Below are 55,322 nucleotides of genomic sequence, written 5' to 3' on the forward strand. Positions count from 1 at the left end.
CACCGCGATGGTGTTGCCGACCACGAAGGGGCGGCTGAGGATGATGGCAAGGCCGGCACCGTAATTCGACAGCGGCCCCTGGATCGCCAGGGTGGCGCCAAAGGCGCTGGCGCCGGCCAGCGCGATCAGTGGCGCGATTGAGATGCCGAAATTGCCCAGCGTGATCAGCACCACCGCCGCCAGCACGCCGATCTTAACCACATTGCCGAATAGCCGGGCGAGGGTGATATCGATGCTCTTGCGCTCGGCGAGTGCGGTGGTGCGAGAGCCGAGCCATATGGCCAGCTTGAGGCCGATGAAAAAGACGACCAGCGCACCAAGGATCTGCAAGCCGTAGCGGACCAGGAAGTCCATCGCCACTTCGGCCATGCGGGTCAGTGCGGTGATTTCCTTGTCCATGGCGGTCTCCTCGGGTTCAGGCTTGGGTGCAGGCCGGCGAATCAAGGGCTGCCGGCCAATCGTAGCCAAAGACCAATCCTAGCCAAAGATATGGCGGTTGCCGCTAGTGCTCAGCCTGGTTTTGTCTGGTTATTGGCGGTTTGGCGGGGCAGGCCAGCCATATTACGCAACAGTCACTTGCTTCCGGCCGGCGGCTCCAGGAGACTATACGGCATGGCCGACCCGGTAACAGGGCCGGCAGACACAGTCGTAACAGCGAGGTCAAGGAGGCCGGCGATGGCGAAATTTTACGTCGAAGGCGGCATTTTCAAGGATTTAGCCGATCCGAAGCCGATGCCCGGTACGGAGGAGAGCTATGGCCCGTTCGAGAGCGAACGGGAGGCGGACAAGGTCTGGCGCGCTCGCATGGCGGAGAAGATCGACATCTGCAACCACCGCCTGCGGGTCTTCGAGCGCGACTGATCCGGCTGCGCCAGCGGCCCGAAGGGCGTCCCGGAGGGATTCGCGGCTGCGTTAAATACTTGATAACGGCTTCTGTCGTCACAATACACTATTGTGCGGGGGCGAATCGGTGCCCCCGTCGGACGGAAGCTGCGCTATGCTAAATGCCCAGTCATCAGGGAAGATCATCGCCAATCGAGGCGACCTGAAGCGGCGCGCTGTCAATTTCCGCCGCGGCCAGGAACTCCGACTGACGCCGGAAATGCGCGACAAGATCGAGAAGGTGATCGTGGAAACCCAGAGCGATTTCGAGATGGCGGCGGACGACGCGCTCCGCAACATGCGTGACGCCTATTCCTCGGCGGCCTTCAACCAGGTAGGCCGTGCCAGCTATTACGAGTGGATTCACGATCTGGCGGTGGAGATGAAGGGGCAGGGCGGATTGTTCAACTATCCGCTGCTCACCACCTATGCCGATATTCTGCGCCAGCTCACCGCCAATCTGAACGAGAATAACCCGCGCCTGCACAAGATCATCGGCCTCAATATCGATGCCATTAATGTGGTGGTGCGGCGTAAGCTGACCGGCCTTGGTGGCGCCACCGAGCACAAGGTGGCGGATGCGCTGAAGGAAGCTTACCAGCATTTCCGCTTGGGCGGCGGCAAGGCGCCGGCTGGCATGGAGCGCAAACTTGCCACCGCCGTGCGCAAGCTGGATGGCAAGCCGGATCCGAAGGCGGGCGAAATCCTGCCGCCGCTCACCGATACGGCACGCACCTGGCCGGCTGGCCGCCGCGTACCGGCCAATTGATCGAGTAGGGCAGGTTGGCCAATGGCGGCGAATACCGATGACGATGATGGCGAAGCCCAGTTTGACTGGAAGCCGCAGAATATCCGGCCCATCGCCGCGCAGCAGGTGATCGCGGAGGCGATCAAGGCTGCCGATACCAGTTATTTCTTTGAGAACTACACCAAGCAGTCGAATGCCGTGATCAAGGCTCTGCGCCAGAGTGGCTATGTCATTGTGCCGTATTATCCGACGGTGGATATGGTGCGGGCGGCGATGGAAGAACTGCAATACGGTTCGAACAAATTCACCAATGTGGTGATGCCAATGTATCTGGCGATGATGAAGGCGGCGCCGAAGTCGCGCTGATCATTCCTGCCAGGACAGATGCAAGAAGAGGGATGTTCCGGCCATGAGCCGCGACAAGCTGGTCGCTTTCCTGCGTGCTGCGGGACCCGAGCGCGCTAACGTGATCCTGAACCGCCTGCCGCCGCAGGAGGCGCAGGCGATCCGTCAGGCCATGGATCAAAGTCCGGCCGTGCCAGCAGCCGTGGTGGAGCAGGCAGCGGATGCGGCCGCCACTTTCGTTGCCGCGATAACCCACAACAAGCGCTGATGCACTGCCGCGTCGCGATACTGTTCAGTCTGCTGCTGGCAGTGGCCGGCGATGCCCAGGCGCAGCAGGACCCGGCCTTCGGCCTTGGCCCCGGCAGTCGACCAAAGCGCGTGTTGCCATGCATGGACGATCGCGAGCAGAAGGCGGAGGCGCTGATCCGAACCGGCATCATCCTGCGCGAGATCGGCCGCGAATGTCAGCGCCGCCGCGTCGACATCACTCTGCTGCCGGCCTGGCAGGCGTTCGACCAGGCCAATGCCGAGCAGATCCAGGCGGCGGCGCGGCTGCGTGGCGAGGCGCTGGAACGCAATTATCCGGATATTCCCGATATCGCGCTGCGGCTCGATTCCCGGCTGATTGCCTCAACCGGCCTGCAGCGCATGGCGAATGAGGAATGTCACGTCGCCAACAGGCTGGTCAGTGGCTTCGCCGAATACAATGATTTCGTGCTGCATGCCCAGCGCACTGAGCTTGGCCGCGTGAAGAATACCTATCCGCGCTGCCGCACGCGCAACGACCGTGGTGACCGTTAATTTGGGGTGACCGCTAGTTCGTCGGCACGACAATGACGCGGCCATTGTCCAGCACGATGGAACCGGCGCGGAATACCGAGGCACCGTAAGGATCGAGCTGGCCGACGACGCGGATACGGTCGCCGGCCTTGAGCCGGGTCAGTTCCTGCCAGCTTGGCCCCAGATTGACCACGATGGATGCATTGCCGTCGTTGAGCACGAAGGTGCGCGGCTGTGGTGCGGAGAGCACACCGGCCAGCAGCACGGTCTGGCCGCGCGGAATTTCGGCAATCGGCGTCGGGTTCGGCAGGCCGATGGTGTTGGCGGGCGCGCCGGTGGCAGGGCGGCGTTGCTGCTGGGCCGGCTGTTGTGCTGCCGGCGGCTGCTGGCCCTGCGCGGGGGCTTGCTGCGCCGGGGCCTGCTGTGCCGGTGTCTGCTGTGTTTGGGCCAACGCTGCGCCGGCCCCCAGCAGCATCAGAAGTGTCGCGCTTATACTGGTCAGATGCATCGGCCGCCATCAACCTCCATGCAGACGCCGGTGATGAAATCGGCCTCGTCAGAAGCCAGGTAAAGCGCGGCATTGGCAATGTCGCGCGGCGTGCTGAAGCGGCCGATGGGAATCGTCGAAACGAATTTCGCCTTCATCTCCTCGGTCTCCTCGCCGCCCATGAATTCCTTCAGCATCGGCGTCAGGCCAGCCACCGGGTTCAGCGCATTGACGCGGATCTGCTCCGGCGCCAATTCCACCGCCATGGCGCGGGTGATGGTGATAACCGCGCCCTTCGAGCCGTTATACCACACCAGGCCGGGGCGCGGGCGCACGCCGGCGGTGGAGGCAATATTGATGAAGGCACCACGGCCACGCTTGCGCATTTCCGGCACGGCATGCATCGCCGAGAGATAGATGCTCTTGACGTTGACGGCGAAGATCTTGTCGAAGGTGGCTTCGTCGGTATTCAGCAACGGCGCGTTTCGTTGCGGCATGCCGGCATTGTTGACCACAATGTCCAGGCCGCCGAATGCCTGCACCGTGGCGGCCACCATGGCCTGCATCGGGCCGGACTGGCTGACATCCACCTGTACCGCGATGGCCTTGCCGCCAGCAGCCTTGATTTCGCCGGCGACACGCTCGGCGCTGGCGGGATTGAGATCGGCCACAGCGACGGCCGCACCCTCGGCAGCGAAACGCTTGGCAATGCCTTCGCCGAAGCCCGAACCACCGCCGGTAACGATCGCCACCTTATTCGCCAGACGCATGCTGATTCCTCCGGGTCCCGTTTTCTAGATATGCGCCAGCATGTCGATAACGCGGGCTGGCGGAAAAGTCATGGTGGCCACTGTACCCTGGCCCGGCCTGCTTGCAAGCGTGAGGCTGCCGCCATGGGCTTCCATCAGGCGGCGCGACAATGGCAGCCCGAGGCCGGTGCCTTCAAAGCGCCGGTTATGCGAGCCATCGGCCTGCACGAAGGGCTCGAACATGCGTCCGAGGTCTGCCGTTTCGATGCCGATGCCGGTATCGCGCACCACAAGCGAGAGACCGCCATCTTCGCTGCGGCTGATCGCCATGGTCACTTCGCCGCCCGGCGGCGTGAACTTAGTGGCATTGGACAGGAGGTTGAGAATCACCTGCCGGCTCATGCGCGCATCGGCGAGCAGCAGCGGCGGTTCCGGGCCGATATCGAGCTGGTCCACCAGCTTGAGCGAACGGCTCTCGGCAATCTCCTGCATCGAACGCAGGCAGACGCGGCCCAGCGCCAGAAGATCAATTTCCTCTTCGTTCAACACCAGCTTGCCGGCCTCGACGCGGCTCCAGTCCAGCACCGCGTTGATCAGCGACAACAGGTGCCGGCCGCTATCCAGGATGTCGCGGACATATTCCTGATACTTCGGCGCGCCGAGCGGTCCGAGATGCTGGCGGTCGAGCAGTTCCGCGAAGCCGATGATGGAATTCAGCGGCGTGCGCAACTCATGGCTCATATGCGCCAGGAATTCGCTCTTGGACTTGCTCGCCATCACGGCGGCAACGCGGGCATTCTCCAGTTCGCTTTCGATGCGGTCTTGTTCGGTGATGTCGTAGAACACGCTCAGCACCACCTGACGGTCGTCGAACAGGATCGGTCGGCCTTGCACGCGCACAGTCATCGGTTCGCCATTCAGGCGATGGGCCTGCATCCGCATCATCTCCGGCACCACGCCTTCCTGCTGGATGCGCCGTGTCCGTTCGCGGGCGATGGGGCGGGCTTCCGGTCCGACGATTGTGAACAGGTCCCAGCCAATCAACTGCGCCAGGCTTTCGGCCCGGAGCATATGCACGGCACCCGGATTGGCGAACAGCACGCGGCCAAGGTCATGTACGATGAAGGCATCGGGCACCAGGTCGAACACGGCGCGGATCTGGTGTTCACGCGCCACCAGATCAGATTGCATCCGGCGATGCTCGCGCAAGATGCGCACCAGTCGCGCCGCCATCAGGCCGGCAGCACCGAAGCAGGCGATCACCACTACCGCCAGCAGCAAAAACCGCTGCCCATTCAGCCGCCACCAAAGCATCACGGGGCTTTCCGTCGGGCAGGCGACATCAAGTTCCAGGTCATAGTCGTCGAGTTGTGGCGGCCGCAGACTGAACCAGAGGGCATCGCCGGAAAGCGGCAGCCCGAGCCAGGTGGTGCCGCTGGGCAGCCGCCAATGCAGGTTCAGGCCGGTATTGGCCAGCCAGGTTGTCGCCTCCGGCAACCGGAACCCGACCACCACCCAGTCGCTTGTGGTGTCGTCGCCCCTGTAGGTGATGGCATGGATGAAGGTGGCGCAAAGCTGTGTGCCACAGGCATAAGGGGCACCGAGGCGGTCGCTGCCGGTATGCCCAACCGACCTGCTTTGGCGCAGAATTTCGGGAATATCTGGTGGTGGCGGGAGGTCGCCGATGCTGCCGATGCTGCGTCCTGAGGGATCCACCAGGTGTACCGACTGGCCCTCCAGCAGCACATCGGCCAGGGTCGGCCCCCCCACCAGCAGCAGCCCTTCGGCGGCTGTTGTAAGATTGGCCAGGCCATCCACCACCTGGGCGATGTGGCGGGCTTCGCGGATCGCGGCGGCCATCGCCTCGGCTTTTACCGCCGCTTCGGTTTCACCCAGGCGGCGCGTGGCCTCCCGTTCCCGCGCGATATCGGCCGCAGCCCAGAGGGCCAGGGCGGCGATAGCGAGCAGGGGGAGCAGCAGGACGGTCCTAAGGTTGGTGCCTTGGGTTATTTTCATTACCGCCAGCGTAACAGGCGGGGTTTGCTGCGACAATCCGCCATAGTTGCTAAGCCTCGGAAATTCCTTGTCTCAAATGCCTGGGCAGACTATAGAAAGCGCGTTTTCCGGCTCTCTCTCGCGGATTCGCTCTCCAACTCCGATGCAGCCCTCTGAAACCCCGCCGGGACAGCCCGCGGCGGTCGCATCCGGCCCGGATTTGTCTGTGGTCATTCCCGTGCACAACGAGGCCGCCAATATCGGTTCGTTGCTCGAGGAGGTGTGCGCCGCGTTGCGTGGCCGCATCGCCTTCGAGATCGTGGCGGTTGATGACTGCTCGAGCGATGGCTCCACCGAGATGCTGAAGCAGCTTGCCGCTGCCATGCCGGAGTTGCGGCCGATCCGGCATCGCCGCAATGCCGGCCAGTCAATGGCGGTGTTGAGTGGCGTGCGTGCCGCCCGCGCGCTTTTCATCGCGACACTGGATGGTGATGGTCAGAACGATCCTGCCGATCTGCCGGCTTTGTGGGCGATGCTGCGTGCCGAGGGCGATGGCGGCATGCGCCTGCTGGTGGCCGGCCACCGCACCAAGCGCCGCGATACCTGGGTGAAGCGTTATTCCTCGCGCATCGCCAATGGCGTGCGCGCCCGGCTGCTTGGCGATGCCACGCCGGATACCGGCTGCGGCCTGAAAATGCTGTCGCGGTCGCTGTTCCTGGAATTGCCGGCCTTTGATCACATGCACCGCTTCCTGCCGGCCCTGGTGCTGCGCCATGGCGGGCGGGTACGCTCGGTGCCGGTGAATCACCGCCCGCGCGGTGGTGGCGCCTCGCATTACGGCACCTGGGGCCGCCTCAAGGCGGGTCTGGTGGATATGGTTGGGGTCATCTGGCTGCAGCGCCGCTGGCGCGATAGTGGCGGCAGCGACCCCCTGGCGTGATGCCGGGATAATTTTTTGGGAGTAGGCGCCATGCTGGCGGAATTTTGGGACCGTGTAATTGATAACCTGAGCTTCTGGGCCATTGTCGGCTTTGGCGGCCAAGCGATCTTTGCCTCGCGCTTCATCGTGCAGTGGATTCATGCCGAACGCGTCCGCCGCAGCGAAATCCCGCTGGCCTTCTGGTACATCAGCCTGTTCGGCGGCGTCACGCTGCTGGTCTATGCCATCCATCGCGCCGACTTGGTGTTCATCCTCGGCCAGATCAGTGGCCTGGTGGTGTATGCCCGTAACCTGCATCTGATCTACCGCGAGCGCCGCAAGCTCGCCGCCGAGATCACCTGATGCAGCCGTCGCTCGGCTCCCGTCCGCTGCTGCCCGCCACTTTCGCTTTGTGGCTGCTGGTGGTTGTGGCGGCGCTGGTGGCGCGGCCGATCATGCCGATTGACGAGACCCGCTACATCACCGTGGCGTGGGAGATGCACCTGGCCGATCATTGGCTGGTGCCGCTGCTGAATGGCGAAGCCTATCACCACAAGCCGCCGCTGCTGTTCTGGCTGATCCGTCTCGGCTGGATGATCTTCGGTGTGTCGGAGACCTGGGCGCGCCTGGTGGCACCGCTTTTCGGCCTCGGAGCCCTGGGTTTGAGCGTAGTGCTGGCGCGGCTGCTCTGGCCGGGGCAACTGGGCCGCGATGTGAGTGCGCTGGCGCCGCTGCTGCTGCTCACCGGTGCATGGTGGATGCTGTTCGCCACGCTCACCATGTTCGACCTGATGATGGCCTTCTTTGCGCTGGCCGGCTGGATCGGGCTGACGCTGGCTTTGCGCCACGGCCAGATGAAGCGCGGCCTGCTGCTCACCGGCCTTGCCATCGGCATCGGCATTCTGGCCAAGGGGCCGGTGATCCTGGTCTATGTGCTGCCGCCCGCCCTGCTGGCGCCGCTCTGGGCCGATGCTGCCAACCGGCCCGGCTGGCTTTCCTGGTATCTCGGCCTGCTCGGCAGCATCGTGTTTGGCGCATTGATCGGCCTTGCCTGGGCCCTGCCGGCGGCGGAAGCCGGTGGACCGGAATTCAAGCAGGCGCTGCTGTGGGGCCAGACCGCCGGCCGCATGAAGGACAGCTTCGCGCATAAGCGCGGCTTCTTCTGGTATTTCCCGATGCTGCCGCTGCTGTTGCTGCCGTGGCTGTTCTGGCGCCCAAGCTGGCGCGCGCTGTGGTTGAATGATGGTGCCTGGCGCGACAGCGGCCTGCGCTTCTGCCTCATCGTCGGCGGCAGCGGCCTGCTGATCTTCTCGGCGATCAGTGGCAAGCAGCCGCATTACCTGCTGCCGCTGGCGCCGGCCTTCGCGCTGATCGTGGCGCATGGGCTGTTGGTTGGCCGCACGGAGGCGCGCCGCTGGGATGCCTGGCCGTCGATTGCTGTGCTGCTCGTCCTCACCATTGCACTGGCCGCCTTGCCCTGGCTGTTGCACAAGCAGCCGCAACTCGGCGACAAGCTCGATCTGCCGGACTGGGCGCTGGAGCAGCATTTCGAAGTGGTGTCGGCGCTGGTTGTGGTCGCGGTCATCGCCATCTGGCTGTCGCTGAAGCCGACGCTGCTGCGCCAGATCGCGGCCGTTGTCACCGTAGGCGTTGGCCTGTTTCTCACCGTGCATCTCGGCGTCTTTCCGCCGGCCCGGCTGAGCTACGATGGCACACCGGCGGCACTGGAAATCAAGCGCGCCCAGGATGCCGGCCGGCCTGTGGCCTTTGCCGGCGATTATCACGGCGAATACCAGTTCCTTGGCCGCCTGACCAAGCCGTTGCCGGAAGTCGCCTATCGCGACATCCCAGCCTGGTTCATCGCCAATCCCGCCGGCCTGATGGTGGCGCGCTACACCGAAGAGCGTCTCGCCACCGGTCCGAAGCCGGTCTACACCCAGCCCAAGCGTGGCCGCGTCATGGTCATCTGGGATGCAAAAGCCGTAGCTGAACAGCCGGAATTCTTCCGGCACTGACATAAAAACAGGAGGCGAGGGCGATGCTGTTTGAGGGCTTCGAAACCAGACGGATCGCCGGCGCCGGGGCTGAGATTTTCTGCCGCATCGGCGGCTCAGGCCCGCCCTTGCTGCTGCTGCACGGCTATCCGCAGACCCATGCCATGTGGCACAAGGTGGCGCCGCGCCTGGCCGAGAAATTCACCGTCATCTGCGCCGACCTGCGCGGTTACGGCGATTCATCGAAGCCAGACTCCGATGCCGCGCATCGTGTCTATTCCAAGCGCGCCACTGCTGCCGACATGGTGACGGTGATGCAGGCGCTGGGCTATCCGCGCTTCCGCCTGGCCGGCCATGACCGTGGTGGCCGCGTGTCGCATCGCCTGGCGCTGGATTTTCCGGCTGCCATCGAGCGTGTCGCTGTCCTCGACATCATCCCGACGCTGACGCTGTTCAATACCGTCAATCAGGCGGTGGCGACGTCCTATTACCACTGGTTCTTCCTGGCGCAGCCGAACCCGCATCCGGAGCGCATGATCGGTGCAGACCCGGACTATTATCTCGAGAGCAAGCTGCGCGCCTGGTCGGCGGCGGCTGCCGACATCTACGCCCCGCAAGCCATGGCGGAATACAAGCGCTGCTTCCGCGATCCGCGCTGCATTCATGCCACCTGCGAGGATTACCGCGCCGGTGCCAGCATCGACCTTGACGATGACCGTGCCGATTCCCATATGCGCGTGGATGCGCCGCTTCTGGTGCTATGGGGGGCTAACGGCGCTATGCAGAAGAATTACGACGTGCTGGCCACCTGGCGCGAGAAAGCCCGCGATGTGCACGGCGAAGCCTTGCCCTGCGGCCATTTTCTGCCCGAGGAAGCGCCGCAAGAAACCTTCCACGCGCTCAACGCCTTTTTCGCCTGATAGGACAGCCCAGCAAGATGCCAGACCAGCCCCAGTTCGACCCGGACAAGCCGGCGATCATCCTGCCGCCGCCGCGCCCGAGCCTGTGGACCAGGCTGCGCAACTGGTTCCTGGCCGGCATCATCATCACCGCGCCGATCGGCCTTACCATCTATCTGGTGGTGATCATCATTGAGGCGATTGACCGCAACGTCAAAAGCCTGATCCCGCATGGCTACGAGCCGGAGCGCCTGCTGCCACCCAACCTGCCGTTCAGCGTTCCGGGCCTGGGCGTCATCGGTGCCGTGGTGCTGTTGACCCTGATCGGCTTCCTGTTCACCAATTTCCTTGGTCGCAGCCTGCTCGGTTTCGGCGAGGGGCTGGTGGCGCGGATGCCGATCATCCGTGGCCTCTATAGCGGCCTGAAGCAGATTTTCGAAACCGTGTTCAGCCAGTCTGGCCAGTCCTTCCGCCAGGTCGCCCTGGTGCCCTGGCCGGCCAAGGGCTCCTGGACTCTCGCCTTCGTCACCAGCGAGTTGACTGGCGAGGTGGGTGGCCGTCTGGGCCGCGATATCGTCGCCTGCTATGTGCCGACGACGCCGAACCCGACCGGCGGCTACATGGTCTATTTCCCCCGCGAGGATATCCAGATCCTCTCCATGAGCGTCGACCAGGCGATGAAACTGATCATCTCCTGTGGCGTCATCGTGCCGCCGGAACGTCTCGAACCCCCGAAGTAATGCCTTGAATTCATTGGTTGGCGGGCCGGGCACAGGCTCTTGCCAATTCCTGACTTGTTGATTGAATTGAATTCAATTAAAATCCAGGCATGGGACGCCCGAAAGCACAGAAAACCGTGCCGGCCAACGATGCCGGCCCGATCGAGCGCAGCGGTCTCGAACGAGGCCGCGCCGATACGCGCCGCCGGCTGCTGGAGGCAGCCGCCGCCGAACTGGTGGCGGGCGATGGCGCGCTCGAGATCGGCGATGTGGCCCGCCGTGCCGGTGTCTCGGTCGGCCTCAGCTATCACTATTTCGGCTCCAAGGCCGGTTTGATCGCAGCGGTGGTGCAGGATTTCTACGACCGCTTCGATGCCCGCGTGATGGCGGTGAACCCGCAGCCCGGTGTCGACTGGGGCCGTCGCGAACAGCGCCGCCTGGAGGCCATGGTGGCTTTCCATTATGCCGAACCGCTTTCGCCGGTTGTGCTGGCGCGCCTGAGCCGCGAGCCGGAAGTGGCGGCGGAAGAAGCGCGCCGGCTGCAGGCGCATATCGAACTGGCGGCACAGAATATCGCGCTGGCGCAGAGGCGCGGCGAAATCCCGGACAGCCTCGATCCGCACTTGCTCGGCGCCATGATCCTCGGCGGTTTGCGTCAGGGTATCGGTCAGGCGCTGGCACAGAAGGAACGTCCGGATCAGGCGGCAATCGCGGCACGGCTTTGGGATTTCGTCGCTGCCATGGCACGGTTCAAGACAATAAAAAGCGGGTAGGGAGAGGGGCGGATGGATCAGGCAACACAGACGGCTTGGCTTTCGCGCACGCTGAAGCATATCGAGGGCGGCACCACCGATCAGGGCGAGGCGGTGACGCGCATTGCCGTGCAACGGTATATCGATCCCGATTTCCTGGCGCGCGAACGCGATACCGTGTTCCGCAACCATCCCATCGCGGTCAGTTTTTCTTCCAAGCTTGCCAAGCCCGGCGATTTTGTCACCCATGATCACCTCGGCCTGCCGCTGCTGTTGCTGCGTGGCCGCGATGGGCAGGTGCATGCCTATCTCAATGTCTGCCGCCATCGCGGTGCGCGCCTGGTGACGGCGCGCGAGGGCTGCGGCAGGCATCGCTTCACCTGCCCGTATCATGCCTGGACGTATGACGATGCCGGCACCCTGCTGAGCCTGCCGCATGAAGCGGGTTTCGGCGATCTGGATAAGGGACAGCATGGCCTGGTGCGGCTGCCGGTGGCGGAAGCCTTCGGCGTGGTGTTTGTGCTGCCGCGCCAGGATGGCGACCTTGATCTCGACAAGGCGCTCGGGCCGCTGAAGCGCGACATGGAGAGTTTCGGGCTATCGGACCATGTGGTCTATGACGAACGCGAGATCGGCCTGCGCTGCAATTGGAAAGTGGTGATTGAGGGCGGGCTCGAAACCTATCATGTGCGCCATGCCCATGGCCGCACCATCGCGCCGATGTTCCTCGATAATGTCAGTGTCATGGAACGCTTCGATCCCCATGCGCGGCTCTATTTCACCAAGCGCGAGGCGGCGAAGCTGAAGACACAGGCGCTTGATGGGCTGCGCGTGCGCGATTTCGGCAACCCGCTCTATTTCTTCTTCCCCAACCTGATTGTGCTGGTGCAGCCCGATCATGCCACGGTGATGATCACGTTCCCGCAAGGCACCGATGCCTGCATGATCCAGGGCGCGGCGCTGATTCCGGAACCGGCGTTGACCGAGAAGGCGCGGGCGCATTGGGATAAGAATGTGAAGATCTTCTGGGATGCGCTGGACGAGGATTTCCAGATGGGCCAGTCGATTCAGGCCGGCTTCCGCTCCGGTGCCAACAGCCACATCACCTTCGGGCGTTTTGAGCATCCCTGCGGCTGGCTCCATGCCGCGCTCGACAAGGCCATGACAGCCGGGGCGATGGCCTGACTACCAGGAAGAGTCGTTGTTGCGGCCGATCCGGCCGGCACGCATCATCAGGTCGCGCAGGGCCTCGAAGGCCATCATCTTCGCCATGTGATCGACACTGGCGCGGGTTTCCGCCATCTGCTGCGCCACCGTGGTGGCGGCAGGGGTCTGCCCGCCATTAGCCGTCTGCCCCGGCGCTTCGGCGAATTGCTCCAGGCCCTCGGCATGGGCTTCCAGCTTGCGGGTAAAATAGGCGTGGATGTCGCCGACGCTGCGCTTGCGGCCCATGCTGTCGAAGAACACGCCGCTATTGCTGGCGGCTGCATCCGGCAGCAGATCGGCCGCCGGCATGTCGGGGCGGTCGCGCAGTGCCGTGAGGAACTTGGTGGCGCCGTTGCTGCCGAGGAAATGGCCGAGATACAGTTCTGTCTTGCCGACCTCGACGCCGAATTCACGCGACAGCATGGCCTGGTTGCCACGGGCATATTCGGCGGCCATGGCGGCGGCAACGCGTGGGTCGTCGCGCAAGGCCAGGATCGCCTGGCGGTCGGCTGCGTCGGCGATACGCGGGCGGCCATCGCTGCCGGTGGTGATCTTGGCGGCCTGATCGGCGAGGCCGTATTTGCCGCCGTGGTCGCGCACCATCTCCAGCCAGGTGCTCTCGATGAACTGGAACATGCCGCGCGCCGAGCTGGTGCGGGCCTGGGCATCGGTGCGGAAACCGCTTTCCTGCGCCGCCTGCGACACCAGATAGGCGAAATCCACGCCAGTGCTGCGGCTGGCCTGGCGCAGCGTGTCGAGGATTTCGGTGCTCACCTTGTGCTGGCCGACCCGGACATGGTCGGGGCGGGAGGCGAGGGAACTGGGCGGGATCGGCGCGGCCATGGTCTCTTTGCGGTTAGACTCATCCGATTCGCAGCTTGATCCCGGTTGGCAAAGAAACCGTTAATGTGGGGGCATTGAGTCGCGTGGAGGCAGCAGGTTGCAAGCAGTGATCGAGGCTATCGACTGGCAGCAGGATGGGCCCTGGCTGGCCTTGCTTGGGCTGCTGCTCGGGCTTGGACTGCTGCTGGCCGTATTCGACCTGCTCGACCGCTGGGCGGCCTCGCATCTCGCCATCGACCGCGTGGCGCTGGCGACCCGTTATGGCGGTTTCATGAATTCCTGGGCGGTGTTCGGGCGTGGCGCCACCGATTACCGTGATCTCAAGCCGATGTTTCCCGGTGCCGAGGCAGCCGAGATGGCACGCTACGGCGATGGCACCGCCTGCATCGTGGCGCGGTTCAACGATCCGGCCCTGGCGCGGGCGCAGATCGAGCGCGGCAATGGCCGTTCGCTCGGCAGTTTCGCGGCTGCCGGTGTCGAGATCGGCGAGGCCGGCCTGACTTTCGCCACCGTCGAGTCCGGCGAGCGTGCGCGCTACCGCGTCGGGCAATGGCTGGCGGTGGAAGACACCTTGCTGGCGGTCTATGGCCCGGATCCGGCGGCATTGGCGAAGCGGCGGCGGCAATTGCCGTGCCTGCAACAGCGCCATGTGCTGCCCGCGCTGGTCTGGCTGCGCAGCCGCGCCGGTTTCTCGCTGCTTGCCGCGTTGTGGCTGCTGCTGCTCGGCGCCGGCCTGGTGCCGCTGCTGGAGCGCGTGCAGGCGGTGAAGCCGGCGGCGGGCACGGTGGTGCAGGAGGTGGCCGCTTTGCGTAGTGCGCTGCTGGCACTGGGCGAGCGGCGCAGCGTGCTGCGCGTGTCCGAGGAAGGCGATGCGTTGCGTATCGCGCGGCGCCTGGACGATCCGCGCCTTGCCGATTTGCTGGATTTGAGCGAAGGCGGGCGCTTCATTGCCGCGCTGGAATTGCGCTTTGATGATACGGCCAAGACTGTGGCGGTGTTGCGCCTCGCCGGCCGGCTGCAGGCAGCGGCCCATGCCGGTGAGCCACCCTTGCCACCGGCCCGCTGGCTCAACCTGGCTGGACTTGGGCCCGATGACGGCGCCCTGCGCGACGCGGCACGTGCCGTGGTGCTGGCTGCCGGCTGGCAATGGCAGCCCCGGCTGTTCTGAGACGGCTGTTCTGAGGCAGAGGGCGAGCCGCGCGGTTTGCCGCGTTTTTCGGCAGAATCAAACTTTCGTTAGGTAAGGCTGGCAAAGCCCCGCTCGGGCTTGCTAACCTTGGGCTTAACCCTGGAGTTGGGAGGAACAAAACCATGGCCATTGGCTATAAGCAGATGGTGGCCGAAGCGCTGGCGGAAATCGTCACGCTAACGCCGGAACAGGCCGCCGCCAAACTCGGCCAGCCCGATGTGGTGCTGGTCGATATCCGCGATCCGCGCGAACTGGAGCGTGATGGCGCGGTGCCGGGCGCGTTCCATTGCACGCGCGGCATGCTGGAATTCTGGATCGATCCGGAAAGTCCCTATCACAAGCCGGTTTTCGCCGAGGGCAAGGAATACGTGTTCTTCTGCGCCGGTGGCCTGCGTTCGGCGCTGGCCGGTCACACCGCCAAGCGGATGGGGCTGGAGAAGGTGTCGCATATCGATGGCGGCTTCGGCGCCTGGAAGAAACAGGGCCTGCCTACCGTCGAATGGGCACCCAAGCAGCATGGAGAAAAGAAATGAGCGGTCCGCTTACCGGCCTGAAGGTCATTGAAATGCCGGCAATCGGCCCGGTGCCGTTCTGCGGTATGCTGCTGGCCGATCTGGGGGCCGATGTGCTGCGCCTGGAGCGTTTGGGCGATTCCGGCCTCGGCCTGCCGGTGGAGCCGAAATACGAGTTGCTGGCACGCGGCAAGCGTTCGGTGCCGGTGGACCTGAAGAATCCCGCTGGCATTGCCATGGTGCTGGACCTGATCGGCAAGGCCGATGTGGTGCTGGAAGGTTTCCGCCCCGGCGTGATGGAGCGGCTCGGCCTTGGCCCCGATGTGGCGCTGAAGCGCAATCCCGGCCTGGTCTATGGCCGCATGACCGGCTGGGGCCAGGATGGCCCGCTGGCCCAGGCGGCAGGCCATGACATCAACTATATCGCGCTGACCGGCGCGCTCGGCGCCATCGGCCCGGCTGGCGGTGCGCCCGTCGCGCCGCTCAATCTGGTTGGCGATTTCGGCGGCGGCTCGCTCTATCTCGCCATGGGCCTGCTGGCGGCGTTGTTCGAGCGCCAGAACAGCGGCAAGGGCCAGGTGGTGGATAGCGCCATGGTGGATGGTGCCGCCTCGCTGATGACCATGTTCTATGCCTTCCGTGCCTCGGGCCGTTGGCAGGACCAGCGCGGCGTCAACATGCTGGATGGCGGCGCGCCGTGGTATGGCAGCTATGAATGCGCTTGCGGTGGCTATATCTGCATCGGTTCGATCGAGACCAAGTTCTATGCCGAACTGATCGAGAAGCTGGGCCTCGATCCCAAGGTGCTGCCCAAGCAGCATGACCGCGCCCGTTGGGGCGACCTGCGCGCCGCATTCGCCGCCGCCTTCCGCACCCGCAGCCGCGCGGAATGGTGCAAGCTGATGGAGGGCAGCGACATCTGCTTCGCGCCGGTGCTGAACCTGGAGGAAGCGACGCAGCATCCGCATATGCAGGCGCGCAACACCTTCGTCACCTTGGATGGTGTGACGCAACCCAATCCGGCGCCGCGCTTCTCGCGCACGCCGGGCGCGATCCGTCGCGGCCCGCCCGGTGCCGAGGGCACCGACAAGGCCGCCGATGGCCGCGCCGCGCTCAAGGAATGGGGCGTCGATACCTCGGCAGCCGCTGCTGCCGGCGCTCTAGGCACGGCAGCTTGAGCCGGCTCGCCGGCAAAGTCGCCTTGATTACCGGTGGCGCGTCCGGCTTTGGCCGCGCCACTGCCGGCCTGTTCCTGAAGGAAGGCGCGCGCGTCGTCATCACCGACCGCAATGCCGCAGAGGGCAAGGCGGCGGAAGCTGAACTCGGCTGCCGTTTCGTTGAACAGGATGTGACGGACGAGGCTTCCTGGCCGCTGCTGATCGATGGCATCGCCGCCATGGAAGGGCGCCTCGATATCCTGGTGAACAATGCCGGCATCGGCGTGTTCCGTAGCGTCACCGAGATGAGCCTGAAGGAATGGCGCCGGGTGCAGGCGGTGAATGCCGATGCGGTATTCCTCGGCTGCAAATACGCCATTCCATTGATGGAACGCGCCGGCGGCGGCTCAATCATCAATGTCGCTTCCATTGCCGGCAAGGTTGGCGCACCACTGATGGCGGCTTATTGCGCCTCCAAGGGCGCGGTAACGCTGTTTACCAAGGCGCTGGCGATGGAATGCGCCGCCGCGCGGAACAATATCCGCGTCAATTCCGTGCATCCTGGCTATGTCGAAACCGCGATGGTGCAGGGGCATATCGCGGCTGGCGCCGACCCGGAGCGCACGCGCAAGCATCTCGAATGCCTGCATCCCATCGGCCGCATGGGCCAGGTAGAGGAAATCGCCCGCGGAATCCTCTATCTTGCGGGCGATGAATCCAGTTTCATGACTGGCGCCGAGCTGGTGCTCGATGGTGGGCTGACGGCGCAGTAGTTTCGTTTTCTTTTTGGGAGGAACAGATGGATCTCGGTATCAAGGGCCGCAACGCCCTGGTTTGCGCGTCGAGCAAGGGGCTGGGGCTTGGCTGTGCTGAAGCATTGGCCAAGGAAGGCGTCAACATCACCATGACGGCGCGCGGCAAGGAAACGCTGGAAGCAGCGGCGGCCCGCGTGCGTGCAATGGCGCCCGGCGTTACCGTGAAGACCGTCGCCGGCGATATCGCAACGCCGCAAGGCCGCGCCGATGCGCTTGGTACTGCCGGCGCGGTTGATATCCTGGTGAACAATGCCGGTGGTCCGCCGCCGGGCGACTTCCGCGATTGGGATCGCGATGCCTGGATCAAGGCGCTGGATGCCAACATGCTGGCGCCGATCGAACTGATCAAGGCGACGCTGGACGGCATGATCGCGCGCAAATGGGGCCGCGTGGTCAACATCACTTCGTCCTCGGTGAAGGCGCCGATTGCCATTCTCGGCCTGTCCAACGGCGCCCGCTCCGGCCTCACCGGCTTCGTCGCCGGTCTGGCGCGTCAGGTGGCGCCGCATGGCGTCACCATCAATGGCTTGCTGCCGGGCCGCTACCTGACCGACCGCCTCAAGGGCACCATCGCCGCCCAGAGCAAGAAGAGCGGGGCTGAACTCGAAGCTGAATTCGCCAAGCAGGCCGCTTCAATTCCGGCTGGCCGCTTCGGCACGGCCGAGGAATTCGGTGAAGTCTGCGCCTTCATGTGCTCGGAACGCGCCGCCTATCTCACCGGCCAGAATATCCTGCTCGATGGCGGCAATTACCCGGGCACTTACTAAAACCAACGAAACGGGGCGGGAAATGAGCTGGGAACCGGAAATCGAGGAACTGCGTCGGCGTGAGGAATTCGCCCGGCAGATGGGCGGGCCGGACAAGATCAAGCGCCAGCATGATGGCGGCAAGCTGACGGTGCGCGAACGCATCACCCAGCTTCTCGATTCCGGCAGTTTTCACGAGATCGGCGCCATCGCCGGCCGTGCCCGTTATGGCGATAACGGTGAGTTGCTCGATCTCAGCCCGACCAACTTCGTTTTCGGTCGCGGCAAGCTGGATGGTCGCCCCGTGGTGGTGGGCGGCGACGACTTCACCGTGCGCGGCGGTGCCGCCGATGCCGCGATCTGGCAGAAGCAGGTGATGAGCGAGCAGATGGCGCGCGAATTGCGCATCCCCATCGTGCGGCTGGTGGATGGCACCGGCGGCGGCGGCTCGGTGCGCTCGCTGGAAAGCGAAGGCCGCACCTATGTACCGGCCAATCCCGGCTGGGACCATGTGGTGGCTAATCTCGGCACCGTGCCGGTGGTGGCGCTTGCGCTCGGTTCGGTCGCTGGGCTTGGGGCGGCGCGTACGGTCTCGAGCCACTTCTCGGTGATGGTGGAAGGCATTTCGCAGATGTTCATTGCCGGCCCGCCGGTGGTGGCGCGGGCGGGCGAGACGCTGACCAAGGAGGAACTCGGCGGCGTCGAGATTCACACCCGCTCCGGCGCCGTCGATCTGGCCGTAAGCAGCGAGGCGGAAGCCTTTGCCGCCGCCAGGCGTTTCCTCTCCTATCTGCCGAGTTCGGTCTATGAGCTGCCGCCGCGCGGGCCGCTGATTGATCCGCCGGACCGCCGCGAGGAGAAGTTGATCAGCGCCATCCCGCGTGATCGCCGCCGCGTCTACAAGATGCGCGAGATCATCGACGCAGTGGTCGATCTCGGCAGCTTCTTCGAGATGGGCAAGATGTATGGCCGCTCGGTGATCACCGGGCTGGCGCGGCTGGATGGCTGGCCGGTCGCCATCCTCGCCAGTGATCCGTATCACTATGGCGGCGGCTGGACGGCCGATGCTTCGATCAAGGTCGAGCGTTTCGTCGACATGGCCGAGACCTTCCATCTGCCGGTGGTGCATCTGGTGGATGTGCCGGGTTTTGTCATCGGCCTCGATTCCGAGAAGGCAGGCACCATCCGCCATGGCGCGCGCGCCATGGCTGCGGTGTATCAGGCCAGCGTGCCGTGGTGTTCGATCCTGGTGCGCAAGGCGTTTGGTGTTGCTGGTGCGGCCAATTCCAATGCGGCGCGGCTGCATTACCGCTATGCTTGGCCGTCCGGCGACTGGGGCAGCCTGCCGCTGGAAGGCGGCATCGAGGCAGCCTATCGCGCCGACCTTGAGGCCGCTGCGGATCCAGTGGCGCTGAAGGCGGATATCGAGGAGCGCTTGAACCGCGTCCGCTCGCCGTTCCGCACCGCCGAGAGTTTCTGGGTCGAGGAAATCATCGACCCACGCGACACCAGGCCCTTGCTCTGCGAATTCGCCAACCTCGCCGCGCCGCTGCGGCAGGCCGGGCCGGCGGCCTTGCCGTATCGGCCTTAAAATAAAAGCCGTCATGCCCTGCGCAGGCAGGGCATCCACGAGTTCTTTCGTTAAGTAAAAAAAACTCTACTCGTGGATACCCCGCCTCCGCGGGGTATGACGCTTTTTCTACCCTTGTCATAACTAGACCAGTCTGTATAATTCTGGTTATGGCCAAACGCACCCAATCGAGCCGCGACCGCTTCGTGGAAATGGCAGCGAAGCTGTTTTCGCGCCATGGCTATGCCGCTGTAGGCCTCAATCGCATCATCGAGAAAAGCGGCGCCCCGAAAGGCTCGCTGTATCACCATTTTCCAGACGGCAAGGAGCAGCTTGCCGCCGAGGCGGTGGCCTGGGCGGCGGAAAGCTTCACCGAAACCCTGCGCGCCGAGATCGATGCCGCGCCGAGCGTGGCGGTGGCGATCTGGCGCACCGCTGACCGCATTGCCGGCTGGCTGGAAAAATCGGGATTCCGCGATGGCTCGCCGCTCACCATCGTCGCGGTCGAGACCGGCGCCTTCAACGCAGCTCTGCGCGAGGCCTGCCGCCAGGGCTATGCGCAATGGGCTGCCATCCTCAGCGCCGCCTTGCTGGCGGAAGGGCGCAGTGAGCAGCGCGCCGAGGCGCGCGCAGAACTGATTCTCGCCGCCTTCGAGGGAGCGATGATTCTCTGCCGCGTGCAGGCTTCCGGCGAGCCGCTGCGCGGCATTGGCCGGCAACTTGAGGAGATACTGCAATGACTGATATCGCCAAGCTGCCACCATCGCGTGAATTGCTCGAAGCGGCGATGAAGACCAGCCCGTTCACCACCTGGATCGGCACGGAACTGCTGCATTTCGAACCCGGACAGGTGGAGATCGCCGCCAATCTGCGCAGCGAGATGACGCAGCATCATGGCTTCGCCCATGGCGCCGTGGTCGGCTACATGGCGGATACGGTCTGTGCCTGGGCGGCGGCCTCGGTGGCCGGCGACGTTGTGACGGCGGAATATAAGCTCAACCTGCTGGCGCCGGCGGTGGGGCAGCGTCTATACGCCACCGGCTCGGTGATCAAGGCCGGCAAGGCGCAGGTGGTGACGCGTGCCGATGTGTTCGCCGAACACCAGGGCACGAAGAAGATCGTCGCCACGGCCCTGGCGACGATCGTTCGCGTCTAGAGCCAGCCGAGCAGGCGCCACCACAGCAGGTCGAGCGGTATCAGCACAACGGAGCTGATGGCGAACAGCCACAGGCAGAGCTTGGTGGCGGCAGCCATTGGCACGCGGCCGAGCTGCGTCGAGAGCAGCAAAGGTGGCGACTGGTAGGGCACCAGAATGTTGGAGAAGCCGAGCACCTGGCTCATCAGCACACTGGCCAGCGGCAGGCCGGTGGCGCGCGCCAGTTCCTCGGCCATTGGCGTCATGATGGTGGGCACACCGGCCAGCGTGGTGACAACGCCGATGGCGCTGGAAACGGTTGCCAGCATGCCCACATTCCAGAACGGCGTATCATGGGAGAAATGCGCCACGTGCTCGAAGCCATGCACCAGCAGCGGCCCCAAGCCGGAACCGGCGACGATGGCGCCGAGTCCCATTACGCCGGCGAGGAAGAACAGCGACGCGAAGCCGATCTCCTCGTTGAACACCCGTTTCGAGGTCAGGCCGAGGCTTGGCAGCAGGCAGACCAGGGCCGCGCCAAGGCTGACCCAGGCCGGCGAGACATGATGCAGCGCGTCGGTGATCCACAGGATCAGGCTGAGGCCGAGTATGACACTCAAGCGCCATTGCGGCGCCGTCATCGGCCCCAACGCGGTGCTGTCCTCATCCTTGGCCGCTTCCGCGTCGCGGTCCGGGAACAGCCACAGGATCAGCACCACCATCACGGCGGATTTCAGCAGTCCGAGTACCGGGAAATGCAGCAGCAGATACTGGCCATAGGTGGTGGTGTAGCCGTAGAGGGTTTCCGCGCTGCCGGCCAGGATGGTGTTCGGGATGTTGGAAGGCAGGATCGAGAAGGTTGGCACATGGCTGCCGAAGCAGGCGGCGAGCAGCATGCCAATGCGGCCGTTGCGGCCTTCCGCGTAGCCCATGCGGTCGGCCAGCGCCATGGTGATTGGCACCAGCAGCACGGCGCGGCCCATGGAGGACGGCATCAGGAAGCCCAGCAGCAGCCCGACCAGCGCGATGCCGAGCACGATATTGCGGTAGCGCATCCCTAAGGCGCGCGCCATCAGCAGCGCGATGCGCTGGCCGAGACCGGTGAAGCGAATGGCGGCACCGATCACCAGGCCGCCCAGCACCAGCCAGAAGGTGGTGGAGTGAAAGCCGGAAAAGATCACCGCCGGTGGCGCCACATGCAGCAGCACGGCGAACAGGAAGAAGGCCAGCGTGGTCCAGTATTCCGGCAGCGCTCCGCTGGCCCACAGGCCGATGCCGAACACGCCCAGCGCGGCGGTCAGCGCCATCTCCTGCGGGATATGCTGCTTTGTCAGGACCCAGGTCAGCAGCGCGGCGACAACCACGCCCAGTGCGGTCCAGAGTTTGTGGGCGGGAATAGTTTCCACACCGCCGGGCGGCTTGGCCGCAGCGCCGGGCATTGACGACATGAGTACAAATCCTTGTTCTGCTTTTCTGGGTACTAGGCGCGGGGCGGAGCCAGTAGAAGGGGAAATAGTACTCTAGGCGGCATGGTCTAGGGGCGCTATGGCTAGATCGGGTGCCTTGGCGATCCAGCGATCCGGCGTTAGGATGGGGGATGAAGACCGAGACCGACCTGCCGGCCAAGAAGCCGGCAATCAAGCCCATCGTTCTCACCTCGCATCCCGGCGGCAGCGGACCGAAGCCCTTGCCCATCGACTGGGGTGCCGCCGATCCGCTACGCCGTGGCCCGATCATTGCGACCGTGCATACCGGCGAGGGCGCCGCCATCGCCGCAAAGAATGCCATCGGCACCCATGCCGGTGCCTATGCGCTGTATCGCGCGCTGGCCATCGCCGCCGGGCAGCTCAAGGCCGATCACAAGCCCGATCTCACCAACACCGCGCCGGCCGAGGCCATCGGGCCGTTTCCGCAATGGGCCGATCCGGCGAAGATCGTGTCCATGGACCCGTTCGGCCACATGGTCAGCGAGGCCTATGCCGACCTGATCCGGCTCGGTGCCGATATCCGCCCGAGCATCGCGGTGACCAAGGCGCATATCAACATGCCTGAGTTGCTGGATGCCATGCGCGCTGGCCGCCTCAAGGCCGATGGCGAAGTGCTGGCGGCGAATGGCGATGTGCGCGTCACCAAGGTCGCCATCGAGCCGGTATGGTGGCTGCCCGGCGTGGCGGCGCGGTTCAAGATCAGCGAGACCGACTTGCGCCGCAATCTGTTCGAGCAGACCGCCGGCATGTTCCCGGAACTGGTGACGCGGCCCGATCTCAAGGTATTCCTGCCGCCGATCGGCGGCATGACGGTGTACTTGTTCGGCGATATCGCCAAGCTCGGCAAGCCGGAAACCCGCATCGCCTGCCGCATCCACGATGAATGCAACGGTTCCGACGTGTTCGGCTCCGATATCTGCACCTGCAGGCCTTACCTCGCCCATGGCATAGAAGTCTGCATCGAGATGGCGCAGCGGGGCGGCGTCGGCGTCATTGTCTATAACCGCAAGGAGGGTAGGGCGCTCGGCGAGGTAACCAAGTTCCTGGTCTACAATGCCCGCAAGCGTCAGGCCGGCGGCGACCGTGCCGAGGCTTATTTCGAGCGCACCGAGTGCGTTGCCGGCGTGCAGGACATGCGCTTCCAGGAATTGATGCCCGATGTGCTGCACTGGCTCGGCATCACCCGTGTCGACAAGCTGGTGTCGATGAGCAATCTGAAATTCCAGCCGCTGGTGGATAGCGGCATCGAGGTGGTGGAGCGCATCCCGATCCCGGACGAATTGATCCCCGCCGATGCGCGGGTGGAAATGGATGCCAAGAAGGCGGCTGGCTATTTCACCGACAAGGTGCCCGATGCCGCCGAACTGAAGCAGAGCAAGGGCCGCCGGCTGGATGAGTGAGTTGCTTGACTGGCTGCTCAGCCCGGTGGCGATCCGTGCCCGCGCCGAGCAGCTCTATGCCCATGTTGCTGCCGGCAAGTCGGCGTATTTCACGCTCGACGCCGGCCGGCTGGAAGCTGCGGCGGATTACGTCGCAGAGGTCATCCGCGCGAATTACCCCTCCTTGAAGATTCCCTATCACGCCCGCTGGCGCCATTTCGGCGACCGCTGGGACAAGCTGGCGCCCCGTTTCCAGGGCATCCACCCGGATGAACTGGCGCGCATCCGTTTCGATCTCGCCGTGGTGTCGGTGCTGCTCGATGCCGGCGCGGGCGCGGCATGGAAATACGAGGAGCCGGGTACGGGCCAGATGCTGGCGCGTTCGGAAGGCTTGGCGGTGGCCAGCTTGCATGCCTTCCAGAAGGGTGTGTTCTCGCGCCTGCCGGAAGCCTTGCCCTGCCGCGCCGATGCCGAAGGCCTGGAGCGTATCGCCACGGAGGATATCGCCCAGGCATTCCAGGTGACGGCGGATAATCCGCTCGATGGCCTGGAAGGGCGCACCAAGCTGCTGCGCGATCTTGGCGCAGCATTACGCAAGAGCCCGGATTACTTCGGCCGTGCCGATGAGGTGCCGCGCATCGGTTTCCTGTTCGATCACCTGAAGGCGCAGGCGCGCGATGGCGTGCTGCCGGCGGATGCCATCCTCAAGGCGTTGCTGCGCGGCCTTGGCCCAGTCTGGCCGGGGCGGATCGAGTTCGAGGGCGTCAATCTCGGCGATTGCTGGCGCCATGCGGCGGCCACCGCGCCGGATGCCAGCAATGGCCTGGTGCCGTTCCACAAGCTGTCGCAGTGGCTGGCCTATTCGCTGGTCGAACCGCTGGAGGAGGCGGGTATCCGCGTCGCTGATCTGGATGCGCTGACCGGCCTGCCGGAATACCGCAATGGCGGCCTGTTCCTCGATCTTGGCGTGTTGCGCCTGAAGGATCCGGCCCTGGCCGCCGAGCGGCTGCCGCCAGCCCATGAGGCTGTCGTGGAATGGCGTGCCCTGACGGTGGCGTTGCTGGACCGCCTGGCCGATCCGCTACGCCGCCGCTTGGGCAAAACCCGAGCCGAGCTGCCGCTGGCCAGCCTGCTCGAAGGCGGCACCTGGGCCGCGGGACGGCGCATCGCCGCCGAGCGCCGGCCTGGCGGGCCGCCACCACTCAACATCATCAGCGATGGCACGGTTTTCTAAGGGAGTGTGCGAATGTCGAACGTGCATGTGATCGATCACCCTCTGGTGCAGCACAAGCTGACACTGCTGCGCCGCAAGGAAGTGTCGACCGCCGAATTCCGTGGCCTAGTGCGCGAGGTCAGCCTGCTGATGGCCTATGAGGTGCTGCGCGACCTGCCGACCGAGCTGGTGAGCATTGAGACGCCGCTGGAGCAGATGCAGGCGCCGCTGCTGTTGGGCAAGAAGCTCTGCTTCGTCTCCATCCTGCGCGCTGGCAACGGCATTCTGGATGGCATGCTCGATCTGGTGCCTTCTGCCCGCGTCGGGCATGTCGGGCTCTACCGCGATCCCGCTACCCTGGTGCCGGTGGAGTATTACCTCAAGCTGCCCGACGATGTGAGCCAGCGCCTTGTCGTGGTGGTGGATCCGATGCTGGCCACCGGCCATTCCGCAGCGGCAGCAGTGTCCCGCCTGAAGCAGGCTGGTGCCACGCAGATCAAGTTTGTCTGCCTGCTCACCGTGCCGGAAGGCCTGCGCGTGTTCCATGACAGCCACCCGGACGTGCCGGTCTATACCGCCGCCGTGGACCGCCAGCTCGACGACCATGGCTATATCCGTCCCGGTCTCGGCGATGCCGGCGACCGGCTTTACGGCACCAAATAGCGAATTCCACCGGTCACATCGGAGTCTAGTGTGTCGGCTGTCACAGGCTGGCCCTCGACTTGCGCCGCCACGCTCCCATTTGTCGGGCTAAGACATACACCAAGCCCAGACAAATCAAAGGAACGTGCCATGGCCTTCCTCTATCGCCGCCTCGTCCGTATCGGACTCACTCTTGCCGTTGCCACCGCTGCCGGTCTTGCCGCGCCGGCTTTTGCCGCCTCGCCGGACAGCCTGTCCGCCGAGCCTCTGGCGATTGCCGCCAGCCCGGTGCCGCGCGTGGTGGGCCATGACCAGCGCCGCAATGTCTCCGTGGTACTCGGCCAGCGGCTCGCTGCTGGACCCGGCTCCGGCATCGCCGTGCGGCTTGCCGATGGCACCAATGTGGTGATTGGTCCGAACAGCGCCATCAGCGTCGACGAATATGCCCCCGATCGCATCGTGCTGCGGCTAGAGCGGGGCAGCTTCCATGTCGATTCCGCTAACCCTGGCCTGGTGTATGTGGTGCTGCCCTCGGGCAGTGTCAGCATTCGTGCTGCGGCGGTTGCAGGCCGCGTCACGCCGGATGTAACGGACGTGGTGATGCTGAGCCCTGGCCGCGCCGAGGTCACCGGCTTCGGTGGCCGCAGCGTGCGGCTCGACCGCCAGGGCCTCGCCACGCGGATTCAGGGCCTTGGCAGCCCGAGCAGCCCGGCGATGCTGCCGGCGGAGCGGCTGAAGGACTTTGCCGGCATCGTCTCCCAGGTTGCCTCGCGCTGACCCGATTCCGTTGCCCTTTCCTCCGCGGCGACCCGCCGCTGGGGAAAAGCGCCGGTTTTAGCCTCGCCGGAGTCGTTTTGTGACACACTTCGGCGGCGTTATCGGCCCAGCGCTCAAATAGCAAAAAAGCCGCATGAATTGCGGCTTTTTTGCATTTCTGTGGGTGCTGTGTCCTCCCCGGCAGTGACCCCTGGGACACAGTGAGCGAAAAAAAATTTCGCGAGGGGGCAGTTTGCTATTGCGTTGGGGGGCAAATGTTGTAAATAGCACCTCATGTGACGCACCCGCACGTGCCGATGGCCCCTGGCAGGTTATGCAACGACGAACGCGTCTCTTTTGGTGGCACAGTGAAAGCTGTGTCGGGTTCAGAGCCGGTCCGAGAGGGAGGTTTCGATGCTTGCAGCCAATGGTGGCCGCGTGAAGACTCGTCTGCGAAATACGCCCGTGAAGCGTTTTGAGCAGGGGCAGATCACCCCGAAAATTCAGAAGTTCCTCGCCGATTGCCAGGACACCGAGCCGTTCCTCGTGGTCGATGTCGATGTGGTTGAGCACAACTACCGCACGCTGCGCCGTTTGCTGCCGCTGGCCAAGGTGTTCTATGCCACCAAGGCGAACCCGGCTGAGGAAATCGTGCGCCGCCTGGCCGATCTCGGCTCCAGCTTCGATGTCGCCTCCACCGGCGAGATTGAGCTGTGCCTGAGCCAGGGCGTGACCGCCGACCGCATTTCCTACGGCTCGACCATCAAGAAGCGCAGCGATATCGCCGTGGCCTTCAACAAGGGCGTGCGCCTCTATGCCTTCGACTCCGAAGCCGAGCTGCTGAAGCTGGCTGACGTAGCGCCGGGCTCGCGCGTGTTCTGCCGCGTGCTGATGGAGTGCGAGGGCGCCGAATGGCCGCTGTCGCGCAAGTTCGGCTGCTCGCCGCGCATGGCTGCGGACCTGCTGGTACAGGCGCGCCGTCTGGGCCTGGAGCCCTACGGCATCTCCTTCCATGTCGGCTCGCAGCAGACCGATCTCGGCCAGTGGGACAAGGCTGTGGCCCAGGTGGCGCAGATGTTCACCATCCTGCAGGAAGCGGATGTGGAGCTGCGCATGATCAACCTGGGCGGCGGCTTCCCGGCCCGCTATCGCTCGGATGTGCCGATGCTGGAAGCCTATGCCAAGGCGATCTCGGACGCGATGACGAAGCATTTCGGCAACAAGCTGCCGGAAATGATCGTCGAGCCGGGCCGTGGTCTGGTTGGCGATGCCGGCGTGATCCAGGCCGAGGTGGTGCTGATCTCGCGCAAGGACTATGACGAGGACCGCCGCTGGGTCTATCTCGACATCGGCAAGTTCTCCGGCCTGGCCGAGACCATGGACGAGGCGATCAAGTACCGCCTGGTGACGCCGCGTGACGGCGGCCCCACCGGTCCGGTCTCGATCGCGGGTCCGACCTGCGATAGCGCCGACATCCTGTATGAGAAGGCTGACTACCAGATGCCGCTCGACCTCCAGGTCGGCGACAAGGTGCAGATCCTCTCGACCGGCGCCTACACCACCACCTACTCCTCGGTGGGCTTCAACGGCTTCCCGCCGCTGAAGAGCTACTGCATCTAAGCAGCGAACCCAAGACGGGTAGCGCTGGGCGCAATGCCCTGGCGATGCTCGTCTTTTCGCGCCGGAACCCCGGACTACCGCTTGACGGACTCCGGGGTTCCGGCTGCGACTAAAGGCTGTGGAATCTCACCACTGCTGCGCGTTTTACTGCAATTCCGCTTGCCGCAAACGTCAAGCTGTGTGACAAATTTCGTGTGATTCCGTCAGTTTGTCGGAAGCGATGGGAGAAGCTTTCTCCTCAAAAACAGAAGAACGGTGGGAGGCCATGGCCCGCCGGGGGCGCCAGGGCGCCGGGTACATGGAACCGGGGTGGGGCGAATGCTTCCAAAATTCAGGGTGAGTCCGTGAACGGACGGGTGACTTGCCACGCTACGGGGAATCTCCCATGAGCGGAGCCGGGCCCATGAGCGGAGCCGGGGAGGATGATTTCCTGCTGGCACTGGGCGCCCGCCACCGCCGGGAACAGCTCGACGCGGCCTTGCTGCAACTCCGCCCCCGCGATGATACCTCGGACCTGTTTCTCGCCGCGCTGGATGGCATCGGCGAGGCTTTGGCGGTGTGGGATGAGGGGCCGCGGCTGCTGCGCTTCAACCGCCGCCTGCCGGAAATCTTCGGGCTGTCGCCAGCCGACCTTGTGCCCGGTCTCCCGGCCAAGGATTTCCTGTTTCTGCTGATCGACCAGGGCGTGGTCAATCTGCGCGCCGAGGAAGCCGAGGCCTGGGTGGAAGCCTATGTCGATGCCTCGACGCGCGCCGACCGCAAGCAGGAAGTGCGGCTGGCCGATGGCACCTGGCTGAGCTTCGACTGGCGCCGCATGCCACCGGGTCTCGGCAGCGGCGGCTATGTCTCGGTGTTCAGCGACATCACCGCACGCAAGCGGGCGCAACTCCGCCTGCGCCATGCCGAAGCCAAGTATCGCCAGATTTTCGATAACGTGCAGGAAGGCATCCTGCAGGTGACGCCAGAAGGCCGCATCCTGTCAGTGAACAAGGCCGGTGCCCGCGTGTTCGGCTATGCCTCGCCGGAGGTGATGCTGCGCGAGGTGACCAATATCGGCCGCCAGCTCTACCTGCAGAGCACGCGCCAGCGCGAATTGATGGACCTGCTCGAGCGCAACGGCGCGGTGCAGGATTTCCGTTCGCAGATGCGCCGGCGCGACGGTGGCATCATCTGGGTGGCCAAGACCTTGCGCCGCGTGGTCGATGACCGTGGCAACACGGTGATGATCGAAGGCATGTTCCGCGATGTCTCCAGCCAGCGCCGCGCCGAAGAGGCGCTGATGCAGGCGAAGGATCAGGCCGAGGCGGCGAACCGTGCCAAGAGCGATTTCCTTGCCAATATGAGCCATGAGCTGCGCACGCCGCTGAATGCCATTCTCGGCTTCTCGCAGATTCTTTCCGAAGGCATGCTGGGGCCGCTCGGCAATGCGAAATACACCGAATATTGCCGCGACATCCTGGCTTCTGGCCGGCATCTCCTGGCGCTGATCAATGACATCCTGGATATGGCCAAGGTCGAGGCCGGCAAGATGGCGCTCGATGAAGAATGGCTCGATCTCGAGGACAGCATCGATGCTGCCTTGCTGCTGGTGCGCGAGCGTGCTGCGCAGGGCAGCATTCACCTGTCGAAGACATTGCCGAAGCCACCGCCCACCGTGTGGGGCGATACCCGCCGCCTGCGCCAGGTATGGATCAACCTGCTGACCAATGCGGTGAAGTTCACGCCGGCCGAGGGGCGCGTGAATGTGAATGTATCGGTCAGCGAGGATGGAGCCATCGCCATTGCGGTATCGGATACCGGCATCGGCATTGCCGCCGCCGATATCGAACGCGTGCTGCAGCCCTTCAGCCAGGTGGAAACCGCCTTGAGCCGTGGCCATGAAGGCACCGGCCTTGGCCTTGCCCTGACCCGCAGCCTGGTGGAATTGCATGGCGGCCGGCTGGCCATCGACAGTGAAGTCGGCATCGGCACCACGGTCACTGTGATCCTGCCGGCGGATCGCCGCCGCACCGCGGCTTTGCTACCGCAGCAGCTTTCAGGGGATGCGCAGGACCAGCTTGCCGACAACCTGGCGTTCGCCCAGGCGGACAATGGCGCGGGCAGCACGATTGAAGGGGTGGATTTCGCTCACCAGCGGACGCCCCTTGCCGCTGGCTAGCCAGGCCGCGAGGCTCTGGCGCTGCAGCGGTTCCAGCGCCGGATTACGGCGCAATTGTTCACCGGCACGCACGCCGATCAGCGAGGCGCCGCGCAGCAGCAGGCGGTTGGCGGCCAGGCTCGGGCGGTCGCCGGAAGCGAAGCCGATCACCAGGTAGCGGCCATTCGGCGCCACGGTTTTCCATGCCGCATGGAAGGCATCGCCGCCCACCGGATCGAACACCACATCGGCGCCGTGCTGGTCGGTGAGATTCATCACCTCCATTGGCCAGTCGGGCTTGCTGGCATCCAGCACATAATCGGCGCCGGCCTGCCGCGCGGCGCGGCGCTTTTCCTCGGTGGAGGCAATGGCAATCACCCGTGCGCCAAGCTGATGCCCCAGCGCCACTGCCGCAAGGCCGGTGCCCCCGCCGGCGCCGAGCACCAGCAATCGTTCGTTGCTGCGCAGATCGCCGCGCGCCACCAGGGCAGCCCAGGCGGTGCTGGCGCAGACCGGAAAGGCAGCGCCCTGCTCGAAGGTATAGTGTTCCGGTTTCGGCAGCAGGCTGGTATCGGGAACAACCAGTTCCTCGGCGAAGGCGCCGGTACGGCAATTCGCCAGCACCGCCTGGCCGAGCCGCCAGCCGCTCACGTCCGGTGCCATCTCGATGATGGTGCCAGCGGCCTCAAAACCCGGAACGAAGGGCAGGCTCGGCTTGTACTGGTATTCGCCAGCCAGCATCAGCAGGTCGGGGAAATTGATGCCGGCGGCGCGCACTGCCACGCGCACATGGCCCGGCGGCAATGGCCCGTGCGGCCGCGTGGCGAATGCAAGGGCCTGCTCAGGCTGGCCCAACTGCACGCATTCGAGAACTGTGTACACGGCACTACTCATCCGGCGCTTACCCGGCGTTTCCCTTGATCGGTCGATAGAATACCACCAGGGTCAACAGCAGCAACACGCCGCCGGCAATATATGGTGCCTCGAGACTCACGGTTTCAAACAGGTAACCACCCAGCAAAGGCCCGAGCACGCGGCCGAGTGCCGCGAAACTCTGTGCCGCACCCATGGTGAGGCCCTGGTGCTCCGGATCGGCGGCGCGGCTGATCAGGCTGGCGAGGCTGGGATTGATCATGGCGAAACTGGAGGCGGTGAACAGCACGCTCAGCGCCAGCATAGGCACATTCACCACCCACACCACCAGCAGCGTGCCGAAGCTCAGCCCCAGGATCCCGATGCGCAGCAGGTTGTTCTCGCCAAAGCGGCGACTCAATGGTCCGATCAGGCCGCCCTGCATCGCCAGCACGATACAGCCGATGCAGGCGAAGGCGATGCCGACCTCGAAGGCATGCCAATCGAAACGGGCGCGGGCGAAAAGCGGGAATAGCACTTCGATCTGCGCGAACACGAAATTGATCGAAAACTGCACCAGGATCAGACCCAGCGCGATGCGGTTGATCTTATCGAGATGCTTGAGCGGGTTGCGGCTGGCCGGCGGCAGGGTTCCGCTGCCGGGCTGCCGGGTTTCCGGCAGGCGCCACAGCGCAAAGCCAAAGGCGGCGAGGGAGGCCGCGGCGGCGGCGAAAGCCGGCAGGTGATAATTCGGATTGAGCGGGTCTGGCCCGGTCAGCAGGCCGCCCAGCACCGGCCCCAGGATCATGCCGATGCCGAAAGCCGCACCAACCATGCCCATGCCCTTGGCGCGGGTTTCCGGCGTGGTGCTGTCGGCGATGATCGCCTGGGCGATGCCGATCTTGCCGGCACCGATACCGGCGAAGATGCGGGCCAGGAAGATGGCGACCAGGCTGTCGGCGAAAGCCAGGCCGATATAGGCGCAGCAGGATACCACCAGGCAGGCGAGAAAGACCGGTCGCCGGCCAACCCGGTCGGTCAGGGCACCGAGCAGTGGCGCGGTAAGGAACTGGGCAATGGAGAACACGGCGGCAAGCAGCGCCACGGTGGCCGGCGTGGCGCCGAAACTGATGGCGTAGAAGGGCAGCAGCGGCAGCACGATGCCGAAGCCGATCAGATCGACCACCACCGAAAGGAAAATTACGCCCAGCATGAAAAATGTCTCATTTATGACGGGTTTCCCGGTCCCGTTTGGAGCGCCGTCCGGCGATTGCTAGGGCGGGCCGAACCGGCTATTTTCCGGCCCGATTTTCCGCTTTCCGAAAAGGGCCGGCCATGAAGGTCAACGGCGTAGCCTACCGCACGATTTGGGTCAATGACGACGGCTGGTCGGTCGGCATCATCGACCAGACCGGGCAGCCGCATCGGTTCGTCACCACCAGCCTCAGCACCATGGAAGAGGCGGCGCATGCCATCAAGGCGATGATCGTGCGCGGCGCGCCGCTGATCGGCGCCACCGGCGCCTATGGCTTGGCGCTGGCGATGCGCCATGATCCCTCCGATGCGGCGCTGGCCAAGGCCTATGAGGTGCTGGTCGAGACCCGCCCGACGGCGATCAACCTGCGCTGGGCGCTGGACCGGGTGCGCAAGGTGCTGGAGCCGCTGGTGCCGAAGGAGCGTGCCGCCGCCGCCTACAAGCTTGCTGCCGAGATCTGCGATGAGGATGTGGAGGTCTGCTCCAGCATCGGCAATTACGGCCTTGGCCTGATCCAGGCGATGCATGCCGAGACCGGCCGCTCGCGCCCGGTGAATATCCTCACCCATTGCAATGCCGGCTGGCTCGCCTGCGTCGACTGGGGCACCGCGCTGGCACCGATCTACAAGGCGCATGATGCCGGCATTCCGGTGCATGTCTGGGTCGACGAGACCCGGCCGCGCAATCAGGGCGCCTCGCTCACCGCCTGGGAACTGGCCAGCCATGGCGTGCCGCATACGCTGATCGTCGACAATGCCGGCGGCCACCTGATGCAGCATGGCATGGTGGATTTCTGTATCGTCGGCACCGACCGCACCACGCGGCGCGGCGATGTCTGCAACAAGATCGGCACCTACCTGAAGGCCCTGGCGGCGAAGGATAACGGCGTGCCGTTCTATGTCGCGCTGCCGAGTTCCACCATCGACTGGACGATTGCCGACGGCGTGCGCGAGATTCCCATTGAGGAGCGTGCCGAGAGCGAAGTGACCGTGATGAGCGGCAAGACCGCTGCCGGCGAGATCGTTTCGGTGCGTGTTGCGCCGGATGCCACCCGCGCCGCCAATTATGGTTTCGACGTCACCCCGGCCCGTCTCGTCACCGGCCTGATTACCGAGCGCGGCATCTGCCCGGCCTCCGAGGCCGGCTTGGTCTCGCTCTTTCCCGAACACGCCCTTTAAGGAACCGCCGCGATGAAGAATCTCTGGTCCGACCGCGACGCCAAGGCCGCCATCAAGCATTACGCCCTGCAGGGCGTGAATGAGGATCTGGCCATACGCACCTACACCACGCGGCTGCTCGGCGGCGTGCCCGCCCTGGTGCAGCATGGCGGTGGCAATACCTCGGTGAAGACCAAGATGCGCGACATCCTGGGCAATCCGGTGGACGTGCTGTGCGTGAAGGGCTCGGGCTGGGACATGGCGGTGATCGAGCCGCCAGGGCTGCCCGCCGTGCGGCTGAAGCCGCTGCAGGCGTTGATCGACCTCAAGGCGCTGACCGATGAGGACATGGTCAACGTGCAGCGTTGCAACCTGCTGGATTCGACCTCGCCGAATCCTTCGGTGGAAACCCTGTTCCATGCCTTCCTGCCGCACAAGTTCATCGACCATACCCATGCCGACGCGGTGCTGGCGCTGACCGATCAGCCCGATGGCATCGAGCAGGCGAAGAAGCTCTACGGCAAGCGCATCGCCGTGGTGGAATATGAAATGCCGGGCTTCGGCCTGGCCAAGAAGGCGGCGGAAGCCTTCCGCAAGCAGCCCGATGCCGAGGGCCTGGTGCTGGTGAAGCATGGCATCTTCACCTGGGGCGAGACCGCCAAGCAGGCCTACGACCGCATGATCGAGTATGTCTCGATGGCCGAGGCGCGTCTGGCCAAGGGCAAGAAGACCGTGTTCGTCCAGGCCAAGCAGCCGAAGAAGATAGCGGCGCCCGAAGACGTAATGCCGATCCTGCGCGGCCTGCTGGCCCTGCCGGTCAATCCCGATGACGGCCAGTATGCCCGCTGGGTGTTTGATCGCCGCCAGAGCCCGGAAATCGATGCTTTCGTGAATGGCAAGGATGTGGCGCGCTACAGCCAGGCCGGCACGGTGACGCCGGACCATGTGATCCGCACCAAGCCCTGGCCGGTGATCCTGCCAGCACCCGAGGCCGGCAAGCTGGATGTATTCGCCGCCGAGGCCAAGAAAGCGGTCGATGGTTATATCGCCAAGTACAAGGCCTATTTCGAGCGCAACAATGCTGTGGCGCAGCCGAAGAAGATCATGCTCGATCCGATGCCGCGCGCCCTGCTGGTGCCGGGCCTCGGCCTGATCGGCGTCGGCAAGTCGCGCAAGGATGCCAGCATCGCCGCCGATATCGCGCAGACCGCCGTGGCGGTGATCACCCGCGCCGAGGCCATCGGCAAGTTCACCTCGATTTCCGAGCGCGACATCTTCGATGTCGAATACTGGTCGCTGGAGCAGGCCAAGCTCGGCAAGGGCGGTGAGAAGCCGTTGGCGCGGCAGGTTGTGGTTGTGACGGGCGGGGCAGGGGCCATCGGCGCCGCCACCGCCAAGGCCTTTGCGTCGGAAGGCGCCGAAGTGGCAGTGCTCGATCTCGATGGTGCCAAGGCCGCTGAGATCGCCAAGAAGCTCGGCGGTATCGGCCTTGCCTGCGATGTCACCAAGGAAGCCGACGTGCGCGCGGCCTTTGCCAAGGTGGCGGCGCATTTCGGCGGCGTCGATATCGTGGTGTCGAATGCCGGCAATGCCTGGGGCGGCAAGATCGGCGAAGTTTCCGACGCGCTGCTGCGCCAGAGTTTCGATCTCAATTTCTTCAGCCACCAGTATGTCGCCCAGGCGGCGGTGGCGATCATGCTGAAGCAGAAGACCGGCGGCTGCCTGTTGTTCAACGCCTCCAAGCAGGCGGTGAATCCGGGCCCGGATTTCGGCCCCTATGGCCTGCCCAAGGCTGCGACGCTGTTCCTCTCGCGCCAGTATGCGCTCGACTATGGCGCGGCTGGCATCCGCTCCAGCGCGGTGAATGCCGACCGCATCCGCTCAGGGCTGCTCACCGATGAGATGGTAGCGAAGCGTTCCAAGGCGCGCGGCGTGTCGGAGAAGGACTACATGTCCGGCAACCTGCTCGGCCGCGAGGTCAAGGCCGCCGATGTGGCCCAGGCCTTCGTGCAGCTAGCCGTGGCGCAGAAGACCACCGGCGGCGTCGCCGTGGTCGATGGCGGCAATATCGCGGCGGCGTTGCGGTAAGTCTTACCAGTTCGTCATGCCCGCCTGGGCCCTTCGGGCCTGTGCGCCCACGAACGCCCCTGGCGTTCGCGCGCTTACAGTGACCCGGGCATCTTTTGCCATCAGGCATGAGATGCGCGGGTCTAGCCCGGGCATGACGATTTGAATTAATTAAACCTCGAGCCGCGCCAGCGCCTGGCCTTCCTTGACGCTGTCGCCCTCGGCGACGAGCAGGGCGGCAAGCTTGCCGGCCTTCGGCGCCTCGACCGGGATTTCCATTTTCATCGATTCCAGGATCATCACCACGTCGCCGGCGCCGATGCTGTCGCCCGGCTGGGTTTCGATCTTCCACACCTTGCCGGTGACTTCCGCCTTGATATCGACGCTGGGCATTGCCTTCCCCTTAAGCTTTTTTGAATGTCGTTTCCCGAGTGTCAGGCCTGGGGCCAGATGGATCAAGCCTCGCCAAAGGGCAGGGGCAATGGCATCATCGCCGCCATGAAGGATTCGTCCCGCCGCAACCCTGCTACCCTGCCGCTCCTGGTGCCCGCTGCCCTGGTTCTCGGCTTGCTGGCTGGCTGCGACACGCCCCAGGAGCAGGTTCAGGGCCAGGTTCAGGGCCAGGGCCAGGGCCAGGGCCAGCAACGGCCACAACCGCTACACCCTTCTACCTGGACATTGACCAAGCCACAGCCTGCGACGGCCCCACGGGTGGCGGAGCCTTACCCGATCCAGCCCCGCAGCTACCCGGAGCAGACCAACACCACGCCGGTTGGCTGGGTGTCGCCCGAGGAACGTGCTGCCCAGGAGAAGGCGGCTGAGGAACGCCGTGCCGCCGAGCGCAAGGCGGCCGAAGAACGCGCGGCCCAGGCCGCCGCCGCACCGCCGCCACAGCCGGCCCGCAACACCCGTAGCAGCCAGCAGGGCGGCACCCGTACCGCCGCGGCCAGCCCGGCACCGAATGCCTCGGCGGGATCGCGCCAGAAGCCACCCAGTGCCCAGGGCCAGGCATCGGGCCAGGCAGCCGCCACCAAGCCGGCGGAGTCCATGACCGCCGCGGCGACTCCCAATCCCTATGCCGGGCGCTGGCATGCCCATCTCGCCTCGCATCGCAGCGAGGAAGCGGCGATCAATGACTGGCAGGCCCGGCTCAAGGCGAATCCCCAGGTCTATGCCGAGCTTGAGCCGGCGATCCTCTGGGTCGACCTGCCGAACCGTGGCTCCTATGCCCGCCTGGTCGCCGGCAACTATGCCAGCAAGGCAGAAGCCGACGCCGCCTGCGCCAAGATCACCGGCCCGGGGCGCTACTGCACGGCAGTGGTCGAGTAAGCCAAACCCCATTCAATTCAATATGATGTGCTTCACTTATGAAGCGATGTGTTGCCTTATGTCGTTCGGGGCATGGCAAAGAAAAAGCCCCACCGGTTTCCCGGCGGGGCCTCTCCGTTAGACGATACGGCGTTGCTTAGACGCTGTAGTACATCGAGAACTCGATCGGGTGCGGGGTGTGCTCGAACGCGTACACCTCTTCCCACTTCAGTTCCATGTAGGCGTCGATGAAGTCGTCGTTGAACACGTTGCCGGCCTTGAGGAAGGCGCGGTCCTTGTCCAGGCTCTCGAGGGCTTCACGCAGCGAACCGCAAACCTGCGGCACCTTGGCCAGTTCTTCCGGCGGCAGGTCGTAAAGGTTCTTGTCCATGGCGTCGCCGGGATGGATCTTGTTCTTGATGCCATCCAGACCGGCCATCAGCATGGCGGCGTAAGCGAGGTAGGGGTTCGCGCCCGGATCGGGGAAGCGGACCTCGACGCGCTTGGCCTTCTCGCCGGCGCCGAACGGGATGCGGCAGGAAGCCGAGCGGTTGCGCGCCGAGTAGGCGAGCAGCACCGGGGCTTCGAAGCCGGGGATCAGGCGCTTGTAGCTGTTGGTCAGCGGGTTGGTGAAGGCGTTCAGCGCCTTGGCATGCTTGATGATGCCGCCGATGTAGAACAGGGCCAGTTCCGACAGACCGGCATACTTGTTGCCGGCGAACAGCGGCTTGCCGCCCTTCCAGATCGACTGGTGCACATGCATGCCCGAGCCGTTGTCGCCCTTGATCGGCTTCGGCATGAAGGTCGCGGTCTTGCCCCAGGCATGCGCCACGTTGTGGACGCAGTACTTGTAGATCTGCATGGAGTCAGCCGACTTCACCAGCGGGGCGAACTTGATGCCCAGCTCGTGCTGGCTGTTCGCGACTTCATGGTGATGCTTTTCGACGGTCACGCCCATGCCGGCGATGGTCGCCAGCATTTCGCCGCGCAGGTCATTGCCCTGATCGAGCGGCGCCACCGGGAAGTAGCCGCCCTTGATCGGGGCGCGATGGCCCATGTTGCCGCCTTCGTAGGCCTTGCCGGAATTGTAGGCGCCTTCGATATCGTCGAGGTAGACGAAGGTCTCGTTCATCGACACCTTGAAGCGGGCGTCGTCGAACACGAAGAACTCAGCTTCCGGACCGAAATAGGCGACGTCGCCGACCTTGCTCGACTTGATGAAGGCCTCGGCGGCCTTGGCGATGGAGCGCGGGCAGCGGTTATAGGTGGTGCCGTCGCCCGGGTTCAGCACGTCGCAGAACAGGACCAGCATGGTCTGCGCCGAGAACGGATCGAAGGTAACGGTGTTGAGGTCCGGCTTCAGCAGCATGTCGGACTCGTTGATCGCCTTCCAGCCGGCAATCGACGAACCGTCGAACATGGTGCCTTCGTTGAGCAGATCATCATCGACCATGGCGATGTCGATGGCGAGATGCTGCCACTTGCCGCGCGGATCCGTGAACCGGAGGTCCACGAACTTCACGTCTTTGTCCTTGATCAGCTTAAGAATGGATTTCGCGTCAGCCATGGCTTTTTCCTGCTGCTCTTTCCTGATTCAGGTTAACTGGGTTGGGGTAATGATCAGGCGGTGGCGACCCGCCCAACCGTCAGACCGCTTCCGTGCCCTTTTCGCCGGTACGGATGCGGATGACCTCTTCGACGGTGGAGATGAAGATCTTGCCGTCGCCGATGCGGCCGGTGCGGGCCGCCTGGGTGATGGCTTCGACGGCCTTCTCGACCATGCTGTCGTCGAGCACGACCTCGATTTTCACCTTGGGGAGAAAATCGACTACGTATTCGGCGCCGCGGTAGAGTTCGGTATGGCCCTTCTGCCGTCCGAATCCCTTGGCCTCGGTCACGGTCAGGCCTTGCAGGCCGATCTCGTGCAGGGCTTCCTTCACTTCGTCGAGCTTGAACGGCTTGATGATGGCTTCGATCTTTTTCATGGGTCTTCTGGTGTTTTCCCGATAACCGTCGGCGTTGAAACGAACACCCCAACTGTATGCACGGAGTGTGCCAGCTTTAAGGGGTTGTTAACGCGCTGAAAAGCGGCCTAACCCCAGGGGTGCGGTGGATGGTCTGACGTGCAAAAGGACGGATATTAAGCATAATGCCCTCGTATTAGGCAAATATTTGCTCAATTATTCACCTTGTGCGCCGCCAGCCAATTTCCAACCCGCTGAAGCGCCTCCGAAATAGCCGCATCGTCGGCGGCAAAGGAGAAGCGCAGATAGCCTTCGCCATGGCGCCCGAAGCTGGTGCCGGCGATGGTTGCCACACCGGCATCCTCCAGCAGCGCATCTTGCAGTTGCTTGGCGGAATAACCGGTCTTGGTGATGTTCGGGAAGGCGTAGAAGGCGCCAGCGGGCTGGATGCAGCTTACACCCGGGAGCTTGTTAAGGCCTTCCACGGTCAGTTTGCGGCGCCGGATGAAGGCCTGGCGCATCTGCTCCACCGCGTCCTGCGGCCCCTGCAGGGCGGCAATGCCGCCGAACTGGGTCGGCGCGTTGACGCAGGAATGCACATTGATCGCCAGCTTGGTGGCCAGTTCCGCCAGTTTTTTGGGCCACAGGCCCCAGCCGAGCCGCCAGCCGGTCATGGCATAGGTCTTCGACCAGCCGTCCAGGACGATCAGCCGGTCATGCAGGTCGGTATAGGGGATGAAGCTGGCATAGGGCTTGTCGTCGTCCAGCACCAGGCGCGAGTAGATCTCGTCCGACATGATGGCGACATGCGGATGCTTGGCCAGGCCCTCGGCCAGTTTCTTGACTTCCGCCGCCGGGGCGACGCCGCCGGTGGGATTGGCCGGAGAATTGACGATTAGCAGCCGGGTGCGCGGCGTGATGCGGGCCAGCAGGTCGTCGGCGCGGAAGGCGAAGCCATCCTTTTCCAGCAGCGGATAGCCCATGGCGGTGGCGCCGGTGAAATTCACCAGCGACTCATAGATCGGGAAACCGGGGTCGGGATACATGATTTCGCCGCCGGGCTCGCCGAACATCTGGATCGCGGTGGCCATGGTCACCTTGCCGCCCGGGACGATAACGATGCGGTCGGGATCGACGCTGACACCGCGCCGCGCCGCGATATCGGCGGCCACGGCCTCGCGCAGCGGCAGGATGCCGTTGGCCGGGGTATAGCCGTGATGGCCGTCGCGCAGCGCCTTCACGGCGGCTTCCACCACATGCGGCGGCGTGGAGAAATCCGGCTGGCCGATGCCGAGATTGATCACCGACTTGCCCTGGGCTTCCAGCGCCTTGGCCCGTGCCAGCACCTCGAAGGCGCTTTCCGAGCCGAGCCGGTTCATGCGCGCGGCAATCTGCATGCCATTCCTCCCGTCAGACGTTGCCAAAGCTTATGCCGGGTTTCCTCATGGTCGACAAGGGCGAGGGGGGATTCTAGTCTGCTGCCAAAGCCTTAGCTAAAGACTCAGGAGGAACCATGCTGCTCGATGTGCGCACCTATACCTGCCGGCCCGGCCGCCTGAAGCCGCAGCTCGATCTCTACGAGAAGCTCGGTTTTGCGGCGCAGAAGCGCCATCTCGGCGAACCGCTGGCGTTTCTGGTCACCGAGAGCGGGCCGCTCAATACCTATGTGCATATCTGGGTCTACGAGAATGCCGGCGACCGCGAGAAGAAGCGTGCTGCGATGCTGGCCGATCCGGAATGGCAGGCCTTCATCGCCGCCTCGGCGGCGGAGGGCAATCTGGTGGCGCAGGAAACCAAGCTGATGAACCCGGCGTCCTTCGCGCCGATCAAGCGGAGCTAAGGCGTTATGAGCAAGCGTACCGGCGGCCAGATCCTGGTCGAACAATTGCGTATCCAGGGTGTCGAGATGGCCTTTGGCGTGCCCGGCGAGAGCTACCTCGCGGTGCTGGATGCCATGCATGACCATGCCAATGCCATGCGCTACGTCATCTGCCGCCAGGAAGGCGGCGCGGCGATGATGGCCGATGCCTATGCCAAGCTCACCGGCAAGGTCGGCGTCTGCATGGTGACGCGCGGCCCCGGCGCCACCAATGCCTCCGCCGGCGTGCATGTCGCCTTCCAGGATTCGACGCCGATGCTGTTGCTGATCGGCCAGGTCGGGCGCGACATGATCGAGCGCGAGGCGTTCCAGGAAATCGACTACCGCCGCATGTTCGGCCAGATGGCGAAATGGGTGGCGCAGATCGACGATGCCTCGCGCATTCCGGAATATATCAGCCGTGCCTTCTCGGTGGCGCAATCGGGCCGCCGTGGTCCGGTGGTGCTGGCGCTGCCCGAAGACATGCTGACCGAACTGGCGGAAACCGCCGACGCGCCGCCGGTGAGCGTGCCGGAAGCGCATCCCGGCCCGGAGGACATGCAGCGCTTCAAGGCGATGCTGGAAAAGGCCGAGCGGCCGCTGCTGATTGTCGGCGGCGGCGGCTGGAGCGAGGCCCTGCGGCTTGAAACCCAGGCTTTCGCCGAGGCTGCCGGCCTGCCGGTGGCGCCGGTTTTCCGCCGCCAGGACTATATCGACAATGACTGGCCGAACTATGTCGGCGAGATCGGCATTGGTCCCAATCCGAAATTGGCCGAGCGGGTAAAGAATTCCGATCTGCTGATCGTGCTGGGCGCGCGGCTGGGGGAGATGACCACCGGCGGTTACACGATGTTCGGCATTCCGCGCCCTAATCAGCCGATGGTGCATATCCATGCCGGTGCGGAAGAACTCAACCGCGTCTACCAGGCCGACCTGGCGATTCAGGCATCCTCGCGCGCCTTCATCGCGGCGGCGCGCAAGCTCGGGCCGATCGATGGCAGCCGCTGGGCCGCGCAGGTGAAGCAGGCGCGCGCCGAATACGAAGCCTGGCAGCAGCCGACGCAGTCGCCGGGTCCGGTGCAGATGTCGGAGATTGTGCGCTGGCTGGCGGCCAATACGGCGGCCGATACGGTGGTGACCAATGGTGCTGGCAACTACGCCACCTGGGTCCATCGCTTCCACCGCTACCGCCGCCATGGCGGCCAGTTGGCGCCGACCTCGGGCTCGATGGGCTATGGCCTGCCGGCGGCGGTGGCGGCCAAGCTTGCGGCGCCGGACCGCACCGTGATCGCCTTTGCCGGCGATGGCTGCATCCAGATGACGATCCAGGAATTCGCCACCGCACGCCAGCATGGCGCCAATATCATCGTGGTGGTGATGAACAATGGCATGTACGGCACCATCCGCATGCATCAGGAACGCGAATACCCGACGCGGGTGAGCGGCACCGAATTGTTCAATCCGGATTTTGCCGCTATTGCGCGCGCGTATGGTGGCCATGGCGAAATCGTCGAACGTACCGAGGATTTCGGTCCCGCCTTCGAGCGGGCGCGGCATTCCGGCAAGCCGGCGATCATCGAGGTGCGGGTGGACCCGGAGGCGCTGACGCCGCGCGCTTCCTTGAGCCAGATCCGCGAAACCGCGATAAAGGCGCATCACAGCCAGCGATAGACGGGTTTCGACCACGTAACAGTGATCACGTTTCGGGCGGGAAGCGCAGGTTTTCCCGCCCGCTTTCGTGTAGGCTAAAACCATGGTTGCACTTGAAACTCCCGCCAATGATCCCGGCTCCCTGGATGCTTGGCTGCTGAAGGCCGGCCTGCGCGGTGATGCGGTGGACGACCTGCTGGCCGGTTTTTGCCGCCGGCTGGAAGCCGAGGATTTCGCGCTGACCCGTGTGCATGTCTCGCTGGCGGCCCTGCATCCGCTGATCCGTGCACGCTCCTTCACCTGGCTGCGCGACCAGGCCGGGATCGGCAACGAAGAGATGCCGCACCGCGCGCCTCAGGATGAAACCCAGGCTTGGCTCGAGAGTCCGTTCCGCTACATGCTGAGCAATGACGTGCGCTGCCTGTATCGGCGCCTGACGGGGCCGCAGGCGCAGCTTGATTTCCCGGTGCTGCATGAATTCGCCGCCCAGGGCGCCACTGACTGGCTGGCGCATGCCTTTGGCTTCGGTTGGTCGCTGGAGCATCTGCCGATGACGCCGCGCATGGCCGAGATCGGCATGATCTGTTCGATGACTACCGACCGCCCGAGCGGCTTCCATGCCAGCGAGAAGGCGAGACTTGCCGCTTTGCTGCCGCTGCTGGCGCTGGCGATCAAGGCGACCGTGCAGATGGCCACCACGCGCGATGTGATGGCGGCCTATCTCGGCAACGATGCGGCGCGTCATGTGCTGTCCGGTGATATTCGCCGCGGCATGGCGCACCGTATCGAGGCGGCGATCCTCTATGCCGATCTGCGCGGCTTCACGGCGCTTGCCGACCGGCTGGCGATCGAGCCGCTGGTGGAGACGCTGAACGCCTATTTCGACTGCCTGGGACCGGCCATCGCGGCGGAAGGCGGGCAGGTGTTGAAATTCCTAGGCGATGGCCTGCTGGCCAGTTTCCAGCCGGAAGCGGAAGCACCGATTGATGCTGCCCGGTTTTGCCAGGCGGCCTTGCGTGCAGCCAAAGCCGGCCTGGCGGCGGTGGAGCGCTTGAATGCCGAGCGTGCCGCGAAGGGGCTGGATTGCCTGCAACTGGATATCGCCCTGCATCTCGGTGACCTGATGTATGGCAATGTCGGCACAGCCGACCGGCTGGATTTCACCCTGATCGGGCCGGTGGTGAACGAAGCCGCCCGCATCGAGAATCTCTGTGGTGCCCTGGACCGCAGCCTGCTGGCTTCGGATAGCTTTGCCTTGGCAGCGGGGTCGAAGAGCGGCCTGGCCTCGCTTGGCCGTCATGCCCTGCGCGGCGTGGCCGAACCGCGCGAGATTTTCGGCCTCTGATATTGGCGCTCAAATAACAGGCTGGTTGACGGGCGATGCGATTTGCGCGAGTTTCAGGTACGCGCCAATTCGCCAGAGCCGATGATCACCTACACCATCCTGCTACCCGCCGAACCTGCCACCAGCCCCGAAGGGCTGGCTGTGGCGCAGGAGGTGCTTGAGGCCGCCGGCCGCCGCCACGGTTTCGGGTTTCGCTGGCGCCGCCTTGGCCAGGCCAAGGCGCAGGATGATATGGCTTGGCGCGGCGACGCGATCCTGGCCGCCGGGCCCGTGGCCCATGGCCATCATGGCGATGTGCCCGTATTCATGCCGCCTGGCGATGAGGCCGGCCATACGCTCGGGCTGCTCAATGCCGGCGCCCGCATGCTGGCACATCTGGGCCAGGAAGGTGCCGCCCATACCGTCGCTGCCGCCATGACTCGTGCCATGGCCGATGAGCACCGCCGACTCAGCCCCTCGCGCCCGCGCCAGATGGGCGCCGCGATCCTGCTGGCAATATAGTCAAGAGACTCAGACTCGCACAAACGAGGCGAGCGGTCGACGTGGTGTCGCAGGGGCCGGTTTATCGCTGTAACCCAGTCGGCAGAACATCTGCACGGTTTCTTCGTCCGGTGACGTAGGTGCGGGGCGATTGATCAGTAGCTGATGCGCGCGCGCGTAATACGGCGCCATCTCTGGAAATTCCTGCAGGGCTTGACTCATTGGATGTACTCCAAGGCCCAATTCTGTCGCCTTGAGTTGAAGCCGCAGATATGCGCGCCCGGCATTGATCTGGTCGATGCGGCGATTTTTTCCACTCAGCCAGACAAAGCCCATTGCCGTCTGGCTATGTCCCTCAAATCGACCCATCATTGCTTTGTAAGCTTGGCTGCCTTCCGTCGGCGGCGCACTGCGATCGAACTGCCCCATGGCATCGAGAGCGCGTACCATCAGGCTATTGATGGATATGCCATCACGATGCTTGAGAATCTCTGTGGGGCCGACCCGTGTGAGATGAATGCTTTCCATGACGGTCCGCGGGGTAAGCAATTCAACCCGCGCCGACTGCCAGCAAAGCTCTCGAAGTGGCGGCAGGTCCGGCAGGCTAACTGTACCGCCCACCCGAACCGTCTTGTCGCTCACGCTGGTCATCAGGCTATTCAAGGTATCGACTGAAACCGGGCGACTGACCGAGTAGTTGGATTTCGGCGTATGACGTTTAAGTGCCTGCGCGAAAAGCGGGTCATTCAATCCGCCGGGCTTAAGCGTGATGCGGGCAATCGGGCGCTGATCCCAATCCTTCAGGTCGGCGCCTAACTCCCCCTGTGGCCATAAGGCCACCTCCGCGGCGCTGCCTTGCGCTGCTGCCGCTAGCACCAACAGCTCGATGAAGGCGCCATGTCCAATCAAAATCTGGCGGCCGAAGGGATCTGTTTGCGGCAATACTCTTGTGGTGTCAGTGAAGACGGTAATGACGCCGTCCTCCCTCAGATCAACCAGCCAAGGCTGCAGGTTGTGCGGATTGGGCGCCGTGATCGCATAGGCTAGCGCGCGGCGGCGTGGATCGGTCTCATTTTGAGGGCCTTTCCAGGCCTCGACAGCCTGATCCGGGAAGTCGCTGCTTGGCGAGCAACCACTCACCGGCATAGTCGCTGCGACGACGATACCGCCGCCTACCAAACGAATGAAATTTCTGCGGTGCATGTTCGACGCTTTCCCAAAGGGTGCAGATAGATGCTGGTCATCAGCAGGAACATGCGGCTATTGTGCAAAGATAACCCGTCTATCACAATTGGCTATCTTCGCACTTATGGATTTCATTTATGAATATCTCGTTTGACTGGTCGCTGGTGCGCTCGTTTCTTGCCGTGCTTGACCACGGCAGCCTGCTGGCTGCCGCGCGTCAGCTTAAATCAAGCCAACCGACCATTGGGCGACACGTAGCGGAACTTGAAGCGCAACTCGGGCTGGCGCTGTTTGATAGAACCGGGCGGGGCCTGATGCCGACCGAAGCGGCATTACGCCTTGCGGATTCTGCGCGTGCCATGCAGAGCGGAGCTGACCAACTTGCTCGCAGTGTCATCGGCTCTGATAAGTCCACATCCGGCACAGTGCGCATCAGTGCCAGTCAGACCGTTGCCTGCTTTGTCTTGCCGGCCTTGTTGGCACAGATGCGCCAAGCGTTGCCGGACATACAGGTCGAACTGGTTGCCAAAAATTCCGTGAGCAATCTCTTGAGGCGAGAGGCCGATATTGCGGTGCGGATGGTGCAGCCTGAGCAGGCCAGCATTATCGCGCGCAGGGTGGGTAAGGTGGGGTTGAGAGCCTGCGCTCACCAGGACTATTTGCGTCGACGCGGCGCGCCTCGCCATCCGCGCGATCTTCTCGGACACGATCTCATCGGTGGCGACCGCAACGACAGCATCCTCAGAGGCTTCGCCGCGAATGGTCTTGTGGTCGAGCGAAACAATTTCGCATTTCGAACGGATGACCTGATCGCGATATGGCAGGCCGTGCGGGCGGGTTTGGGAATCGGCTTCGTTAGTGAGCTCCTGATCCGCAGCGATCCCTCGGTAATCCCGGTTTTACCGAAACTGAAAATAGAACCGCTGCCGGTCTGGTTGGCGGTTCACAAGGAGATACGCACCAACAAGCGAATCCGGGCCGTCTATGATTTTCTCTCCGATGCCTTGACCAAGGCGATACACCACAATTAGTGCAACGAAGTCTGTCCGGACTATCGCCATTCATTGCCTTCTATTTGGAAGGCGCAGGCGCACCATCCTTATTGTTTGGTCCGGCGCCGCCAGCGTGCTGCCGGTACATCCTGATGCCGCTTGATACGCTCGGGCCGCTCAATGCCGGTGCCAGATGGGCACCGCGATCCTGCTTGTCCTCTAAGGCAATTCACTGTTCGCAGAAATGAAAACGGCGGCACCGATGATGCCGCCGTTCTGCTCAATCTGAAGCGCTGGCGGTCAGGCCGGCTTGATATTCACCGCTGCGGTCTTGCCGCGCTGGGTGGCGAGTTCGTAGCTCACTTTCTGGCCTTCGTTCAGCGTGGTGAGGCCGGCCTTCTCCAGGGCGGTGATATGCACGAACACGTCCTTGCCGCCGTCGACCGGCTGGATGAAGCCGAAGCCCTTCGTGTTGTTGAACCACTTAACGGTACCGTTCGCCATAGGAGACTCCTCTGCGGCAATTGACATGGCAATCGCTGGCTCAGCAGAGCCAGACGAAGACAACCGGAATTTTTGGAAGCGTCCCCTGCCACCCATGGGCCGGTTGGATCGAGGGCTATGCCACAGCACAGCGCGCCTTTGTTTCGCTGAAGATTTACCCAAGCCAAAAACAACGATTGCGCGCCTGATAACAAGACAGGAGATCTATAAAGTCAAGCTATGCCAGTGGGATAGGGATATCTGCAGCGAGCGGAAGGGAGTTTTCTAACGTCCTTAGAATAGCGCTGCTCCGGCTCAACTGCACGCCAACTGCTAGGAATTGCCTTTGAAACGGCCCTCGAACCCTCTGGTGTGTATTAATCATATATACCCTTTAAGATATACTATATATAAGTAGGCGTGTGGAATGCAATATGGGCAATACTTTACAGTTGAGTGTGGCTTTTACGAGGAGATAAGTTTCATCTTCCAAGGGCGGGGCGCTGAACCCGCCGCAGTGGGAGACGGAACACATGCCCAAGCTTGGGAGTGCTTCTTTATCGGCTCGCATGGCAATCCTGGTTGCCCTCATCGTGGCGCCCACGGTGTTGCTTGCGGTTTACCTTGCAGACATGCGCCGCACGCAGGAGCTCGACCACATCCGCAGGGAGGCGCTGGGATTCGCCCGCACCGTGGCCTATCAGCAGGGCCAGGCGTTGCAGCAGGTCCGCCAGCAACTCGGGCGGCTTGCTTCCAACGGCGAGCCTTTACTGGGGAGCGGTTGCAGCGACGAATTGAATGATCTTCTGCGGCTCGGCTCGATCTATTTCGAAATCGCCCTGGTCGATCTCTCCGGTGAACTGACCTGCTCTGCACGGACTCAGTTTGCCTCTCTGCGTATCGCGGACCGTGGCTATTTCACCCAGGCCTTGGTGACGGGAAACTTCACCCTCAGCGATGTGGTCCAGAGCAGGTTGAGCAAGAAGTGGTCAGTGATCGCAGCTCAGCCGGTAGTGATCGACAATATGATGCGGGCGATGATTGTTGCCAGCCTGGATTTCAACTGGGCGCAGAACTTGCTTACCAATCTGAAATTACCAGAAGCCTCTATTATCAGCATGTCGGATGCGAATGGCATTGTAATCGCGCGGGCACCGGACTCGGAGCGCTTCGTCGGCAGGCAATTGCTGGAGGCGGAGAGTTTCCGCAAGCTGGTGGCATCGAGCAGTGAGGGCTACGTGCATTCTGCGGGTCTGGATGGTGTGCCACGTATCATTGCCTATGCTCAGGTTCCAGACAGCAGTCTCTTCGTTCGCGTCGGCATTCCACGCAAGGATATTGACGCGGCGGGCAGCATGGCGCTGCAGGCTGGTGGCTTGGCGGTATTGTTTACGCTGCTGACCACGGGCCTTTTCGGCTGGTCGGGTTCGCGCCAGCTGCTGCTGCTGCCGATCCGCCGGCTTGCCAGTGCTGCAGAAACGCTTGGCAAGGGCAATTGGACTATTCGCACCGGCCTGCCGCACGGCGATCATCTGCTTGGTCGTCTGGCATCCAAGATGGATGAACTCGCTTCTTATGGTCAGCGCCTTACACGTGCTTTCCGCACGTTAAGCGCGGGTAACCGTACGCTGCTGCGAGAGAGCAGCGAACCCTCGCTGCTCAATGCAATGTGCCGTGTGGCGGTGGAGCAGGGTGGTTATGCCCTGGCATTGGTGAACTACCTGCGTCATGACGAGGGCAAGACTGTTGAGCCGGTGGCGCATTTCGGGGCATCCAATGGCTTCATCGAAACCATGAATCTGACCTGGGCAGATACCGAGCGCGGCCGCGGCTCGGTCGGCATGGCAATCCGCAGCCGCAAGCCTTGCGTCATCCATCGGTTGGCCGAAGATCCGCGCTTCGCTCCTTGGCGCCAAGAAGCGGTGATCCGCAGCTTCGGCTCCATCGTGTCGCTGCCGCTGATGGTGGAGGGAGAAGTTATCGGTACCTTTACGCTGATCGCCCAGGAGCCGGAGGGCTCGTTTGATGATGCCGAGATGAGCCTGCTGGAGGAAATGGCCGCGGACCTTTCCTTTGGTATTCAGGTGGCGCGAGCTGGGGTCAAACGCCGCGAGGCAGAACGCCGGGCCGAATATGCGCTCACTCATGACAACTTGACGGCCCTGCCCAATCAATCACTGTTTCTTTCCCGACTGACGGCAGCGCTGGAGGCTGCAGCCGACCGCCACGAACCGGTGGCGATCCTGTCGATCCTGCTGCCCCGCCTGCAGGAAGTTTATGACGGCTTTGGATCGGAGCCCGGCAACGTGGTGGTGTGTGAGATAGCCAATCGGCTGCGCATGGTGCCGGGCGTTGGCGAGGCATTGGCGCGCCTATCAGCCAACGAGTTCGGGCTAATTCTGGCTGACCACGATGCCGCGCGTGCGGCCAAGCTATCGAAGGCCGTGCTGGCTGTGTTCCAGCAGCCAGTACAGATTGGTGAGGCGCAGATTGATGTTGGCGCTGCAGTGGGCGCCAGCTTCTATCCTGGTCATGGCGAAGATGCAGATGCGCTGCTGCGCCGCGCCTCTATTGCTGCGCGCGAAGGCGCTCAGCGGGAGGCGCATTTTCTGGTTTATCGTGGCGCCACCGAGCGCGAAAACCCGGAACGCTTGGCGCTAGCCGCTGAATTGCGAAGCGCAATTGCCCGTCGTGAACTGGTGCTGCACTACCAGCCGAAAGTGAACCTGGCCAGTGGCGAACTTTGTGGTGCTGAAGCGCTGATCCGCTGGCCCCATGGCTCACGCGGCATGCTGCCGCCGGTGAAGTTCGTGCCGCTGGCCGAGGAAACCGGTCTTATCCGCTCAATGACCCGGTTTGTTGTGGATGCGGCAATTCGCCAGCAGCATCTCTGGCTGACGCGCCAGCAGCAACTTCCTGTGGCGGTGAACCTTTCGGCCAAGAACCTGTACGATCCGCAATTCCTCGAGACCTTTCAGTCGTTGCTCGAAACCTGGGGAGTGCCGGCGCATCTGGTGGATATAGAACTGACCGAAAGCGCCCTGGTCGAAGACCCGGAAATGGCGAAGCGCATTCTTTCCCGGCTGCGTCAGCTTGGTGCAAAAATATATATCGATGATTTTGGCACCGGGTATTCGTCGCTAAACTATTTGGTGACCCTGCCAGTGCATGCGCTGAAGATAGACCGGTCTTTTGTGCAGCAAATGAGTAAAAGCCGCGAAGCCTATTCGGTTGTCGCCTCCATCATTTCCATGGCGCATAATCTCGGGCTTCGGGTTGTCGCGGAGGGCGTTGAGACCGAATCCGAACTCGAAATGCTGCGCGAACTCGGCTGCGATGAGGGGCAGGGGTATCTTTTCGCCAAGCCGATGGAAGCAGATCGTTTCGATGCGACCTGTCTTGGCGGCGACCGCGCTGATCGGAAAGATTCTGATTAAGGATGCTGCGCCAACCAGTGGCGGGCGATCTGCTCGCGTGTGGCGATCCAGGCTGTATCCGATTGCGTGATGTGGCGCAGGATGCGATCCAGCGCACCGATGCGGCCCGGCCGGCCGATCATGCGCAGATGCAGGCCGATGGAAAGCATGCGCGGCGCCATGCTGCCTTCCTGCGCCAGCCAGTCATAGGCATCGCAGACATAGGTGGCGAAATCGGCGCCTAGCGCGAAACGCTGCGTGTTCTGAAATTGCATGTCGTTGGTGTCGAAGGCATAGGGCAGCACCAGATGCCGCTTGTCGCCGATGCTGACGAAATAAGGCAGGTCGTCGTTGTAGGCGTCGCTGTCATAGAGAAAATTGCCGGCCTCCAGCAGCAGCCGGCGGGTGTTCGACGAGGATGCCGAACGGGTATGCCAGCCGCGCGGTTTCCGCCCGGTGACGGCTTCGATGGCGGCGACGGTACGATGGATGCGTTCGCGTTCCTCGGCTTCGCCAAGGTCGGCATGGCTTTCCCAGCGCCAGCCATGGGCGGAGACTTCATGGCCGCGCCGCACCGCATCCTGCGCCAGTAGCGGCGACCGCTCAACGGCATAGCCACAGGCGCTCACTGTGGCTTTCGCTTGATAGCGGTCGAACAGATCCATGATGCGCCACCAGGCGGCGCGGGTGCCATATTCGAAATGGCTTTCGACACAGGGATCGCGGCCCTTGAGGCCATGTACCACTTCGTAGATTGCTTCGTTATGGTCGTCGCCGCCGGAGACGGTGAATTCCGAGCCCTCCTCGAAATTCACCACGAAGGAAACTGCCACCGCCTTGCCTTTGGGCCAGCTTACATGCGGCGGTTTGCCGCCATAGCCGATCAGGTCACGTACCACAGTCAGTCTCCGGTTCCGGCCATGCGGTTCAATCCCACCAGGCGGTCGCCGAGCAACAGCAACAGCAGCGTGGCACCTAGGATCAGCGAAGACAAAGCGGCCAGAGTCGGGTCCGGCGCTTCCTCGATATATTGCAGCATCTTGATCGGCAGCGTTTTGGTACGGGCATCGGTGAGGAAGATTGAGATCGGGTAATTGTCGAACGATGCCAGGAAGGCGAAGAAGCCGGCGGTGAAGAAGGATGGTGCCAGGGCCGGTACCATCACCTTCACGACAGCCTGCGGAAAATTGCAGCCCAGGCAGCGGGCCGCATCGATCAGGGTGAAGTCGAAACGCGACAGGCCGGCCAGCATGGTGCGCGCCACAAAGGGCAGGGTGATGATCAGATGCGCCAGCAGCAACGCCGGATGCGCGGCAGTGAGCCCCGCACCCCGGAAGAATTGCAACAGCGCAATGCCGATCACCAGGCCCGGCAGCATCAGCGGCGAGACCAGCAGGGCGGCGACGAGGTCCGCGCCTGGCAGCTTGCCGCGCTGGATGCCGATGGCGGCCAGCGTGCCGAGCAGCAAAGCGGCGGCGGTGGAGATCAAAGCCACCTCCAGGGTGAGGTAAAGCGCCGGCCAGAAGCCATCCAGCCGGGTGATGCGTTCATACCAGCGGGTCGAGAGGCCACCGCTCGGCAGGTCGAAGACCGGCGTGGGCGAGAAGCTGGTGGCGACGATCACCAGCAGCGGCGCCAGCAGGAACAGGGCCGCCAGCAGGGCCATCAGGATGGCGAAGGCGGTGGCGAGGCGTTGTGTCATTTGCCTGCTCCTTCCTAGCCGCGCGGCTTGCCGAGCTTGCTGCTCAGGATCACCACCGCGAGCGCGATGGCCAGCAACACGGCGCCGGCAGCAGCACCGAAGGCCGGCTCGCGAGTGAGCAGGAAGGATTTGGCGATCAGGGTTGGCAGCGTCTGGTAGCGCTCGCCCATCAGCAGGGTCGGCACCACATAGGCCGAGACCGAGAGCGAGAATACCAGGGCCGTGCCGGCGACGATGCCAGGCAGGCTCAAGGGCAGGGTGACACGCAGGAAGCAGAGTAGCGGGGGGGCGCCAAGCGTGGCCGCGGCTTCTGAAAGCCGCTTGTCGATCTGCGCTACCACGGCATAGACCGAGAGGATCATGAAGGGCAGGAAGATGTTTACCGCGCCGACGATCAGCGCCGTCTGGGTGAAGATCAGGCGCACGGGCTCGTCGATGATTTGCAGTGCCATCAGGGTCTTGTTGACCACGCCGGTCGAGCGCAGCAGCACGGTCCAGGCGAATGACTTGACGATCACGCCGATGGAAAGCGGCAGGAACAGGCTGAGCAGCAGGGCGCTGCGCAGTTTACCCTTGATATAGGTGAGGCCGAAGGCGGCCGGGTAGCCGATCAGCAGTGCAAAGAAGGTGGTCAGCGCGGCGAATTTCAGCGAATTGCCGATGATGCCGAGATAGTAGCTGTCGCCGAACAGCTTGCCATAGGCGGCGAGGCTGAAGCCCTGGGCGCTGGTCAGGCTCACGGGCAGCAGCAGGGCGAGCGGTAGCAGGAACAGGCCGCAGAGCGGCACCAGGGCTGGCAGCAGCAAAGCGGCCCAGGGGCGCTGCTCGCGGCTCAGCATCACGCCGCCTCCGCCGCCGGATAGACGAAGGTTTGCGCGACGGGCCAGTGCAGGCTGACATCGCTGCCTTCGTCGGGCAGGCCTTGGCCGCCGGAAAACTGCGCCACCACGCGCTGGCCGTCCTCTGCCGCCAGATGCAGCATGCTATGGGCGCCATGGAAGATCGCCGCCGTCATGCGGCCGGCAATCGCGTTGGATTCCGCCGAAGGGGCGCTGCCAAGTTGCAGGCATTCCGGCCGCACGGCGACGACGACAGATGAGCCTGGCGCGAAATTCGCCGCTGCACGCAGGCGACCGAGCGCGGTCTTGATTTCCACCATGCCCTGCGCCGGGTTGCCCAGCACTTCGCCATGCAACTGCGTCGACTGGCCGATGAAGCTCATGGCGAACAGGCTGGCTGGCGCGGCATAGAGCGTTTTCGGGTCGGTATATTGCTCGATGCGGCCGCGATACATCACCGCGATGCGGTCCGACATCGTCAGTGCCTCGTCCTGATCATGGGTGACGAAGATCGCAGTGGTGCCGATGCGGCGCAGCAGATGGCGTAGCTCCACCTGCATTTCTTCCCGCAAATTGCGGTCGAGTGCGCTCAGGGCTTCGTCAAACAGGATCACGCCCGGTTGCACCGCCAGGGCACGGGCCAGCGCCACGCGCTGCTGTTGCCCGCCGGAAAGTGCTGAGATCGGGCGTTCGGCGACATGGCTGAGATGCACCAGTTCGAGATACAGCGCCACGGTGGCGGCGATGGCCTTGGCGTCCATGCCTTTCAGCCGCAGGCCAAAGGCGACATTGCCGGCGACCGAGAGATGCGGAAAGAGCGCATAGTTCTGGAATACCACGCCGACCTGCCGCTTATGCGGCGGCAGTTTGGTTACATCGCGGCCATCGATGCTGATGCTGCCGCTATCGGGCGTCACCAGGCCGGCGATGGCGCGCAGCAGGGTGGTTTTGCCGCAGCCCGATGGCCCCAGCAGGGTCACCAGTTCGCCGGCTGCGATATCCAGGTCGACGCGGTCGAGTACCGTTGTCGGTCCATATTGCTTGCTCACTGCCTTGATTGTGAGGGGCGCCGCCTGGCTGCTCATGGCCGTGGCCTCACAGCAATTCGCGGTTCCAGCGTTCGATCCAGCCCGGCCGGCCCTTGGCGAAATGTGCCCAGTCCGGCGCGAACAGCGTTGCCAAGTCCGGGAAGCCGGCCGGTTTGGTGGCTGCCGGGTTCACCGGCGCGACGAAGGCCTTGGCTGCCAGCACACTCTGCACTTCGGGGCTCAGGAAGGCTTCCAGCGCGGCATCGGCGAGGCCGGCATTGGGGCCGTTCTTCACCTTGGCTAGGCCGGACGGCATGGCGAAGCCGCCTTCCTTTGGGATCGCCAAGTCGATCGGCGAGCCTTCCGCCTTGCGGATCAGGGTATAGGCCGAGAACTGGCCGGCGATCAGCGTCGCCTCGCCCTGTTCCAGCAGGTTAATCGCCTGCGGTGCGTTGGTGTAGATATTGAGCAGGTTCGGCTTCAGGCTCTTCAGCTTGTTGAACGCGGCGTCGATCTCGTATTGCGCTTCCTTGAACGGCTTGCCGGTTTCGAGATGCGCCGCGATCAGCAGGGTCCAATAGCCTTCGGTGTTGTTGAGCGACGGCACGATGATGCGGCCCTTGTTGCCGGCGGCCCAAAGGTCGGTCCAGCTTGCCGGCGGGGTCTTCATGCGGGTGCTGTTGAAGGCGATGCCGGCCCAGGGCTGCTGGTAATTCACCCACAGGCCATCGCGATGCACCGCGCTGGCGGCGAGCTTGGCCATGGTCGGCACGGCAGTGGGCGACATCTTTTCGATCAGATCCTGGTCGGCGGCGGCGATCATCACCGGATCGTCCATCACCACCACGGACATTTTCGGTGCCGCCTTGTCGGCCTGCATCTTCTGCAGGTTGGTCAGCGAGTTGGTGCCTTCGTAGAGAATCTTGGCACCGATCTTCTTCTCCATCAGCGGGAAGATATCGGCGTTGAAATACTTCGCCGCACCGGCCGGACCGCCGATGACGATCTCCTTGGCTTGAGCGCGGACGATGGCCGGGGCGCCGAAAGCCGCGAGCGCCGAAGCGGCTAGGCCGCCCTTGAGAACCGCCCGGCGCGTCGGCGCCATGGAGTGAGAAGTCCGCTTGATCGCCATCCCCGCTACCTTTCCCCGTTGCTGCGCGGTGCCATATCGGCCAACCGCCTCGGCGAAAACAACGCAAGCCTTGTGCCAAGTGTGCACATTTTATATAAGCGTTTGTCAGGTATAGGTTTTCACTTTCCGGCGCGATGCCGGTCCAGATTGGCGCCCATAAGAATGTGCACAAAAATATCCAGATTGTGCACATTTGTTGGGCGGCATCTGGGATGACTGAAGACAAGGGCAGGGACCGTGAGCACGCGGCCGCGCATGAAGAATCCGCTGAAGGGCGATGCCAGCCTGGATGAGTCGATCTATGCCAGGATCGCTGAGGCCATTCTGCATGGCCGATTGAAAGCCGGCACCAAGCTGCCGGAGCAGCGGCTGGCTGCCCTGTTCGGTGTATCGCGCGAACGCATCCGCAAGACGCTGCATCGCCTGGCGGCTGAGCGCCGGCTGGAAATCATCCCGAACCGCGGCTGCTTCGTGCCGAGGCCGACCGTGGAGGATGTGCGCACCGTCTACGAAGCGCATCGCGTGTTCGAGGCCGGCATTATCGAGCAGTTGTTGCGCGTGCTGGATGAACGCATCCTGGCCGCGCTGGATGCGCATCTCGCTGCCGAGCGTGCGGCGGCAGAGCGCGGCGACCGTGCCGCCTCGGTGCGGCTTTCCGGTGCCTTCCATCTGCTGCTTGCCGACCAGCTTGGCAATGCCGAGCTATCGCGTTTCCTGCGCGAGTTGCTCAGCCGCTCGTCGCTGATGGTGTCGGTCTACGAGCCGGCGCAATCCTCGCTTTGCGCTGTGGACGAACACGGCGCGATCGTCGCAGCCTTGCGCGCCCGCGACCTGGAAGCAGCGTTGCGGCTCTCGCGCGAGCATTTCAGCCATATTGAAAGCCGGCTGAATCTCGAACGCGGCGCACCCGATGAGCCAGACCTCGCGGGGATC

At 63.8% G+C, this 55,322-nt stretch carries 54 protein-coding genes and 1 pseudogene (2 of these 55 cut by a window edge); 36 read left to right on the forward strand and 19 right to left on the reverse strand.

Annotation, left to right across the window (positions count from 1 at the left end; translation table 11 throughout):
- A protein-coding gene (locus V6B08_RS12410) for a mechanosensitive ion channel family protein (protein ID WP_341981168.1) crosses the window boundary here: on the reverse strand, positions 1 to 399 show its 5' portion. It extends 396 nt beyond the left edge of the window; only the first 399 of its 795 coding nucleotides appear in the window; its start codon is at positions 397 to 399; the stop codon falls past the left edge of the window.
- A 276-nt stretch (positions 400 to 675) separates the two neighbouring features.
- On the opposite strand from V6B08_RS12410, the gene V6B08_RS12415 reads away from it, so the two are divergent.
- The 5 genes from V6B08_RS12415 (at position 676) to V6B08_RS12435 (ending at position 2,776) form a co-directional block, all read left to right on the forward strand.
- Positions 676 to 861, forward strand: coding sequence for a DUF4170 domain-containing protein (locus V6B08_RS12415; protein ID WP_341981170.1), 186 nt, complete (start codon positions 676 to 678; stop codon positions 859 to 861).
- A gap of 136 nt (positions 862 to 997) precedes the next feature.
- Positions 998 to 1,651, forward strand: coding sequence for a hypothetical protein (locus V6B08_RS12420; protein ID WP_341981172.1), 654 nt, complete (start codon positions 998 to 1,000; stop codon positions 1,649 to 1,651).
- 21 nt (positions 1,652 to 1,672) lie between these two features.
- Entirely contained in the window at positions 1,673 to 1,996 is a 324-nt protein-coding gene (locus V6B08_RS12425; RefSeq protein WP_341981174.1) for a hypothetical protein, read from the forward strand.
- Between the two features lie 43 nt (positions 1,997 to 2,039).
- On the forward strand, positions 2,040 to 2,243 hold the full coding sequence (locus V6B08_RS12430) for a FliG C-terminal domain-containing protein (protein WP_341981176.1): 204 nt from the start codon (positions 2,040 to 2,042) through the stop codon (positions 2,241 to 2,243).
- Complete coding sequence (locus V6B08_RS12435) at positions 2,243 to 2,776, forward strand: hypothetical protein (protein WP_341981178.1); 534 nt, start codon at positions 2,243 to 2,245, stop codon at positions 2,774 to 2,776. The genes V6B08_RS12430 and V6B08_RS12435 overlap by 1 nt, the downstream gene beginning before the upstream one ends.
- Before the next feature lie 13 nt (positions 2,777 to 2,789).
- On the opposite strand, the gene V6B08_RS12440 is transcribed toward V6B08_RS12435, so the two are convergent.
- The 3 genes from V6B08_RS12440 to V6B08_RS12450 are packed head-to-tail and all read right to left on the reverse strand — an operon-like array spanning position 2,790 to position 6,007.
- Positions 2,790 to 3,263 carry a hypothetical protein gene (locus V6B08_RS12440; protein ID WP_341981180.1) on the reverse strand — a complete coding sequence of 158 codons (474 nt, stop codon included), beginning with the start codon at positions 3,261 to 3,263 and terminating at the stop codon, positions 2,790 to 2,792.
- Positions 3,254 to 4,012 carry a glucose 1-dehydrogenase gene (locus V6B08_RS12445; protein ID WP_341981182.1) on the reverse strand — a complete coding sequence of 253 codons (759 nt, stop codon included), beginning with the start codon at positions 4,010 to 4,012 and terminating at the stop codon, positions 3,254 to 3,256. Before V6B08_RS12445 ends, V6B08_RS12440 begins: the two co-directional genes overlap by 10 nt.
- Before the next feature lie 24 nt (positions 4,013 to 4,036).
- Complete coding sequence (locus tag V6B08_RS12450; RefSeq protein WP_341981184.1) at positions 4,037 to 6,007, reverse strand: PAS domain-containing sensor histidine kinase; 1,971 nt, start codon at positions 6,005 to 6,007, stop codon at positions 4,037 to 4,039.
- Between the two features lie 205 nt (positions 6,008 to 6,212).
- On the opposite strand from V6B08_RS12450, the gene V6B08_RS12455 reads away from it, so the two are divergent.
- The 7 genes from V6B08_RS12455 (at position 6,213) to V6B08_RS12485 (ending at position 12,454) form a co-directional block, all read left to right on the forward strand.
- Positions 6,213 to 6,926 (forward strand): glycosyltransferase family 2 protein, encoded by a 714-nt coding sequence (locus V6B08_RS12455; RefSeq protein ID WP_341981186.1) that lies wholly within the window; start codon positions 6,213 to 6,215, stop codon positions 6,924 to 6,926.
- A 30-nt stretch (positions 6,927 to 6,956) separates the two neighbouring features.
- A complete protein-coding gene (locus tag V6B08_RS12460) occupies positions 6,957 to 7,268 on the forward strand; it encodes a lipid-A-disaccharide synthase N-terminal domain-containing protein (RefSeq protein WP_341981188.1) in 312 nt (103 codons plus the stop codon).
- The gene (locus V6B08_RS12465; protein ID WP_341981190.1) at positions 7,268 to 8,920 is read left to right on the forward strand and encodes an ArnT family glycosyltransferase; all 1,653 of its coding nucleotides are present in this window, start codon (positions 7,268 to 7,270) and stop codon (positions 8,918 to 8,920) included. Before V6B08_RS12460 ends, V6B08_RS12465 begins: the two co-directional genes overlap by 1 nt.
- A 23-nt stretch (positions 8,921 to 8,943) precedes the next feature.
- Complete coding sequence (locus V6B08_RS12470; RefSeq protein ID WP_341981191.1) at positions 8,944 to 9,819, forward strand: alpha/beta fold hydrolase; 876 nt, start codon at positions 8,944 to 8,946, stop codon at positions 9,817 to 9,819.
- 17 nt (positions 9,820 to 9,836) lie between these two features.
- Positions 9,837 to 10,538, forward strand: a complete 702-nt coding sequence (locus V6B08_RS12475) for a DUF502 domain-containing protein (RefSeq protein WP_341981193.1) — start codon at positions 9,837 to 9,839, stop codon at positions 10,536 to 10,538.
- Positions 10,539 to 10,627: 89 nt separating this feature from the next.
- On the forward strand, positions 10,628 to 11,290 hold the full coding sequence (locus V6B08_RS12480) for a TetR/AcrR family transcriptional regulator (RefSeq protein ID WP_341981195.1): 663 nt from the start codon (positions 10,628 to 10,630) through the stop codon (positions 11,288 to 11,290).
- A gap of 12 nt (positions 11,291 to 11,302) precedes the next feature.
- Positions 11,303 to 12,454: an aromatic ring-hydroxylating oxygenase subunit alpha gene (locus V6B08_RS12485; RefSeq protein WP_341981197.1), complete on the forward strand. Its 1,152-nt coding sequence runs from the start codon at positions 11,303 to 11,305 to the stop codon at positions 12,452 to 12,454.
- Here the strand turns inward: V6B08_RS12485 and V6B08_RS12490 are convergent, their stop codons facing one another.
- Positions 12,455 to 13,318, reverse strand: coding sequence for a hypothetical protein (locus V6B08_RS12490; protein WP_341981199.1), 864 nt, complete (start codon positions 13,316 to 13,318; stop codon positions 12,455 to 12,457).
- A gap of 97 nt (positions 13,319 to 13,415) precedes the next feature.
- Between V6B08_RS12490 and V6B08_RS12495 the strand changes: the two genes are divergently transcribed.
- The 8 genes from V6B08_RS12495 (at position 13,416) to V6B08_RS12530 (ending at position 20,463) form a co-directional block, all read left to right on the forward strand.
- On the forward strand, positions 13,416 to 14,486 hold the full coding sequence (locus tag V6B08_RS12495; protein WP_341981201.1) for a hypothetical protein: 1,071 nt from the start codon (positions 13,416 to 13,418) through the stop codon (positions 14,484 to 14,486).
- 143 nt (positions 14,487 to 14,629) lie between these two features.
- Positions 14,630 to 15,040, forward strand: coding sequence for a rhodanese-like domain-containing protein (locus V6B08_RS12500; protein WP_341981204.1), 411 nt, complete (start codon positions 14,630 to 14,632; stop codon positions 15,038 to 15,040).
- Positions 15,037 to 16,197 (forward strand): CaiB/BaiF CoA transferase family protein, encoded by a 1,161-nt coding sequence (locus V6B08_RS12505; RefSeq protein WP_341981206.1) that lies wholly within the window; start codon positions 15,037 to 15,039, stop codon positions 16,195 to 16,197. The genes V6B08_RS12500 and V6B08_RS12505 overlap by 4 nt, the downstream gene beginning before the upstream one ends.
- Positions 16,194 to 16,949, forward strand: a complete 756-nt coding sequence (locus V6B08_RS12510; protein WP_341981208.1) for a glucose 1-dehydrogenase — start codon at positions 16,194 to 16,196, stop codon at positions 16,947 to 16,949. Before V6B08_RS12505 ends, V6B08_RS12510 begins: the two co-directional genes overlap by 4 nt.
- A gap of 26 nt (positions 16,950 to 16,975) precedes the next feature.
- Positions 16,976 to 17,758 (forward strand): SDR family oxidoreductase, encoded by a 783-nt coding sequence (locus V6B08_RS12515; RefSeq protein ID WP_341981210.1) that lies wholly within the window; start codon positions 16,976 to 16,978, stop codon positions 17,756 to 17,758.
- Between the two features lie 22 nt (positions 17,759 to 17,780).
- Entirely contained in the window at positions 17,781 to 19,328 is a 1,548-nt protein-coding gene (locus V6B08_RS12520) for an acyl-CoA carboxylase subunit beta (RefSeq protein WP_341981212.1), read from the forward strand.
- A 149-nt stretch (positions 19,329 to 19,477) separates the two neighbouring features.
- Positions 19,478 to 20,047, forward strand: coding sequence for a TetR/AcrR family transcriptional regulator (locus V6B08_RS12525; RefSeq protein ID WP_341981214.1), 570 nt, complete (start codon positions 19,478 to 19,480; stop codon positions 20,045 to 20,047).
- Positions 20,044 to 20,463, forward strand: a complete 420-nt coding sequence (locus tag V6B08_RS12530) for a PaaI family thioesterase (protein ID WP_341981216.1) — start codon at positions 20,044 to 20,046, stop codon at positions 20,461 to 20,463. The genes V6B08_RS12525 and V6B08_RS12530 overlap by 4 nt, the downstream gene beginning before the upstream one ends.
- On the opposite strand, the gene V6B08_RS12535 is transcribed toward V6B08_RS12530, so the two are convergent.
- Positions 20,460 to 21,890: an SLC13 family permease gene (locus tag V6B08_RS12535; RefSeq protein ID WP_341981218.1), complete on the reverse strand. Its 1,431-nt coding sequence runs from the start codon at positions 21,888 to 21,890 to the stop codon at positions 20,460 to 20,462. The genes V6B08_RS12530 and V6B08_RS12535 overlap by 4 nt on opposite strands.
- A gap of 149 nt (positions 21,891 to 22,039) precedes the next feature.
- Here V6B08_RS12535 and V6B08_RS12540 point away from each other — a divergent pair, with 149 nt between their 5' ends.
- The 6 genes and pseudogenes from V6B08_RS12540 to V6B08_RS12565 form a co-directional block, all read left to right on the forward strand.
- On the forward strand, positions 22,040 to 23,329 hold the full coding sequence (locus V6B08_RS12540; protein ID WP_341981220.1) for a GTP cyclohydrolase II: 1,290 nt from the start codon (positions 22,040 to 22,042) through the stop codon (positions 23,327 to 23,329).
- Positions 23,322 to 24,542: a URC4/urg3 family protein gene (locus tag V6B08_RS12545; protein ID WP_341981223.1), complete on the forward strand. Its 1,221-nt coding sequence runs from the start codon at positions 23,322 to 23,324 to the stop codon at positions 24,540 to 24,542. The genes V6B08_RS12540 and V6B08_RS12545 overlap by 8 nt, the downstream gene beginning before the upstream one ends.
- A 12-nt stretch (positions 24,543 to 24,554) precedes the next feature.
- The gene (upp, locus tag V6B08_RS12550) at positions 24,555 to 25,184 is read left to right on the forward strand and encodes a uracil phosphoribosyltransferase (RefSeq protein ID WP_341981225.1); all 630 of its coding nucleotides are present in this window, start codon (positions 24,555 to 24,557) and stop codon (positions 25,182 to 25,184) included.
- Positions 25,185 to 25,313: 129 nt separating this feature from the next.
- Complete coding sequence (locus V6B08_RS12555; RefSeq protein WP_341981227.1) at positions 25,314 to 25,940, forward strand: FecR domain-containing protein; 627 nt, start codon at positions 25,314 to 25,316, stop codon at positions 25,938 to 25,940.
- A 468-nt stretch (positions 25,941 to 26,408) separates the two neighbouring features.
- The gene (locus V6B08_RS12560; RefSeq protein WP_341981648.1) at positions 26,409 to 27,539 is read left to right on the forward strand and encodes a type III PLP-dependent enzyme; all 1,131 of its coding nucleotides are present in this window, start codon (positions 26,409 to 26,411) and stop codon (positions 27,537 to 27,539) included.
- 403 nt (positions 27,540 to 27,942) lie between these two features.
- Positions 27,943 to 29,526, forward strand: a pseudogene (locus tag V6B08_RS12565) (sensor histidine kinase); the annotation flags it as partial.
- Positions 29,527 to 29,574: 48 nt separating this feature from the next.
- Here V6B08_RS12565 and V6B08_RS12570 read toward each other — a convergent pair.
- Both V6B08_RS12570 and V6B08_RS12575 read right to left on the reverse strand, forming a co-directional pair.
- Positions 29,575 to 30,558, reverse strand: a complete 984-nt coding sequence (locus tag V6B08_RS12570) for an NADPH:quinone oxidoreductase family protein (protein ID WP_341981229.1) — start codon at positions 30,556 to 30,558, stop codon at positions 29,575 to 29,577.
- A gap of 19 nt (positions 30,559 to 30,577) precedes the next feature.
- Positions 30,578 to 31,741, reverse strand: a complete 1,164-nt coding sequence (locus tag V6B08_RS12575; protein WP_341981231.1) for an MFS transporter — start codon at positions 31,739 to 31,741, stop codon at positions 30,578 to 30,580.
- A gap of 122 nt (positions 31,742 to 31,863) precedes the next feature.
- On the opposite strand from V6B08_RS12575, the gene mtnA reads away from it, so the two are divergent.
- Positions 31,864 to 32,961 (forward strand): S-methyl-5-thioribose-1-phosphate isomerase, encoded by a 1,098-nt coding sequence (gene mtnA, locus V6B08_RS12580; RefSeq protein ID WP_341981233.1) that lies wholly within the window; start codon positions 31,864 to 31,866, stop codon positions 32,959 to 32,961.
- Between the two features lie 12 nt (positions 32,962 to 32,973).
- Positions 32,974 to 35,028, forward strand: a complete 2,055-nt coding sequence (locus V6B08_RS12585) for a bifunctional aldolase/short-chain dehydrogenase (protein WP_341981235.1) — start codon at positions 32,974 to 32,976, stop codon at positions 35,026 to 35,028.
- Between the two features lie 150 nt (positions 35,029 to 35,178).
- Here V6B08_RS12585 and V6B08_RS12590 read toward each other — a convergent pair whose 3' ends face one another.
- Positions 35,179 to 35,400 (reverse strand): biotin/lipoyl-binding carrier protein, encoded by a 222-nt coding sequence (locus tag V6B08_RS12590; protein WP_341981237.1) that lies wholly within the window; start codon positions 35,398 to 35,400, stop codon positions 35,179 to 35,181.
- 24 nt (positions 35,401 to 35,424) lie between these two features.
- Here V6B08_RS12590 and V6B08_RS12595 point away from each other — a divergent pair, with 24 nt between their 5' ends.
- Complete coding sequence (locus V6B08_RS12595; RefSeq protein WP_341981239.1) at positions 35,425 to 36,336, forward strand: SPOR domain-containing protein; 912 nt, start codon at positions 35,425 to 35,427, stop codon at positions 36,334 to 36,336.
- Positions 36,337 to 36,472: 136 nt separating this feature from the next.
- On the opposite strand, the gene glnA is transcribed toward V6B08_RS12595, so the two are convergent.
- From glnA to V6B08_RS12610, 3 genes are all read right to left on the reverse strand, one after another.
- Complete coding sequence (glnA, locus tag V6B08_RS12600; RefSeq protein ID WP_341981241.1) at positions 36,473 to 37,882, reverse strand: type I glutamate--ammonia ligase; 1,410 nt, start codon at positions 37,880 to 37,882, stop codon at positions 36,473 to 36,475.
- A 79-nt stretch (positions 37,883 to 37,961) separates the two neighbouring features.
- The gene (locus V6B08_RS12605) at positions 37,962 to 38,300 is read right to left on the reverse strand and encodes a P-II family nitrogen regulator (protein WP_341981243.1); all 339 of its coding nucleotides are present in this window, start codon (positions 38,298 to 38,300) and stop codon (positions 37,962 to 37,964) included.
- A 191-nt stretch (positions 38,301 to 38,491) separates the two neighbouring features.
- On the reverse strand, positions 38,492 to 39,676 hold the full coding sequence (locus V6B08_RS12610) for a pyridoxal phosphate-dependent aminotransferase (RefSeq protein ID WP_341981245.1): 1,185 nt from the start codon (positions 39,674 to 39,676) through the stop codon (positions 38,492 to 38,494).
- A gap of 116 nt (positions 39,677 to 39,792) precedes the next feature.
- Between V6B08_RS12610 and V6B08_RS12615 the strand changes: the two genes are divergently transcribed.
- The 4 genes from V6B08_RS12615 to V6B08_RS12630 all read left to right on the forward strand — a co-directional run bounded on the left by V6B08_RS12615 (position 39,793) and on the right by V6B08_RS12630 (position 43,633).
- Entirely contained in the window at positions 39,793 to 40,119 is a 327-nt protein-coding gene (locus V6B08_RS12615) for an NIPSNAP family protein (RefSeq protein WP_341981247.1), read from the forward strand.
- A gap of 6 nt (positions 40,120 to 40,125) precedes the next feature.
- The gene (locus V6B08_RS12620) at positions 40,126 to 41,808 is read left to right on the forward strand and encodes a thiamine pyrophosphate-binding protein (protein ID WP_341981248.1); all 1,683 of its coding nucleotides are present in this window, start codon (positions 40,126 to 40,128) and stop codon (positions 41,806 to 41,808) included.
- 82 nt (positions 41,809 to 41,890) lie between these two features.
- Positions 41,891 to 43,132 (forward strand): adenylate/guanylate cyclase domain-containing protein, encoded by a 1,242-nt coding sequence (locus tag V6B08_RS12625; RefSeq protein WP_341981250.1) that lies wholly within the window; start codon positions 41,891 to 41,893, stop codon positions 43,130 to 43,132.
- Positions 43,133 to 43,174: 42 nt separating this feature from the next.
- Positions 43,175 to 43,633: a hypothetical protein gene (locus V6B08_RS12630; RefSeq protein ID WP_341981252.1), complete on the forward strand. Its 459-nt coding sequence runs from the start codon at positions 43,175 to 43,177 to the stop codon at positions 43,631 to 43,633.
- 9 nt (positions 43,634 to 43,642) lie between these two features.
- On the opposite strand, the gene V6B08_RS12635 is transcribed toward V6B08_RS12630, so the two are convergent.
- Entirely contained in the window at positions 43,643 to 44,815 is a 1,173-nt protein-coding gene (locus tag V6B08_RS12635; protein ID WP_341981254.1) for an Acg family FMN-binding oxidoreductase, read from the reverse strand.
- Positions 44,816 to 44,934: 119 nt separating this feature from the next.
- On the opposite strand from V6B08_RS12635, the gene V6B08_RS12640 reads away from it, so the two are divergent.
- Positions 44,935 to 45,828: a LysR family transcriptional regulator gene (locus tag V6B08_RS12640; RefSeq protein ID WP_341981257.1), complete on the forward strand. Its 894-nt coding sequence runs from the start codon at positions 44,935 to 44,937 to the stop codon at positions 45,826 to 45,828.
- 261 nt (positions 45,829 to 46,089) lie between these two features.
- Here V6B08_RS12640 and V6B08_RS12645 read toward each other — a convergent pair whose 3' ends face one another.
- A complete protein-coding gene (locus V6B08_RS12645) occupies positions 46,090 to 46,293 on the reverse strand; it encodes a cold-shock protein (protein WP_341981259.1) in 204 nt (67 codons plus the stop codon).
- Positions 46,294 to 46,805: 512 nt separating this feature from the next.
- Here V6B08_RS12645 and V6B08_RS12650 point away from each other — a divergent pair.
- Positions 46,806 to 49,709: a bifunctional diguanylate cyclase/phosphodiesterase gene (locus tag V6B08_RS12650; RefSeq protein ID WP_341981261.1), complete on the forward strand. Its 2,904-nt coding sequence runs from the start codon at positions 46,806 to 46,808 to the stop codon at positions 49,707 to 49,709.
- On the opposite strand, the gene V6B08_RS12655 is transcribed toward V6B08_RS12650, so the two are convergent.
- Genes V6B08_RS12655 through V6B08_RS12675 form a run of 5 tightly spaced genes read right to left on the reverse strand, consistent with a single transcriptional unit; the run spans position 49,706 to position 54,362 of the window.
- Positions 49,706 to 50,587, reverse strand: coding sequence for a polysaccharide deacetylase family protein (locus V6B08_RS12655; RefSeq protein ID WP_341981264.1), 882 nt, complete (start codon positions 50,585 to 50,587; stop codon positions 49,706 to 49,708). The two genes, V6B08_RS12650 and V6B08_RS12655, sit on opposite strands and share 4 nt — an antisense overlap.
- 2 nt (positions 50,588 to 50,589) lie before the next feature.
- On the reverse strand, positions 50,590 to 51,390 hold the full coding sequence (locus V6B08_RS12660; RefSeq protein ID WP_341981266.1) for an ABC transporter permease: 801 nt from the start codon (positions 51,388 to 51,390) through the stop codon (positions 50,590 to 50,592).
- Positions 51,391 to 51,404: 14 nt separating this feature from the next.
- Positions 51,405 to 52,229: an ABC transporter permease gene (locus V6B08_RS12665; RefSeq protein WP_341981268.1), complete on the reverse strand. Its 825-nt coding sequence runs from the start codon at positions 52,227 to 52,229 to the stop codon at positions 51,405 to 51,407.
- Entirely contained in the window at positions 52,229 to 53,314 is a 1,086-nt protein-coding gene (locus V6B08_RS12670) for an ABC transporter ATP-binding protein (protein WP_341981271.1), read from the reverse strand. The genes V6B08_RS12665 and V6B08_RS12670 overlap by 1 nt, the downstream gene beginning before the upstream one ends.
- A gap of 10 nt (positions 53,315 to 53,324) precedes the next feature.
- The gene (locus V6B08_RS12675) at positions 53,325 to 54,362 is read right to left on the reverse strand and encodes an ABC transporter substrate-binding protein (protein WP_341981273.1); all 1,038 of its coding nucleotides are present in this window, start codon (positions 54,360 to 54,362) and stop codon (positions 53,325 to 53,327) included.
- A 264-nt stretch (positions 54,363 to 54,626) separates the two neighbouring features.
- Here V6B08_RS12675 and V6B08_RS12680 point away from each other — a divergent pair, with 264 nt between their 5' ends.
- On the forward strand, positions 54,627 to 55,322 hold the 5' portion of the coding sequence (locus V6B08_RS12680) for a GntR family transcriptional regulator (protein ID WP_341981275.1). Its footprint extends 15 nt past the window's final position; the window shows 696 of its 711 coding nt (coding positions 1–696); it begins with the start codon at positions 54,627 to 54,629; its stop codon lies off the right edge, out of view.

Origin of the sequence: Ferrovibrio sp. MS7, assembly GCF_038404985.1 — a bacterium.
In the GTDB taxonomy this organism is placed as follows: Bacteria; Pseudomonadota; Alphaproteobacteria; order Ferrovibrionales; family Ferrovibrionaceae; genus Ferrovibrio; species Ferrovibrio plantarum.

What these genes read in the sequence shown, in the direction of transcription:
- V6B08_RS12415 (WP_341981170.1), top strand. Translation starts at nt 676, where the DNA reads ATGGCGAAATTTTACGTCGAAGGCGGCATTTTCAAGGATTTAGCCGAT.
- V6B08_RS12420 (WP_341981172.1), top strand. Translation starts at nt 998, where the DNA reads ATGCTAAATGCCCAGTCATCAGGGAAGATCATCGCCAATCGAGGCGAC.
- V6B08_RS12425 (WP_341981174.1), top strand. Translation starts at nt 1,673, where the DNA reads ATGGCGGCGAATACCGATGACGATGATGGCGAAGCCCAGTTTGACTGG.
- V6B08_RS12430 (WP_341981176.1), top strand. Translation starts at nt 2,040, where the DNA reads ATGAGCCGCGACAAGCTGGTCGCTTTCCTGCGTGCTGCGGGACCCGAG.
- V6B08_RS12435 (WP_341981178.1), top strand. Translation starts at nt 2,243, where the DNA reads ATGCACTGCCGCGTCGCGATACTGTTCAGTCTGCTGCTGGCAGTGGCC.
- V6B08_RS12440 (WP_341981180.1), bottom strand. Translation starts at nt 3,263, where the DNA reads ATGCATCTGACCAGTATAAGCGCGACACTTCTGATGCTGCTGGGGGCC.
- V6B08_RS12445 (WP_341981182.1), bottom strand. Translation starts at nt 4,012, where the DNA reads ATGCGTCTGGCGAATAAGGTGGCGATCGTTACCGGCGGTGGTTCGGGC.
- V6B08_RS12450 (WP_341981184.1), bottom strand. Translation starts at nt 6,007, where the DNA reads ATGAAAATAACCCAAGGCACCAACCTTAGGACCGTCCTGCTGCTCCCC.
- V6B08_RS12460 (WP_341981188.1), top strand. Translation starts at nt 6,957, where the DNA reads ATGCTGGCGGAATTTTGGGACCGTGTAATTGATAACCTGAGCTTCTGG.
- V6B08_RS12465 (WP_341981190.1), top strand. Translation starts at nt 7,268, where the DNA reads ATGCAGCCGTCGCTCGGCTCCCGTCCGCTGCTGCCCGCCACTTTCGCT.
- V6B08_RS12470 (WP_341981191.1), top strand. Translation starts at nt 8,944, where the DNA reads ATGCTGTTTGAGGGCTTCGAAACCAGACGGATCGCCGGCGCCGGGGCT.
- V6B08_RS12475 (WP_341981193.1), top strand. Translation starts at nt 9,837, where the DNA reads ATGCCAGACCAGCCCCAGTTCGACCCGGACAAGCCGGCGATCATCCTG.
- V6B08_RS12480 (WP_341981195.1), top strand. Translation starts at nt 10,628, where the DNA reads ATGGGACGCCCGAAAGCACAGAAAACCGTGCCGGCCAACGATGCCGGC.
- V6B08_RS12485 (WP_341981197.1), top strand. Translation starts at nt 11,303, where the DNA reads ATGGATCAGGCAACACAGACGGCTTGGCTTTCGCGCACGCTGAAGCAT.
- V6B08_RS12490 (WP_341981199.1), bottom strand. Translation starts at nt 13,318, where the DNA reads ATGGCCGCGCCGATCCCGCCCAGTTCCCTCGCCTCCCGCCCCGACCAT.
- V6B08_RS12500 (WP_341981204.1), top strand. Translation starts at nt 14,630, where the DNA reads ATGGCCATTGGCTATAAGCAGATGGTGGCCGAAGCGCTGGCGGAAATC.
- V6B08_RS12505 (WP_341981206.1), top strand. Translation starts at nt 15,037, where the DNA reads ATGAGCGGTCCGCTTACCGGCCTGAAGGTCATTGAAATGCCGGCAATC.
- V6B08_RS12515 (WP_341981210.1), top strand. Translation starts at nt 16,976, where the DNA reads ATGGATCTCGGTATCAAGGGCCGCAACGCCCTGGTTTGCGCGTCGAGC.
- V6B08_RS12520 (WP_341981212.1), top strand. Translation starts at nt 17,781, where the DNA reads ATGAGCTGGGAACCGGAAATCGAGGAACTGCGTCGGCGTGAGGAATTC.
- V6B08_RS12525 (WP_341981214.1), top strand. Translation starts at nt 19,478, where the DNA reads ATGGCCAAACGCACCCAATCGAGCCGCGACCGCTTCGTGGAAATGGCA.
- V6B08_RS12530 (WP_341981216.1), top strand. Translation starts at nt 20,044, where the DNA reads ATGACTGATATCGCCAAGCTGCCACCATCGCGTGAATTGCTCGAAGCG.
- V6B08_RS12535 (WP_341981218.1), bottom strand. Translation starts at nt 21,890, where the DNA reads ATGTCGTCAATGCCCGGCGCTGCGGCCAAGCCGCCCGGCGGTGTGGAA.
- V6B08_RS12540 (WP_341981220.1), top strand. Translation starts at nt 22,040, where the DNA reads ATGAAGACCGAGACCGACCTGCCGGCCAAGAAGCCGGCAATCAAGCCC.
- V6B08_RS12545 (WP_341981223.1), top strand. Translation starts at nt 23,322, where the DNA reads ATGAGTGAGTTGCTTGACTGGCTGCTCAGCCCGGTGGCGATCCGTGCC.
- upp (WP_341981225.1), top strand. Translation starts at nt 24,555, where the DNA reads ATGTCGAACGTGCATGTGATCGATCACCCTCTGGTGCAGCACAAGCTG.
- V6B08_RS12555 (WP_341981227.1), top strand. Translation starts at nt 25,314, where the DNA reads ATGGCCTTCCTCTATCGCCGCCTCGTCCGTATCGGACTCACTCTTGCC.
- V6B08_RS12575 (WP_341981231.1), bottom strand. Translation starts at nt 31,741, where the DNA reads ATGCTGGGCGTAATTTTCCTTTCGGTGGTGGTCGATCTGATCGGCTTC.
- mtnA (WP_341981233.1), top strand. Translation starts at nt 31,864, where the DNA reads ATGAAGGTCAACGGCGTAGCCTACCGCACGATTTGGGTCAATGACGAC.
- V6B08_RS12585 (WP_341981235.1), top strand. Translation starts at nt 32,974, where the DNA reads ATGAAGAATCTCTGGTCCGACCGCGACGCCAAGGCCGCCATCAAGCAT.
- V6B08_RS12590 (WP_341981237.1), bottom strand. Translation starts at nt 35,400, where the DNA reads ATGCCCAGCGTCGATATCAAGGCGGAAGTCACCGGCAAGGTGTGGAAG.
- V6B08_RS12595 (WP_341981239.1), top strand. Translation starts at nt 35,425, where the DNA reads ATGTCGTTTCCCGAGTGTCAGGCCTGGGGCCAGATGGATCAAGCCTCG.
- glnA (WP_341981241.1), bottom strand. Translation starts at nt 37,882, where the DNA reads ATGGCTGACGCGAAATCCATTCTTAAGCTGATCAAGGACAAAGACGTG.
- V6B08_RS12605 (WP_341981243.1), bottom strand. Translation starts at nt 38,300, where the DNA reads ATGAAAAAGATCGAAGCCATCATCAAGCCGTTCAAGCTCGACGAAGTG.
- V6B08_RS12610 (WP_341981245.1), bottom strand. Translation starts at nt 39,676, where the DNA reads ATGCAGATTGCCGCGCGCATGAACCGGCTCGGCTCGGAAAGCGCCTTC.
- V6B08_RS12615 (WP_341981247.1), top strand. Translation starts at nt 39,793, where the DNA reads ATGCTGCTCGATGTGCGCACCTATACCTGCCGGCCCGGCCGCCTGAAG.
- V6B08_RS12620 (WP_341981248.1), top strand. Translation starts at nt 40,126, where the DNA reads ATGAGCAAGCGTACCGGCGGCCAGATCCTGGTCGAACAATTGCGTATC.
- V6B08_RS12625 (WP_341981250.1), top strand. Translation starts at nt 41,891, where the DNA reads ATGGTTGCACTTGAAACTCCCGCCAATGATCCCGGCTCCCTGGATGCT.
- V6B08_RS12635 (WP_341981254.1), bottom strand. Translation starts at nt 44,815, where the DNA reads ATGCACCGCAGAAATTTCATTCGTTTGGTAGGCGGCGGTATCGTCGTC.
- V6B08_RS12640 (WP_341981257.1), top strand. Translation starts at nt 44,935, where the DNA reads ATGAATATCTCGTTTGACTGGTCGCTGGTGCGCTCGTTTCTTGCCGTG.
- V6B08_RS12645 (WP_341981259.1), bottom strand. Translation starts at nt 46,293, where the DNA reads ATGGCGAACGGTACCGTTAAGTGGTTCAACAACACGAAGGGCTTCGGC.
- V6B08_RS12650 (WP_341981261.1), top strand. Translation starts at nt 46,806, where the DNA reads ATGCCCAAGCTTGGGAGTGCTTCTTTATCGGCTCGCATGGCAATCCTG.
- V6B08_RS12660 (WP_341981266.1), bottom strand. Translation starts at nt 51,390, where the DNA reads ATGACACAACGCCTCGCCACCGCCTTCGCCATCCTGATGGCCCTGCTG.
- V6B08_RS12665 (WP_341981268.1), bottom strand. Translation starts at nt 52,229, where the DNA reads ATGCTGAGCCGCGAGCAGCGCCCCTGGGCCGCTTTGCTGCTGCCAGCC.
- V6B08_RS12670 (WP_341981271.1), bottom strand. Translation starts at nt 53,314, where the DNA reads ATGAGCAGCCAGGCGGCGCCCCTCACAATCAAGGCAGTGAGCAAGCAA.
- V6B08_RS12675 (WP_341981273.1), bottom strand. Translation starts at nt 54,362, where the DNA reads ATGGCGCCGACGCGCCGGGCGGTTCTCAAGGGCGGCCTAGCCGCTTCG.